Below are 54,399 nucleotides of genomic sequence, written 5' to 3' on the forward strand. Positions count from 1 at the left end.
TTTTAATCTGTCCAACAGAAGCCCGATAACCAATAAATGCCCCGTCATACCGTAGGTCTTCGTCCTCGGTATGTACCTCCCGGACCCGGTCTCCTTCCTGGAAGAACCAAAGATGGTATGAGTTCTGAGTTGGATAGATGGTTAAAGAATCATCGATGGTGATTTCTGTCCAGGTAGACAATTAACAACTCCTTTGTAATACAATTAGAATGCATATGTATTCTAATATTTTTTTATACAATGCCTTTCAGCTTGATTATATAAACTTAAGGCACGCATATTTGATATTCATTTGAGATACAAATGTAATACATTATTCATCCATGTATCGCTTATCACCGTCACAGAAATCGCATCCCCGAATATAGCTAAGCTCCTGAACAGAGTCGATCGCATGGTTGCAACATTCGCATACCATTAACGTCTTAAAGAAGCTAAGACACTCAGTGCACAGGTAGCCATTTCCAAACTTAGCCACCGTTCCAGGTCTCATACACTGAGTACATCCTGCAGGCAAAAACTCGTCATCCCAGTTGGAGTGAAACAGGCTCTCATCAAGAACATCATACCGATTATGGTTAACACCACATTTGTTGCATCTGACGGAAAATTCTCCTTGTAGGCATGCCATTTCATCACCACAAGCCGGGCAATGCATGCGTATGAACCCGGAGAGGCTGGAGCAAACCAGGCAATGTCGCTCGTATAAAACAGGGAGTTCATGATGACCAGTATCGATCGTATCTGTTACTGCAGCATCCTGATTGCATTCATCGCAGCGTTGTACAATTTGTCCCCCGGCAACGCGTTTATCAAGATCAGCCTTAACCTGTTCCAGTCGGATGGCTGAATAGAATTTATTCCCCTGCAGAAGCAGGGTTTCGCTTCTGGCAAGTTTCCAGGAGTGTAAAGGACCAAAAATGGATACCCAGTCTTCGCGCATAAAGCGGTTCAGCGCAAACCAGGCTGCTGCCTGCTCGGAAAGAATGGCTTGCTGGTCCTGGTCAGTGAAGGCCTGCTTATAGAAGTGGACCACCTGATTACGATGCTGTCTGATAGCATTGAAGGCTTTTTTGGTATCGCTATTCAGGGGCATGTTCAGCACATCGTCTAACCGCGTGATGGCATCGTCATATGTGACCGACTGGAAATCCCCCTCAAGGAATTTACTACGAACGAACCGTTTCCCACTACAAACCAGGCTCCAGTGCTCATGGAGCAGCGGCACTTTCAGCATGATTTCGACGGCAGTCCAGAAACTGACTATCGAATATTTGTACTCATTGGCTTCCAGTTCTGAACGAGCCTTATCAAGGAAGTCCATCCCATTCTCGATCAGCGCCAGCACATCATCGCCTGGGGGATTGAATTTTTCCTGAACGATTAACTTTTGCATTTTTGCCTCAGTCAGTTCTGGCGCGCAGCAGCTGCAGCGCGTCCTGCGTATTGAGAGTAAAGCGGATGTCCTGGCTGGCGGCCACATCGAGGGCAAATATCTTGGTATACACCTCGGTGCTCTCAAACTTTTCATGGCCCATCAGTCCCTGGATGATCTTCGGGTGCACGTGGCCATAAAGCAGGTGCATCGCAAAACTGTGGCGGAACGTGTGCGGACTGACGGCGATGCTGAACCGGACACCGTCACGGCCGGCGGAATCGATGGCCCGGACCAGCCAGTTTCTGACCGTTCTGTCGGATACCGACCAGATCGGCCGCGCTCTCCGCTCGCCGGTGATAATGTCATCTTCAAACTGTTCCTTCGTACTGGCGAACAGCCGGCGCATCTCATCCACATAGGCCGGGTCCGATAACGGTACCACGCGGTTAGCGCTTTTGCCTTTCTTCGGACGGCCGCCGCCGGCACGGCGTTGTTTGGCGGTGCGGATCACCACATGCGGGATCTCATCGTTGAGATGAAAATCCCGCCGCCTTAAGGCCAGCGCTTCATTGAGCCTGGGGCCAGCATTCCAGAGCGTATTGATGAACGCGTGCTGATTCCAGTCCGGCAGATAATGGAGCAGGGCGCTGACTTCCGGTGCCAGCAGGTATTTTGGCAGCTCGGTGTAATGGCCAGCCATCTCCCGCAGCGACAGCGCCCGACCGTAATCGAATCCGGCCGGTACCGCGGTCACCGGCAGGGGAGGGGAGCCAGGCATAAAAGAGGGCAGATTCATGATGTCCCCGTTTTCTCGTGCGCTACGTAAAATCTGCTGCAGATGACCCCTGCCTGGCAGAAATTTTTCACGTAGCGCGATCTGGTGAAGTTCAGTGACTATTTTCGTCGCTCGCAGCGGTTGTTGCCACTGGAAAAACCCGCAGAGCACTGCGCCCGGATTTTCCGATTTCTGGAAATATACCATAAAGAGGAAACAGATAAATCAGGGGCCGATCGCCAGAAGGATCGTTTCTGGATCGTTTATGCCTGGATGATGTGTTCTGAGGCTGGCGGTAAGTGTCAAGGTAGTTGGCACCCCCGGTTGATTTAGGCTGCCTGTTTTTCCCGTTCTGGATTCAGCATTACCTTGCCTACCGGATGCCAGTTTCGTGTTCTGCCAGACCAGCGTTCAGGCCGTTCCGCTTTTGCCTTTTTGTACACCTCATCCCGATTTTTCAGCAACACACCGTCTTCTCCACGATGTCGCTGACCCGGCGTCACATACCTGATGCCGCTATGTCTGTGCATTTCGTTATACCACTGAGCAAAAACCTCTATCCATTCACGCGCCTCCTCCAGCTTGCCGAACCCTGATGACGGCCACTGCGGGACATATTTCAGTGTCCGGAACAGCGACTCCACATACGCATTATCGTTACTCACTCCCGGCCGGCTGTGAGAGGGGGTTATCGCCAGCTCGTGTAGCTTCATTTGCAACGTCTGTGACTTCATCGCCGCGCCGTTGTCCGCATGCAGTACCGGCGGGTTTTGCCAGCATCCTTCCCGAAGGACCGTGCGTTGTATCAGGGCTGCCGCCTGCTCACCACTTTCAGTTTCATGCACTTCATATCCCACGATTTTTCGGCTGTAGAGGTCTTCCACCAGATACAGGTAAAACCAGCGCCCCTTTACGGTTGACGGAACCCATGTAATGTCCCATGTCCACACCTCATTCGGCCCGCTGGCCTGCCAACTCGTAGCCGGGGTGACTTTCTGCGCTGCCCGTTGCCGTCCCCGGCGATGCACCTCTCCATGACGACGCAGTACCCGGTAAAAGGTTGACTCGCTTGCCAGATAAATCCCCTTATCCGCCAACGCCGGTACGATTTGTGACGGGGGGAGGCTGGCGTAGTCTGGCTGATGGCACACTGCCAGTATCTGTTGCTCTTCTTGCTCACTTAACTGGTTCACCGGGGAGGGCCTGACCGTGCTGACACGCTTGTCTTCCCACGACGTTTGCCAGCGTCGCCACGTCCGTTCACTTAATCCCGCTTCCGTCAGCGCTATTGACAGCCGAGCTCCTGACGCCATCGCGTCCCGCACGTAACCGATAAGTGCCTGCCGCTCTGTTCCGGGCGTCAGTCGTCCTCGTCGGTTTCCCCGTAAAAATCCCGCAACTGCTTTCGCAGCACCAGTATCGCTGCCGCCTCCGCCAGCGCCTTTTCCTTACGAAGCAGTTCGCGTTTTAGTTGTTTAACTTCTTTCTGGCTTTGTTTGAGCGCCGCTTTGTCAGTGGGCGAAGACACCTGCAAAAAGCCTTGTTTCCACTGACTAATCTGTTCCAGGTAAAGCCCTTTTTTACGGCAGTATTGCGCGAGTTCTGTTTCGCTGAGTGTAGCTGTTTCGATAATCACAGCCAGCCGGGCTTCGGCTGACCATTGGTCTGTAGTTTTGTTTGCACCCGGCACCGGTATTCCCTCTGCTTTCGCCTTGTTACGCCAGTAATAAAGGGTAGCTTCCGATATCCCTTCCATCTGCGCAACTGCGGTGACGGTCATGTTGTAAGGCGGTAGTAATTTAGCCAGTGCAGCCGATTTACGTTCTGGTGAAATTCGTTTCACGATCTGTTCCCATCTTGTCATTAGTATTTTCGATGGGGGTGACAACTATCCTGACAGAGGGGGCTGGCAGGACGCCATATACTGTGGTTTTGGGTGTCCGGCGGTCTTTTCCTGAAATAGCAGAAAACGGAAAGGGTAGAAATTCTGGATGTGAGACAAAAATTTTGCCGACATGTCGGGTACCGTATGCCGAGCCCTTTTCTGAAAATGAATAATGGCTTATGTTGAGGTCAGGCATATCTGAACCTGAATATTCAGTTCAGACCTAATAACAATGACCAATGGAGTTTAAATAAATGCCAGTTCATAAAATATCCGCGACATTTTTTAATAGTCTGAACGTTGACTGGCCATGCCCTGCGTGTAGCCAGAAAACTCTGCGGATTGATAAGCCAAGTTTTAAAACTGAGTCAGTACTGCGTAGCAGGCAAGCTCAGAGTGAGGATTGGTTTGAGCCTGAAATGGATGAAACAGTTTTCACCTGTATGGCACATTGTTCTCGTGAAACCTGTAAGGAAGTCGTTGTTTGCACTGGGGAGGGGGGCTGGGAACAGGATTATGGGGATGAAGGAATCCAGTATTACGCCTGGCATAAACCTCTTCATTTTGTGCCAACATTGCATCCATTTATGCTCCCTAATGACTGCCCGGAAGAGATAACGAAACCCCTTATCGCGTCTTTTTCTGTGTATCTCAGCCAGCCGGGATCTGCGGCCAACTTAATCAGAATATCAGTTGAGAGATTGCTAACGGCAATTGGCGTTCCTGAACTGAATGACAAGAACAAACGTATTGTTCTTCATAACCGTATTGAGTTGCTTGATGGGCAATATACCCCTTACAAAGATATATTGATGGCCATTAAATTCCTGGGCAATGCCGGCAGCCATACCTATGATGAAGTCACCACGAGCGATATCGAAGCGGCATTCGAGATTATGGAGTATGTCGTGAATGACCTCTTCTCTGGCCGTAAGGAGTCGATTGAGGTTCTCACCAAGCGGCTGCATGGTAAGTTTGGCAAGAAGTGACTTGTCTCTTACATTCGTATTCGGGGCTATTTTAAGTACTTTGATATGCGGGATAGTTCAATAGAGGAAGTACTATCCCGGATAAAGTACCGGAAGTAATGTTATTCGAAATGACAACATACTTACTATCAAGATAGTCCAAGAGTCTGCTGCACAGCAAAAGACTTATGTACTTTCATGTTATGTACTATGCACAACAAAATAAATAAATCGAACGAACAACTAAGTACTCTGTATTTATAAAATAACCAATCATTTTTGATGGTACTTTTAATTTGAAAGTCAATGGGTTGTGGAAATATATTTTGACATTCATTCGACTATCCCGTAATATAATAATCAGAACGCATTTGACAATCCATACGCACTGACTCGGTCACTACCAATCCCATTAAAATGGAAAAGGTTGCTGTCGGGTATTTTTTGTGCGCGTCATTATGCGCATTATGGTTATTTGCACTTAAGCTAAATATCTATGGGTATAGAGTCGTTAATCTTCACCGTTATTCCTGCTCCTCAGGGGCTGGCCTCTAACAAGGAGCACCAGTGAGAGAGTGGTGGTAGCCAGACAGTATGATATGCCTAACACTTGATATTGACTGTTGCAATAGGCAAATCGATAAAAGATTGCAAAAATAGACTAAAAAACATGTTGACTATTGACAAACATGCTTATTTCAGGGTAAGATAACCTTATTCTGAACATGACTGATAAACCGTCATGTGGCCAGCAGAGGCCAGGGCAACCACAGAAGATTATTAAGTATAATACCCGGTTCCCCTGTACTGTTGGCCTTGCCAAAACAGCAGGCACCGGTGCGTCCGGGCCTGCTTTTTTTGTGCCCGAAGAAAGAACCAGGAATCATTATCTCCATTACTGGAGGCAGGATTTTTACACCCTAAAAACAGATAATGCCCTTAGAGGATAAGGAACTGAAATGAACTGACAGCTAATGAATATGTATCACGTGGCGATTGTCGCCATATTTTTTCAAAACTCTAAAAGGTTTCTAAATGAAAACTTTGAATGCAGTAAACCGGAGCATTAAATCATTCACTAAAATAGGAGACTATTATGTCTACAGAAATGTCGCAGCAAGTACCAAACAACACTACCTACAATGCACCCGTAACTATCAACAACTACTACTACGGCTGCCCCGTCCCCCCCCCCTGAAGAACCGCCGGTTGTTCCTGCGAAAAAGAAACGCGGCTGGGTTTTCGAAACCGCCAGTATCTTACTTGGAACAGTTATTACCTGGTGGCAGGCAGGGCATAACGGTGTAATGATGTCATTTTTGACAGCATTACTAATCTGGATGGGGGTACCAGTAGGGATGGCACCAGTACTCGCTACCGGCCTCATTACCGTTAGCGTCTGTGCCGCCCCTACCGTATTGCTTAGTGTATTACGCTGGGTAGTGAATCAGAAATAGTTGTTACTCAGAGTGGGGATAGTTCGAGCTATCCCTTACTCAATACTAATGGTTGTTAGCGCAAAAATCAACCATTGAAATTACATTGTGAATACTAGTGTATTACTTTTGTAATTCACTAGATGTTCTCTTTTATTGCTTTAAGCACCTTTTCTGGTCCAGCTGTTTGAGCTAGGTACAGCCCTGCGCGTAACAGCGTCGACACCGTGATGTTCTTGTGTGTCAGCGCCTGGATCTCTTCAACCAGCTGCTGTGCAATCATTTTCTCATTCGGGGTCATACGGATTGTCTTGGGACTTTCACCAGATGTATTTTTCTTTTTGGCTGCGATATTGGTCAGGCTACTTCCAGCTGCAGCACGCTCAGGCTTTTCCATTTTAGGACGAACAAGGTCTTTAGCCATTATGCTGTCTCTCTTCGAATGATTTCATCTAACTCGCGCGCCAGTTTACCGTAGTCAACTAAGGCCATTGCGCTTTTCTGGTAGTAATACAGCGGAACACAAGCTACCTGAGACTGGACTATCGCCTGATCAGTACGTATGCGTGTTTTCATTAACCTTGGTGCAATTCTTTCATGCGAGGTCAATGCTGTTTCAATGTAGGTGTTAATTTTCTTATTCGCACCGTTGTAGTTATTACGGAACACACTAAATCTGGAATAATTCTCTTCAGAGATCTCATCCATATAATCCAGCATGATTTCCAGCCCACTCAGTGAGAAGCTGCCGCCATCGACAGGTACCAGGACGTGGTCGGCAATGTAAATGGCATTGCCAGTTGCTATATTCAGGCCTGGTGCGCAATCGATGATAATGTAATCGTACTCGCTGCGGATCTTTTCGAGATGACGAGCAAGAATTTTTTCCCGATGACTACGTGTCAGAGTCTGCTCGATAATTTTTTCAAACGTAGGGTCTGAAGGTACCAGGTCAAGATTCGGGATTGCCGTTTCACCCGCCATCGCAGGAACAATAACGTCGTGGATATCTAAGCGTGCATTACTATAGAGATCGCAGATTGTCGGACCATACATGGAATAGTATTTCTTACCATTTGCCGTAACTTCTGTCGTGTTAGCCTGCTGGTCGGAATCCATGAGCAGCGTTCGCTTTCCTGACCTCGCATAATGGACAGCCAGGTTGGTCGCGGAACTGGTCTTACCAGGCCCGCCTTTATTGTTCATAATTGCAATTATCTTTGCGGATGATTGTTGTACATTGCTAGTCATGATAGCTCTCGCGTAGGGTTGCTAACCAAACAATCTTGTAATCTATTTTGATTTCAATAGCAATACAAATGTAATACATTGTGGACAAGCATGCAATCAGTGTCTGGCTTTAACCAGAGTGATACTTTTTTAGGAAAATGAATGTGATGGAAAAGCTCAAATACGAATCCCTTATGAGTCCCGGGGCAAAAGAGAAAATCGAGAATGGTTCCTGGCGGGTTCTTGGCCTGACTATTCAGGATGCGAAGAACGGGCGGATTGTCGCTAGTCTTAAAACCGTCCTTAACGATGACGAATCCTGCTATACGCCTGATTTGTTTATAAACATGCATGATGAGATTATGATTTCTCAGCGTTTGCTTTCTGTGCAAATCACAAAGGAATCACGACTAATACATGCAGGGCAGACTCGTATTGAAGAAAAATTGGACCATCTCATTTCACTTCAGTATGGCCAGTTGCATGGTGAAATTTTCGATTTTTTCAGCCAGTTTGAAAATCTGCGCGTTGGGAATGAGGCTGGGGCAGAAAGTTTGCTGAACTCAGGTGGAAATCTTGCGAGTCGTCTGTCTGGCATCATTGATACGATGATTGCTAACTATCTCGGCCAGGTGGAGCTTTCTTTCGACAACACTCAAATAACCTATTCACAATTCAGTAGTCGTAAGGCACAGGACCTACGTTATATCAGAGTTCACGATCTGGCACTGTTGCAAAGTTAGCGATGAGGCAGCCTTTTGTCTTATTCAAAGGCCTTACATTTCAAAAACTCTGCTTACCAGGCGCATTTCGCCCAGGGGATCACCATAATAAAATGCTGAGGCCTGGCCTTTGCGTAGTGCACGCATCACCTCAATACCTTTGATGGTGGCGTAAGCCGTCTTCATGGATTTAAATCCCAGCGTGGCGCCGATTATCCGTTTCAGTTTGCCATGATCGCATTCAATCACGTTGTTCCGGTACTTAATCTGTCGGTGTTCAACGTCAGACGGGCACCGGCCTTCGCGTTTGAGCAGAGCAAGCGCGCGACCATAGGCGGGCGCTTTATCCGTGTTGATGAATCGCGGGATCTGCCACTTCTTCACGTTGTTGAGGATTTTACCCAGAAACCGGTATGCAGCTTTGCTGTTACGACGGGAGGAGAGATAAAAATCGACAGTGCGGCCCCGGCTGTCGACGGCCCGGTACAGATACGCCCAGCGGCCATTGACCTTCACGTAGGTTTCATCCATGTGCCACGGGCAAAGATCGGAAGGGTTACGCCAGTACCAGCGCAGCCGTTTTTCCATTTCAGGCGCATAACGCTGAACCCAGCGGTAAATCGTGGAGTGATCGACATTCACTCCGCGTTCAGCCAGCATCTCCTGCAGCTCACGGTAACTGATGCCGTATTTGCAGTACCAGCGTACGGCCCACAGAATGATGTCACGCTGAAAATGCCGGCCTTTGAATGGGTTCATGTGCAGCTCCATCAGCAAAAGGGGATGATAAGTTTATCACCACCGACTATTTGCAACAGTGCCCTAATTATTTTCAGTTTCCAACTTGTCAACTCTGCGGGAGTGCGATATTATGTTTCCAAGATGGAAACACAAGGAGAGCGAAGGATGCACGTTGTATCGAGAGCACCTTTCGATACAGCCACCAGGCAATTCCCCAATCAGGCAGCGGCACTAGACGACGTATACCGGACTTTGAAGAGAGAGAACTACACTTCACCGGACGAAATGAAAAAACGATTTGCCTCGCTGGACAGAATGAAATATCGGGAGAAGTGGTGGGTGATCGATGTTGGCGGTGGGAATTTAAGGGTGATGTTTTTTGCTGATTTTGAACGTGGGAAAATCTTTATAAAGCACATAACCACACACGCCGAATACGACAAGCTGACAGATTTTTACCGGAGAACTAAAGAATGATGTACACCGATGCTATCCAGGCGGCAAACAGCCTGGTTAGCATTGTCCCCCTCCTGGGGGGCAATGCCTCTCGCAAGGACTATGAAGACGCGCTGACGCTGGTTGAATACCTGGTTGAACACGAGCCAGATCATCCGCTGGTGGACATGCTGGTTGCGAAAATTGCCCAGTATGAAGATGAGGCGGAAGAGTTCGCAGAGTTCAACGACCGTATTGCAGCGTTACCAAGTGGCGTGGCCCTGCTGCGTGTCCTGATGGACCAGCACAAACTGACTCAGAGTGATTTTGAGGAAGAGATTGGTAAGAAATCGCTGGTGAGCCGCATCCTTAACGGGACTCGCTCACTAACACTAGATCACATGAAAGCACTTGCGCGGCGCTTCAACATTCCGCCCAGCTCATTCATGGACGCGTAAAACAGCCCCCTGACCGAAAGGTTGGGGGCTTTTGTATTAACCCCTGCCTTTGTTTTTCACGTAGTCCAGGAAGCGTTTCTCGGCATCCTGACGTGATACACCAGTCATTACCATCGCATCAATAAACGCCTGGCGTTCCACCTTGAAACGGTCGGCGAGCTGCTGCAGCAGCACCTTGTTTTTATCCTGCTCGGCTTTAAGCTTTTGCTGACTTTCTTCTGCCTTTGCCCGTTGTTTTTGCGTCATTTTCCGGGCTTTTAACAGTTTGTCGCTGAGGGTGCGTAGCTTTGTACTGTCTCGCGCAATCTGATTACCCAGCGCTTTCTGGCGGCGCTGGTATTTATCCCACTCCTGACGCATCGCCCCCTGGTTAGTCTGTGAGTTACGGTTCTTGTTGAATCTTTTCCGATCTTCCTCAGTGAAATGCTTAGTAGTACGTCGTTTGTCGTCACCGAACCCTACACGTTTAGCGGCCTGCAGCATGGCCTGACCGATCCGCAATTGCCAGCTTGCCGACTGGAGTCGGGTCATTGCGTGGATCACGTGCTTACAGGCGATCCCTTTGAGATTAGGGTTACGGATTTTGGGGAAGGCATATTCTTTTGGCGGTGCCAGGGCAAAGTTACCGGCGGTCGCGATGTAGCGATACCAGTATTGATGACGACCACAATCACAATCGAAGGATACGCGACCGGCACACAGCTTTTTCGTCACTTTTACCGCGCTAGTCTCATCCCCCAGCTCATCAATCAGTGAATCCCATTCCTCAAAGCGCACTTTTACGCGGTGATGCTGGTCTTCGGAGCGATCTGAAGCCTCCACGCTGACTGTGACGACGTTATGTTTCAATGATGAAGGCACGGCGCGCTTAATGCCGGAACCGTCGTCTACGGCGTTGTTAGCACGTTTAACGTCGATCGCCTCACTTCCGGCTATGAGCTGGGCATAGGTGATCCCGGCTATGCCTGAATTGAACGTCTGTCGAATATCCTTGCGGCGACCTTCAAATGCCTTTAGGGAAGGTGCGAATAAGCAGGTCATTTCTTCCCAAGCTGACTCGCTGATTAAAATTTCGCGGATCTGGGCCGATTTTTTTCCCGCAAATACATCGAATCAGCCTATTTAGGCTATTTTTTCCACCATTTCTGGCGTTATTTCCGGTTTTTACTGAGATCTCTCCCACTGACGTATCATTTGGTCCACCCGAAACAGGTTGGCCAGGGTGAATAACATCGCCAGTTGGTTATCGTTTTTCAGCAGCCCCTTGTATCTGGCTTTCACGAAGCCGAACTGTCGCTTGATGATGCGAAACGGGTGCTCCACCCTGGCCCGGATGCTGGCTTTCATGTATTCGATGTTGATGGCCGTTTTGTTCTTGCGTGGATGCTGTTTCAAGGTTCTTACCTTGCCGGGGCGCTCGGCGATCAGCCAGTCCACATCCACCTCGGCCAGCTCCTCGCGCTGTGGCGCCCCTTGGTAGCCGGCATCGGCTGAGACAAATTGCTCCTCTCCATGAAGCAGATTACCCAGCTGATTGAGGTCATGCTCGTTGGCCGCGGTGGTGACCAGGCTGTGGGTCAGGCCACTCTTGGCATCGACACCAATGTGGGCCTTCATGCCAAAGTGCCACTGATTGCCTTTCTTGGTCTGATGCATCTCCGGATCGCGTTGCTGCTCTTTGTTCTTGGTAGAGCTGGGTGCCTCAATGATGGTGGCATCCACCAAAGTGCCTTGGGTCATCATGACGCCTGCTTCGGCCAGCCAGCGATTGATGGTCTTGAACAATTGACGGGCCAGTTGATGCTGCTCGAGCAGGTGGCGGAAATTCATGATGGTGGTGCGATCCGGCAGGGCGCTATCCAGGGATAATCGGGCAAACAGGCGCATGGAGGCGATTTCGTACAGAGCATCTTCCATCGCGCCATCGCTCAGGTTGTACCAATGCTGCATGCAGTGAATGCGTAGCATGGTTTCCAGCGGATAGGGCCGTCGGCCATTGCCCGCCTTGGGATAAAACGGCTCGATGACAGCGGTCATATTCTGCCATGGCAGAATCTGCTCCATGCGGGAGAGGAAAATCTCTTTTCGGGTCTGACGGCGCTTAGTGCTGAATTCACTATCGGCGAAGGTGAGTTGATGGCTCATGATGTCCCTCTGGGATGCGCTCCGGATGAATATGATGATCTCATATCAGGAACTTGTTCGCACCTTCCCTATTACGTTTCCTTGAGGATCAGGGAAAGAAAAGCGCGCTAACGCCAAATCAGGTTGCCGACTGGCTGCAAGTTTCCAGTTGGGTCGATAACAACGATAAAACCACAATTGAAATCTGGCAGCAGTATCGTGGACAGATGAATGTACCTGCCCGGGGCAAAGTCGCCGCTGCACGAGCATATCGCAACCAGAAGAACTGGAATGATTCTTTAGCCATCTGGGAAAGCGTTTTACAGGAAGAGCCTGATAACGTAGATGTACGTACCGGCTGGATAATGACGTTGGCGGATGCTCGCTACAATCAGCAAGCCCTTACTGAAGCGAATAAATGGGCTCAGGCGCATCCCGGGGCTGATTCTGATGCGCTACTTGCCTATGTCTACCATTCGCAGGGAAAAAACTGGGATGCATTGTTAGTTGCCAGCCTGGCGGATGACGTCGATCCAGGCAAAAAAAATGCAAAATCCACATTGCTGTCTGCGCTGTCAGCAAACCGCGTTTCCGGGCCCGCCTTAAATATGGCAGAGGTGGTACCAACTGCCGATCCGGTGAAGCGTCGCCTTGAGCTTGATGCGGCGGCTGAAATGGTACGTTCCTCTTATACCTCTGCGCGTAATGAAGAAGAGCGTTTTATCGTGGCTGATAAAGCGCTAGCCCGTTATGACCAGTTGCTGACTGCCTGGAAAGATGAGCCTTCTGCGCAGAATGATGTCCGTCGGGCCAGAATTGACCGCATGGGCGCCTTGCTGGTCCGTAAACGCACTTCTGAAGTGATTAGTGAATACGAATCGCTGTCTGCGAGCGGCGAGGTGCCAAACTACGCAAAACGCTGGGTAGCATCGGCATGGTTAAGCGAACGGCAGCCGGAAAAAACCGAAGCGATGCTGATGAGCATCTACTATCCGAACGGACCGATTCCGGTTACGCCGCTCGGTCCTGAGGATCAACAGGATCTGTTCTACGCGCACATCGATAATGAAAACTTTGATGCAGCTAAAAAACAGGTCGATGCGTTAATTAAAGACAGCCCATATCTGCGACGCATCTATGGTTCGCCAACACCGCAGCCAAACGATAACTGGCTGCTGGGACAGTCGTTGCTGACGCAATATCATATCGCTGCCAATGAACTGCCGGAGGCAGAAAAACTCGCAGAGCATCTGGCGCGAACAGGCTCGGGTAACCAAGGGCTGCGCATATCCTATGCTTCTGTTCTTGAAGCCCGTGGACTGCCGCATGCGGCGGAGAAAGAGCTTAAACTGGCGGAAGTGATTGAGCCCAGTAACCTGGAACTGGAGCGTCAGCAGGCCTATGTGGCGCTGGATCTCCAGGAGTGGAAGCAGGCCGATGAACTGACGGATGACGTTATTGCTCGCAGTCCGGATGATGAAGCGACGCTGCGCCTCGCACGCATGCGTGATGTGCATAAAATGTCGGAAGTACGTATTAGCGGCACGCAGGGGATCTCGTCCGATGGCCCGGTCAGCGGTAAGAATGATTTCAACATCAACACGGCCATTTACAGCCCGCCAATTAATGACAACTGGCGACTGTTTACCGGATTCAACTTCGCAACCGGCGAGTTTGAGGAAGGGAAAGGGATTAGCCGCGATCTGGCGGCTGGTGCGGAATGGACTTCCCGTGATTACTGGGCCGAAATGGAAGTGTCTGGCCGAAACTATGGCGATGGGCAGAAAATAGGCGGTCGTCTTTCCGCCTGGCATGATTTCAACGATAACTGGCGCGTGGGCGGTTCGGCCGAGCGTCTTTCGCGCAACACGCCACTGCGCGCGCTGCGTAGCGGCGTATATGCCAACAGCGGCGATTTGTTTGTTCGCTGGTATCAAAACGAACGACGTGAATACCAATTGTCGTTTGCCGCATCACATTTCTCGGATGGTAACGATCGCATCGAATATGGGCTGAGCGGAAAAGAGCGCATGTGGACCACGCCGCGCTTTACGCTGGACTTTACCCCGGGTATCGGTGGGAGCACCAACACTAAAGAGAATGTGCCGTATTACAACCCTAAGAGTGATTTTTCCGTTGTGCCAGGCCTGAGCGCGGAACAGGTTCTTTACCGCCATTATGACACCGTGTGGACCCAGCAAGGCATAGCCGGAGTGGGTGGCTACTGGCAGCAAGGTGAAGACGTTGGCGCTATCGTTCAGGTGGGATATGGACAACGGCTCAAATGGAACAACGTCGTAGATGGCGGGGTGATGCTGGTTTGGGATAAACGCCCCTATGACGGTAAACGTGAGCGGAATATCTCCCTCGCTTTCGATTTAAATGTCAGGTTTTAAGGATTGTTCATGCTGAAAAGATGCCTGTGGCTTAGCGCATTAATCACTGGCTGGTTGATGATTACCGCGTGCAGTAGCGCGCACAATACAACGCCTCGCTATGTTCCTCCCGCAGAGAGAACGCCGTTGACGGCAGATCATCCATGGCCGAAAAACAGCTTCCTGGTGCTCGGCTATCATGATGTTGAGGATGGCGCCGCCGACCAGCGCTACCTCTCCGTGCGCACCAGCGCGTTGAGCGACCAAATGGCCTGGTTGCGTGATAATGGCTATAACCCGATTAGCGTGCAGCAAATTCTGGACGCTCATGACGGTAAAATTGTGTTGCCGGAAAAAGCGGTCTTACTCACCTTTGACGACGGATACAGCAGTTTTTATACCCGCGTCTGGCCGCTGCTGAAAGCCTACAACTGGCCTGCGCTCTGGGCTCCAGTGGGCAGTTGGGTTGATTCTCCAGCCAATAAAAAAGTCGATTTTGGCGGCTTAATGACGGCGCGAGATAAATTTGCCACCTGGAAGATGGTCGAGGAAATGGGCAAATCGCCGTTGGTGGAAGTGGGGGCGCACACCTGGAACTCGCATTTCGGCGCTGAGGCGAACCCGCAAGGAAGCAAAGAACCTGCGGTGGCGAATCGCCTTTTCGATAAGAAAACAGGGACTTACGAAACCGACGAACAGTACAATCGTCGCATTAATACTGATATCTCGCTGATCACCAATAAGATTAAATCGGTAACCGGGAAATCGCCGCGCGCGTGGGTGTGGCCTTATGGTGCGGCTAACGGCACCACCTTAAAGCTGGCCAAAGAACATGGCTATAAGATGGCCTTTACGCTCAATGAAGGGCTGGCGAACGCTGCGTTTCTTGATGATATCCCGCGCGTACTGATCTCTGATAACCCGTCTCTCAAGCGCTTTGCCAGTCAGGTTGCTCAGGTACGTGAACCACAAACGATGCGTGTGATGCACGTCGATCTGGATTACGTGTATGACAAAGATCCTGCCCAGCAGAAGCGAAACATCGACAAGCTGATCCAGCGTGTTTATGACATGCGCATTTCTCATGTCTTCCTGCAGGCGTACGCCGATCCTAAAGGCGACGGGAATATTCGCGAACTCTATTTCCCTAACCGCTGGCTGCCGATGCGTGCCGATCTCTTTAACTATATCTCCTGGCAGTTACAAACGCGGGCCGGGGTGACGGTATATGCCTGGATGCCGGTACTGGCTTTCGACCTCGATGCTTCCATTCCACGCGTGACGGCATGGGATCCGAAAACAGGACGCACTGCGATCAATCACGAGAACTATGTGCGTCTGTCTCCCTGGGACAGCGAAGCGCGTAAACGTATCACTGAAATCTATGAAGACCTGGCGAAGCATGCCAGCTTCAAAGGGATTTTGTTCCACGACGATGCTTTCCTGACGGACTTTGAAGATGCGTCACCGGAGGCGTTAGCCGCCTACCGCGCCGCAGGGCTTCCGGGAAGTATTGAGCAAATCCGTAGCAACCCTCAAACCTTCGAACGCTGGACGCGCCTGAAAAGTAAGATGCTGATCGACTTTACTAAGCAACTGACGCAATCGGTACGCAATATTCGCGGTCCGCAGGTGCAAACTGCCCGCAATATATACGCCATGCCGGTACTGGAGCCTGAAAGCGAAGCCTGGTTTGCGCAAAACCTGAATGATTTCCTCAATACCTATGACTGGACGGCACCCATGGCGATGCCATTCATGGAGCAGATCCCGGCTAATGATGCCAATGCCTGGCTCGACAGATTAGTCAATGCCGTTGCACAAACGCCCGGCGCGCTGGACAAAACCGTGTTTGAACTGCAGGCACGAGACTGGCGTAAATCCGGGGACGAGGCAGAAATCAGTGGAAAACAAATAGCCGAATGGATGCGCCAACTGAAACTAAGTGGTGCAGGTAACTACGGCTATTATCCGGATGATTTCATCAGCGACAAACCTGAGATGTCAGAGATTCGCTCGACGTTCTCCTCATACTGGTACCCGCAAAAATGACCGATCGCATTATTGCTTTCCTGATACTTTGCCTGATGTTCAGCCTGCCGTTTGGCGTGGCTGTCATCTTTACAGGTGAAGTCATGTTGAACTTCGTCTTCTTCTGGCCTTTATTCATGTCTGCATTATGGATAAGCGGCGGGGTCTATTTCTGGTTTTATCGTGAGCGTCACTGGAAATGGGGAGACGATACACCGCCACCGACGCTGGAGGGAAATCCGCTGGTTTCCATTTTGATCCCCTGCTTTAACGAAGGGATCAACGCGCGGGAAACCATCGGCGCTGCGATGGCACAGCGCTACAAGAATATCGAAGTGATTGCCATTAACGACGGTTCAACGGACGATACGCACGATGTTCTGGAACAGTTGGCGATTGAGTACCCCAGCCTGCGCGTCATTCATCTGGCTGAAAACCAGGGCAAAGCGCTGGCGCTCAAAACGGGCGCGGCCGCTGCGCGCAGCGATTACCTGGTGTGTATTGATGGCGATGCGTTACTGGATCGCGATGCCGTGGCGTATCTGGTCGCTCCGCTGATCCAGTTCCCACGCGTTGGGGCGGTAACCGGCAACCCGCGTATTCGCACCCGTTCCACGCTAATCGGTCGTGTGCAGGTCGGTGAGTTCTCTTCCATTATCGGCTTAATTAAGCGTACTCAACGAGTCTATGGTCAGATCTTTAGCGTCTCTGGCGTAGTTGCGGCGTTTCGTCGTCGCGCGCTGGCCGAGGTGGGGTACTGGAGCCCGGACATGATCACCGAAGACATCGATATCAGTTGGAAGCTGCAATTGCGCCATTGGTCGATATTCTTTGAGCCGCGCGCGCTGTGCTGGATCCTGATGCCTGAAACGTTAAGAGGGCTGTGGAAGCAGCGCCTGCGCTGGGCGCAAGGCGGGGCGGAGGTGTTTATTGTTAACATGCGCCGTCTGTGGTCGTGGGAGTTCCGCCGCATGTGGCCGCTATTTTTCGAGTTCTGCTTTTCTACCACGTGGGCATTTGCCTATGCGATCAGTATCGTGCTGTTCCTGCTGGGACTGATGATCCCGATGCCGGACTCGCTGTATGTTCAACATCTGTTCCCGCCAGCCTTTACCGGACTTATTCTCGGCGTGGTCTGCTTAATACAGTTTGCGATAAGCCTGATGATTGAACGACGCTATGAAAAAGGCATTGGCGCCTCATTGTTCTGGATAATCTGGTTCCCGGTGGTGTACTGGCTGTTGAGCCTGTTTACCACGTTGGTGTCATTCCCGAAAGTGATGCTCAAACGCAAACGCGGCAGGGCGCGCTGGGTGAGTCCTGACCGTGGAATAGGGAGGATCGAATCATGAGTCAGCCGCTGATCTTTACGGAGCGGCGTCTGCTGCCGCGCATCATTGACGTTCTGTTAACGATTTTTGCCTGGGTTGGATTTTTATACTTAATCTACAAAGGGCTGATTACGGCCCTGGCGCATTCACCGTATATGGGCGTGCGTCCCTTTTTCACCACGCTGGATACGGTCACGTTTTACATCCTTGTCGCGCTGGTCAACGGACTGGTGCTGATCGGCTGGGCGAAATACAATCAGTTTCGTTTTCGGGTGGAGCGTCGCAGTCGCAGACCAGGACTGGAAGACCATGAGCTGGCGGAAAGTTTACGTATTACCCGTGAACTGGTTACAGAGTTGAACAAAGCGAGGGTGCTGACGGTCCATCACCATGAGAATGGCGAAATCAGTCATATCGATGTGGACAAGCACATCGCCGATAACCGCCTGCCGCCGCCGACGCCTGCAATGCTGGAATATTTGCCGCCGGAGCGGGAGCCATTGTTACAGAAAAGGCCCGAGTGATATTTCTGCTACCCGCCACTTCCCTCAGCCTCGCATCGGTCTATGATTAGACTCAGACAATAAAAATGCGAGGTAATGTCGTGGAAAAGGAACTACTGGAGGCAGGTTACCGGGCCTATACCGGCGAGAAGATTGACGTCTACTTCAACACGGCGATATGTCAGCATTCAGGAAACGGCACTGTTGCAAATAGTCGGTGGTGATAAACTTATCATCCCCTTTTGCTGATGGAGCTGCACATGAACCCATTCAAAGGCCGGCATTTTCAGCGTGACATCATTCTGTGGGCCGTACGCTGGTACTGCAAATACGGCATCAGTTACCGTGAGCTGCAGGAGATGCTGGCTGAACGCGGAGTGAATGTCGATCACTCCACGATTTACCGCTGGGTTCAGCGTTATGCGCCTGAAATGGAAAAACGGCTGCGCTGGTACTGGCGTAACCCTTCCGATCTTTGCCCGTGGCACATGGATGAAACCTACGTGAAGGTCAATGGCCGCTGGGCGTATCTGTACCGGGCCGTCGACAGCCGGGGCCGCACTGTCGATTTTTATCTCTCCTCCCGTCGTAACAGCAAAGCTGCATACCGGTTTCTGGGTAAAATCCTCAACAACGTGAAGAAGTGGCAGATCCCGCGATTCATCAACACGGATAAAGCGCCCGCCTATGGTCGCGCGCTTGCTCTGCTCAAACGCGAAGGCCGGTGCCCGTCTGACGTTGAACACCGACAGATTAAGTACCGGAACAACGTGATTGAATGCGATCATGGCAAACTGAAACGGATAATCGGCGCCACGCTGGGATTTAAATCCATGAAGACGGCTTACGCCACCATCAAAGGTATTGAGGTGATGCGTGCACTACGCAAAGGCCAGGCCTCAGCATTTTATTATGGTGATCCCCTGGGCGAAATGCGCCTGGTAAGCAGAGTTTTTGAAATGTAAGGCCTTTGAATAAGACAAAAGGCTGCCTCATCGCTAACTTTGCAACAGTGCCGTTGTTCTTCCGCTTCTGCTTTCTCAAGCAGATCCTGCGCCAGTAATTCAAATTCAGACATATTGTCTCCATTGGGTCTTATGGGTGAAACTGTATCACTCATTTGACCCAGATTGAATGTTTTTATCTGGATATTTAAACAGGTTTATTGTTAGGTAACGCACGTTGGCCACGCTGGAGCGTCTTCTGGGCCTGCTGTCGGCCTTTGAGGTCGTGGTATGGATGACGGATGGCTGGCCGCTGTATGAATCCCGCCTGAAGGGAAAGCTGCACGTTATCAGCAAGCGTTACACTCAGCGCATTGAGCGACATAACCTGAATCTGAGACAACATCTGGCAAGGCTGGGACGGAAGTCACTGTCGTTCTCAAAATCGGTGGAGCTGCATGACAAGGTCATCGGGCATTATCTGAACATAAAACACTATCAGTAAGTTGGAGTCATTACCGGTTCTCTTTGTCTTTTAGTGATTCTATAAACCTCATTACGTCTGAATATAAAAATCTATTATTTGATTTATGTGGCTCATGAGGTTGTGGGATGGTCTTGTTTTTGAATGTGCCAGTTTTCTTAATGGCAAAGATTAATTCACCTTCTGTTATTCCTAACATTTCAGCAAATGTTTTTGCTTCTATAGTTACTGACTTCATTTAATTAACTCTCATGGTATCGATTTTCTTTACCGGCATCTTTAACAATGGTGCTCGTTTCTAGTGTTGCTGCGGTACGCTTCATCATCGTCTGCGGGGCGGTTGCGATAGTGAAGGAGCTGCCGGGCGTGAGCAAATCTATCAGGCGCTGGCCGCTGATAATCTCCATCCGTTCACTGGCAATACTGACAGATTTTGAACCTGCGCCGGTTTTCCCGGTATGGCAAAACAGACCGCGACAGTTATGACGTTTAAGCAACTTCTCGAACTCCTGTACGTGCTGTAAAGCAATATGGCCGCGATAGCGTTTAGCCTGAATAAGATAGCGATATTTTCCTATTATTACCTGGCCGTCAATGCCTCCATCGCCGGTATAGCGTTTGTTTCTGATGGTTCTGAAGCCATGCGCTTCAAATCCTTCCAGCAACAGTTCTTCAAACACAAAAGGATCAATTTTCCTCAGGTAGTTAATTTTTTGTGGGAAGCCCGGCAACGTCTTTATGCGCTCCAGCACCCGCCGCGCACTTTGCTGCTTCCTTTTGTGTCGTCGGTTGCGTACTGAACGCCGGAAGAATACAACGGCAAACAGTGCGATGGCGCTGCAAGCCCATAGAATAAGGTTTTCTGTAGTGGGGAAGGGGAACATGGTGATAGTGTGCTTTCTGTGGGTAAAGAAAAGGGCGGTTAAACCGCCCTGGTGTTTAGCGACGGCTGTAAACCTGCCACGAAGCGCTGCCTGACTGATTCTGGCAAATCCGCCCGTAAAGTACGGTGCCGGTCGAGTAGCGGGCGCCATTCAGATAGCAATAGCCGCTGGATTGCAGCAGTTCGTTGCGCAGCTTTTCTTCCTGCTTTGATAGCCGGGACTCCGCAGACTGCAAACGAACGGATAATTCGTTAATCTGGCGTTGCTGGTTATTCATCTGGCTCTGCATCGCATTACCTTTATCCTGGCTGACGCAACCAGTTAAGAGAGCTGTACAGGCTAATGCACTTAATATAATTTTTTTCACGTTGGCTCCTTAAATTGAGATTATTCCTAGCCCGCCTATAAGCGAACTTTCCCGTATTTACTTATGATCTGGCTTATCATCGACTGGTTACTTCCACCTTCGCCATTATCCGGGCATTCATTAAGAAAAGCCTTCCTGGCATCCCTCGTGTGGTTGGGTAAAAAGCCGTGCTTGTTCTTTTTAACGATATTGAAGAAAGCAGCTTCAGCACTGTTACACTCGCTTCCGCCGCTATCGCCGGTGAGCTTGCCCGCCATGCACATAATAACTTTGCAGGGATCTTCAGCATGGCTGGCAGGAAGATAAAGCAGACTACCAGCTGCTATCAGAGGGATTAAGAGTTTCTTCATTGTTTTGTCCTTAACAGTTTGTTCAGATATACACCCGCCAGAATGTTGATAACGGTAAGTAATATTAATAATAACGCAGAGTTATAAATAGATTTGTAACCTATATCGCCTGCGATATATTCGACAATAAAAACGAAAATCGTTAACATTGCGAACAACTTGATTAACTTTCCTGTAATTTTCTTAACGATATAAGCAACTGAATAAGAGCCGGATTTGATGATGCTGGCGAGTAACCTGATAGCATGGACACGGAATTTTCTTAAAATGGGCGGAATGGAAAATGCCTTTTTCTTCCTTCTGCCTTTTTGCTTTTCCGCAAAATCAATAACATCGCCCATTTTTATACTCTCCGGTTATATCTTTAGATCATCAAGTGATAAACCACTATCAAGCAGCTCTTTGAGCCATGTTGGTCGGCGGCCAGTCCCGGACCAGGTATTTTCTGCGTTCCTGGGGTCGCGGTATTTTACTTGTCTATGTTCTCTGGGGTTGGCAACGCCCTGCATTTTCATGGCTTCCAGGCTAATGCCAGCGTCCAATTTTGCAGTTAGCCAGGCCGGGCGCTTCCCTATACCAGTCCACGTATTAAAAGGGTTATCCGGGTCACGATACATGGGTTCACCTTTGGGGCGTTTTTCTGATTTCAGGGGAACCAGCATTACCTTCCTTCCTTCAGAGGTTTTCTTTTCGTTTCTTCTTGACACGATCTCATTAGCCCTTATCATAAACATAAGTCGTCGAAATTACAATTACGCGGTGAAACGTAAATGAGTAAACATCCAAAACTTCTGGTTCTCGCTCTGGCCTGCCTTGCTTGTGCTGGCCGTGCCAGTGCTGCGCCTGCCTCAGATGAAGTTGCCAGGCTTGCGCAGAGATGTGCGCCTGATGTTTCACCCTTAACAATGGCGTACATCGTCGGCCATGAGTCCTCAAATGGGCCGTACAGGATCAATATTAACGGTGGTAGTACCCAGTTAAAACAGCAACCACGTACTGAAGCTGAGGCCGTCAGCGTTTCGAAAGTTCTGCTGAAGGATAATAAAAGTTTTGATATGGGCCTTGCACAAATTAACTCAAATAATTTAGTGGGCCTGGGTCTTTCGGTTGACGATATTTTCAAGCCCTGCATCAACCTGCGGGCGAGCCAGACCATCCTTAAAGCCTGTTATGATAGCGCCCTGAAATCCTATCCAGCCGGGCAGGTTGCGCTGAGACACGCGCTTTCCTGCTACAACACCGGCTCACTCATAAACGGGATTTCTAACGGGTATGTCACGAAAGTTATCAACGTGGCGCGTCAATCAACTGATTTGAAAATCCCTACGCTGCTACCTGATGGCCAGACCAGTGAGGACAGCACCGCGACTGAGCCTCAGCAGGCAAAAAGTACGGCCACGCAGTATGACGGTGAACAAGATGTTTTTGGTTCGAGTGATGGCGATGCCTTCAGCCGAAATAATACGGATGCCTTTTTAACCAAACAGGAAACAGCGAAGGGGGAGTGAGGTTATGGATGGAACGTTTGTACCTTGTATTGCAATCACAGATCCTGGAGCTATTTGAAACAGGAAAAGTGAAGGAGGTAACGATAAAACGGGTTTCATTAAAGACGTGGTATCCCGTTTTTCAGATAGACGATGAACAGTTGGGCCAGATCGCATGTTCCATTCGGGTTAACAAAGAGCATGAACTACGAACCTGGGCTGATTTAAGGCTACTGGCAGAGTTTTTGAAAGATAAGTGTGGCGTTGAAGAATGCCGGTTAAATCTGCAATCAACAGAAGATAGTGAGTAAGGAGAAAGTATGACCACGTTGTTTAAGAAGTATGGCCCTGCGGTAGTTATGGGCGTTTTGTCCATTGCCCTGCCGCAAATTGCGCTGGCCGCTGGCACCGATACTGGTGAATCAACCGCTACATCAATCCAGACGTGGTTGAGCACATGGATTCCAATTGGTTGTGCTATTGCGATCATGGTTAGTTGCTTTATGTGGATGCTTCACGTAATCCCAGCCAGCTTTATTCCTCGTATCGTAATCTCGCTGATTGGTATTGGTTCTGCATCATTTCTGGTTTCCCTGACGGGCGTAGGAAGCTGAACAACGCGAAAAGGGGGGACTTTTGTCCCCCAAAGTGAGGACTACAAAGATGTTCGTTGACGGGAAAAGACCGCTTTTCAAAGGTGCGACTCGCTTACCTCGCGCGCTGGGTGTACCACGTAATGTAGCTATGATGATATTCATGATTTCTGCCTCGCTTTTTATGATTATTCATATGTGGGCGATCCTGGTGTTCGTCTTTTTGTGGATTCCTTCAGCTGCATTAACAAAATATGACGACCGCATGTTTCGAATTATGGGCCTGTGGTTGAAAACCAAATTCAGTAATTGGTTTGATTCTCCGTTTAAGCAGTGGGGAGGATCGTCTTATTCCTCTGTTGACTACAAACGTAAGGGTTTAAAATAATGAGAGCTGCCACCGCTACGAAGCCAAAAAAAATTGATGCCTACCGTAAGGAGCCATCAGTAAATAAAAAGTATTTGCCCTATTCTTATCACCTCAATGATTACGTGATTTCGATGGAAAACGGCGATCTGATGGCTTTTTTCAAGCTGGATGGCCGCACACATGACTGCGCATCAGATCGGGAACTGGTCACCTGGCATAAAGACCTTAATACGCTGGTCAAGAGCTTCGGAACAGACCATGTAGAGCTGTGGACGCATGAATATCACCATGAGGCTAAAGAGTACCCGGATGGTGAGTATGACCATTTTTTCCCTGCTTATGTTGATCAATATAACCGTAAGCTGCACGGTGATTCCAAGCAGCTGATTAATGACCTTTATCTGACCGTTATTTACAAACAGGTAGGGGATAAAACACAGAAGTTTCTGGCGAAATTTGAAAAGCCGACTCGTGACGAAATTCAGCGAATGCAGAATGAGGCGCTTGAAGGTCTGGAAGATATTTCTGAACAAATCCTGGAAGCAATGAAGCCGTATGGCATTCAGCAGTTGGGTATCTATTATCGTGACAAACGCGGTGTTGAAATTCCTGCGCCTGATAAAAAAGAACGTGAAGAACTTGCTGAAGTCGATGAATCAGACATTTTTGACGAAGCCATTGTTATCGAACGCAACGAGCCTGAACCTTCGCAGGCTCACGCTTATTCAAAAGCGCTGGAGTTCCTTTATTTCCTCGCAAATATGGAATGGGCCATCGTGCCTGTTTGCCGTGATCGTATCCGTGAGTACATCATGGACAACCGCCCTGTTAGCTCACTGTGGGGGGATGTTGTCCAGATCAGAACGGTAGATCACAACTTCTATACCACCGGCATTGAATTTCGTGAATACGAAGAAGATACAGAGCCAGGCCAGCTTAACATGCTTAAAGAAGCCGATTTTGAATACCTTCTGACGCAGAGTTTTTCTTGCCTCTCTGAATCTTCAGCTAAAACGTTTCTGACGCATCAGGAAAAATCTTTGCAGGAAACGCGCGACCGTGCGCAAAGCCAGCTGGCACAGCTTGGTACCGCGCTCGATATGCTGACGTCCAGAGAGTTCGTGATGGGCTACCATCATGGAACCGTGCATGTCTGGGATAATGACCAAAACGCGGTACAGCGCAAAGCGCGTCGTGTGAAGGTTATGCTAACCGGCTGTGGCGTGGTTGGCGGGACTCTCAGCCTGGCCTCTGAGGCTGCATATTATGCGAGACTGCCTGGCAACCAGAAATGGGCGCCGCGCCCGGTTCCGATAAACTCATGGAACTTCCTGCACTTCAGCCCGTTCCACAATTTTATGCGTGGCAAGCCTGACAATAACCCGTGGGGGCCAGCGCTGACCATGTTCCGCACGATCAGCGGTACGCCACTCTATTTTAATTTCCATGTGACCCCGCTTGAAGAACTTTCCTACGGTAAACGCCCGCTGGGCCATGCGTTAATAACGGGTATGTCGGGGGAAGGTAAAACCACGCTGCTTAACTTCCTGCTGGCGCAGTCAATGAAGTACAACCCGCGGCTTTTTGTTTATGACCGTGACCGCGGTATGGAGCCGTTCATTCGAAGCGTTGGTGGCTACTATAAAGTTCTGCAACAGGGTATGCCGTCCGGGTTTGCCCCGCTTCAGATTGAACCGACCAAACGCAATATTGCCCTCATTAAAAACCTGTTCCGCATTTGTGTGGAAACCACCAATAACGGGCCTATCAGCGCAACGATGGCTACCGAACTGGCTGAAGGCGTTGATGCGGTTATGGGGGAAGGCTCACTTATTCCACGCGAGGCGCGCACCGTTACTATCCTGGACGGGTACGTGAATGAAGTTGTGGAAAATGGCGTATCACTGAAAGGGCTGCTGCGCGAATGGACGCGCGAAGGCCAGTATGGCTGGCTGTTTGACAATGATAAAGACAGCCTGGATCTCAGCGCGAATGATATTTTTGGCTTCGATTTATCCGAGTTTATCGCAGCCAAAGAGGAAGTATCCAGCCCGGCCCGTACTCCGCTCATGATGTACCTTCTGTACCGGGTACGTGACTCCATCGACGGCAAACGCCGCGTCATTCAGTGCTTTGACGAGTTCCACGCCTACCTTGACGATCCGGTTATCGAGCGTGAAGTTAAGCGTGGTATCAAAACTGACCGTAAGAAAGACGCTATCTATGTGTTTGCCACGCAGGAGCCGAACGATGCGCTGTCCAGCCGTATTGGCCGCACGATCATGTCGCAGACCGTCACAAAAATCTGCCTGCGCGATCCGGAAGCTATCCGAGAGGATTATGCCTTCCTTACTGATGCTGAATACGACGCGCTGATGTCGATTACCGAACACTCCAGACAGTTCCTGGTTAAACAAGGGCAACAGTCTGCGATTGCTTCTTTCAATCTCTACCCTCGCAACAGCGACGATATTGATGCAGATATTAAGACAATGGACAACGTTCTTAGCGTGTTGTCCGGTGAACCACAAAATGCCGAAATTGCGCATGAGCTGGTTGAACGGCTCGGTAATGACCCTGAAGTATGGCTCAAAGAATACTGGCGCCTGACGGCTTAACAACGAGGCAAAACACCATGAAAAAAACACTGACGGCAGTATTGCTGACCACCGGCCTGATTCTGGGAGGCGCGCAAAGCGCTTCCGCAGGCATCATCGTGACCAACCCTACTGAACTGGCTAAACAGGTCGAGCAGCTTCAGCAAATGGCGCAGCAGCTGGAGCAGCTTAAAAGCCAGCTGCAAACGCAGAAAAATATGTATGAGTCGATGGCAAAGACAACCAACCTGGGCGATCTGCTGGGGACGTCTACCAGCACGCTGGCAAATAATTTGCCGGACAACTGGAAGGAGATTTACAGCGACGCCATGAACTCCAGTTCTTCCGTCACGCCTTCAGTTAACAGCATGATGGGCCAGTTTAATGCGGAAGTTGACGACATGACGCCCAGCGAAGCAATTACCTACATGAACAAAAAGCTGGCTGAAAAAGGCGCTTATGACCGCGTTATGGCAGAAAAAGCCTACAACAACCAGATGCAGGAACTAACCGATATGCAGGAGCTGACGGAGCAGATTAAAACGACTCCAGACCTGAAATCGATTGCTGACTTACAGGCCCGTATCCAGACGTCACAGGGTGCTATTCAGGGTGAGCAGGCGAAGCTGAATCTGATGAACATGTTGCAGCAGTCACAGGACAAGCTATTACGTGCGCAGAAAGAACGTGCCACCCACAATTTTGTTTTTGGAACCGGCGGGGACGTTACCGCGTCACCTTCAATTAACTGAGGTAATTATGAAAAAACTACTGCTTGTTATCCCTTTCCTCCTGGTGGCCTGCGATGCCTCGCATGACGTGGAGTGGTACAAAAAACATGAGAAAGAGCGCAAGGCAACAATTCAGGAATGCAAGAAAGACGCGGATGAACTTCAGAAACCTGATTGCAAAAACGCGCGCGAAGCCGATCGTCAGCTGTTTGTGTTCGGCAAAAAAGACGGCGAAATCAATTCACCGAAAATTTAGGAGTAAGGAGGCAATATGGCATTCACCCTAGTCGCAGACATTTTCGCAAAAGTAGACGGGGCGATTACGTCAATGGTGAGCGCCAATGTTGCCACCATTATCTCTGATGTAACGCCTCTGATTGCCACCTGTCTGACAATCAAGCTGATGGTTCAGGGGATGTACTCAGCGTTTAATCCGGGGGCGGGCGACAGCCTGAGTTCGCTGATTAAAGAGTATCTTTCCATAGCCCTTATCCTGAGCTTTGCAACGGCGGGCGGCTGGTATCAACAGGAACTGGTCAACGTGGCGCTTCACCTGCCGGATGATTTTGCTGGGATACTGTCTGCCCCTAATAAAGTCGGTGCAAGTGGCGTACCGGCGATTATTGATAGCGGTATTGAAAAAGGTATCAAGATCGTCAACACCGCATGGGAAGCCGCAGACGTGTTTTCATCGAGCGGCCTGGCCGCGTATGCCATTGGCGGCATTATGATGATTGCTACCGTTGTGCTGGGCGGCCTCGGTGCGGGCTTTGTGATCATGGCTAAAATCCTTCTGGCCGTTACGCTTTGTTTTGGCCCGATTGCAATCTTCTGCCTGCTGTGGGGAGCGACAAAAAACATCTTTGCTCGCTGGCTGGCGTCGGTCATTAACTATGGCCTTGTCGTCGTCATTCTTGCGCTCGTGTTTGGTTTCATCATGCAGATGTTCGACAACCTCCTGTCCTCGATGAACTCTGATGCCGCTTACTCATCAATCACTGGTTCTATCTCCGCCTTATTACTGACGGTCATTTCCGTTTTCGTTCTGTTCCAGATTCCGCAAATTGCCGCCAGCTGGGGTAGCGGTATCAGCGCCGGAGTTGCTGACGCCGCACGCTCTACGGGTTCTTCCATGCAGGCGCTTGGCAATATGGGCAGCCACGGCATGTTTGGCGGTAATGCGTTCAGAGGCGGTAACAGTGGCGGCGGCCAGCAATCGGCAGGTGGAGGAAGTGGCAGCAACAGCGGAGGAAGCAGTGGTTCTAATTTAAGTGGTAAGGCAAGGGGCAGTCGAGGGAAGAAGGCTGCATAAAATTAAAACAAAAGTCGTTGAAATTGCAATTTCGACGACTTATTATAATTAGTACGTTCAACAACCGATAATGGATGCCGTAATGCGCAGCTTATTGCTTATGGGAGTTCTTCTGATTAGCGCCTGTTCCAGCGGGCATAAACCGCCACCGGAGCCGGACTGGAGCAACACCGTTCCAGTAAACAAAACAATCCCGGTTGATACGCAAGGTGGTGCAAATGAAAGCTAATAAAAAAACAGGGCTTACACGTGAAGCCATTAAAGAGTTCAACGAAAGCCGTAAAGGGCTTGAAGTTGATCTGATGGATGAAGTGCTGAAGTCCCGGCGTACCGCCTGGATGGTTGCCACCGGTTCAGCGGTGGTAACTGTTTTTGCACTCTCTTTAGTTGGTTACGTGGTGCATAAGTACAGCCAGCCAATCCCCGCACATCTGCTAACGCTCAACGAGGCCACTCACGAAGTACAGCAGGTCAAGCTGACCCGCGACCAGACCTCTTATGGTGACGAAATTGATAAGTTCTGGCTGACACAATATGTCATTCACCGTGAGAGCTATGACTTCTATTCAGTTCAGGTCGACTATACGGCCGTTGGCTTAATGTCCACGCCGAACGTGGCAGAGTCTTACCAGAGCAAGTTCAAGGGCCGCAACGGTCTTGATAAGGTTCTGGGCGACAGTGAAACGACCCGCGTGAAGATTAACTCTGTGATCCTCGATAAACCGCACGGCGTAGCAACGATACGCTTTACTACGGTTCGCCGCGTGCGCAGCAATCCCGTTGATGATCAGCCGCAGCGCTGGATTGCCATTATGGGGTATGAATATAAATCGCTGGCGATGAATGCTGAGCAGCGTTATGTCAACCCGCTGGGTTTCCGCGTGACGAGTTATCGCGTCAACCCGGAAGTTAACTGAGGGCTGCCCCATGAAAAAACTACTTCTTTCAGCAGTCGTTTTGTCAGTCCTGGGAGGCGCGGCCACTAACGTTATGGCGCTTGAGGTTGGCCGCAATTCTCCTTATGACTATCGCATTAAAAGCGTTGTTTATAACCCTGTTAATGTGGTCAAAATTGACGCTATCGCCGGTGTGGCTACCCACATTGTTGTCGCGCCTGACGAAACCTATATCACTCATGCTTTTGGCGATTCTGAAAGCTGGACGTTTGCGCACAAAATGAACCATTTTTTTGTGAAGCCGAAACAGGCCATGAGTGATACCAACCTGGTGATCGTCACCGATAAGCGCACCTATAACATCGTCCTCCATTTCATCGGTGAAGAAACGAAGAAAAATGCAGACGGTACGGTATCAAAATCCTTTATTGAAACGCCGTGGGCTGTGCGCCAGGCCGTTCTTCAGCTGACCTATGAATATCCGTTTGAGCAGCAGGAAAAAGCCAAAAGCGCGGCTGATAAAAAACGCATTACGCAGAAGCTGAAGCAGACGGCTTTTGCGGGGGCGAAGAACTATCAGTACGTAATGAGCGAACAGCCTGAAATGCGCAGCATCCAGCCGGTTCACGTCTGGGATAACTACCGCTTTACCCGGTTTGAGTTTCCGGCCAATGCGGAGTTACCGCAGGTCTACATGATCTCGGCCAGTGGCAAAGAAACGCTGCCTAACTCTCATGTTGTGGGTGAGAACCGCAACATCATCGAGGTGGAAACCGTCGCTAAAGAGTGGCGTATTCGTCTGGGCGATAAAGTCGTTGGCGTTCGTAATAATAATTTCGCGCCGGGCGCCGGTGCGGTAGCAACCGGTACGGCTTCCCCGGATGTGCGCAGGGTTCAAATTGGGGAGGATAACTGATGGCCCGTAAAAGTGTCGATGTAGATCAGGAACTCGATGAAAACACCGGAGACGGTGAATTTGAAAGCGAGCGTGGCGGATTTAATGGCAGTAACCGCCGTTCGGCTCCTGGTATGAAAGCCTTTGTCATACTGATGGCGCTGCTTGCTTTGGTATTCATCGGGATTACGGTCATGGGTAAAATTCGCGCCCCGGCTAAAGCTGAAGCTGATAAAGACGGTGGTAAAGCGCAACAGGCCAATACACTGCCAAACTACAGCTTTAACAGCGATCCTGATGTTAATAAACCTGCAACTGCGCAGAATAGCGCCACTGATGCCCGTGCTGTGCAGGCTGCCGCACAGGCAGATGCAGATGCGGGCAGCAGCAATACCGGCGCGCGTACCTCTAATAAGCGTAAAGAACCTTCGCCTGAAGAACTGGCTATGCAGCGTCGTCTGGGCGGCGAGCTGGCCCAGACTAATCAGGCGGCTACAAGCAATAGTCCCGGAGTGCAGCCCCAGGACAACGAAACAAGCGAAGGTAGTTCAGCACTCGCTAAAAACCTGACTCCTGCAAGGCTGAAGGCTAGCCGCGCTGGAGTCATGGCTAATCCCAGCCTGACTGTTCCGAAAGGCAAAATGATCCCCTGTGGTACCGGCACCGAGCTGGATACCACTGTTCCGGGTCAGGTTTCCTGCCGGGTTTCACAGGACGTTTACTCAGCTGATGGACTCGTTAGGCTGATTGATAAAGGCTCATGGGTTGACGGGCAGATTACCGGTGGTATCAAAGACGGCCAGGCGCGCGTGTTTGTTCTCTGGGAGCGTATCCGCAATGACCAGGACGGAACAATCGTTAATATTGACAGTGCCGGAACGAACTCACTCGGCAGCGCGGGGATTCCGGGCCAGGTGGATACCCATATGTGGGAGCGTCTGCGTGGTGCGATCATGATTTCGTTGTTCTCTGACACCTTAACGGCGCTGGTTAACCAGACGCAGAGTAATAACATTCAGTACAACAGTACAGAAAACAGCGGTGAGCAGCTGGCGTCTGAAGCACTCCGCTCTTACATGTCTATCCCCCCTACCCTCTACGATCAGCAGGGTGATGCGGTGAGCATTTTTGTTGCCCGCGACCTCGATTTCAGCGGCGTTTATACGCTCGCAGACAACTAAAAAAGTGGGCGCTTAGCGCCCGCTTTTCTTCAGGAGTAATCATGACTGATGCAGCTTTCTATCAACTTGGCCCACTGCGCGAGTATTTAGAAGATCCTACTGTTTTTGAAATTCGCATTAACTGCTTTCAGGAAGTTATCTGTGATACGTTCAGCGGCCGCAGGGTTGTGCAGAACGCGGCAATTACGGCAGATTTTATTAGGAACCTTGCTAAATCGTTGGTGAGCAGCAACAAGCTGACCATGCAGGCCATTAATGACGTGATCCTGCCTGGCGGGATCAGGGGCGTTATCTGTCTGCCCCCTGCGGTGATTGACGGTACAACGGCCGTAGCGTTTCGTAAGGATTTGGCGGCCGATAAAAATCTGGAGCAGCTGACCCTCGAGGGGATTTTCAGTGACTGCCGGAAGATTACCGGCAGCAAGCAAAGCCTAACGGATGATGATTTTTTCCTTAAAGAGCTGCACAGCAGCGAAAAATGGCCCGCATTCCTGCAAACCGCCGTTGAGAAGAAACGCACTATCGTGATCTGCGGTGAAACCGGGTCGGGGAAAACGGTACTCACGCGCGCGCTGTTAAAATCGCTACATAAAGACGAGCGTGTAATTATTTTAGAGGACGTTCACGAAGTCACGGTCGATCACGTTGTAGAAGCCGTTTATATGATGTACGGCGATGCAGGAAAGATCGGCCGCGTCAGCGCCACTGATGCCCTGCGAGCCTGTATGCGTCTGACACCGGGCCGTATCATCATGACTGAGCTTAGGGATGATGCTGCGTGGGATTATCTTAAAGCACTTAATACCGGCCATCCAGGCGGTGTTATGTCAACGCACGCTAACTCTGCGCGCGATGCCTTTAACCGTATTGGGCTGCTTATCAAGGCGACCCCTATCGGCCGTATGCTCGATATGAGCGATATTATGCGAATGCTCTACTCCACCATTGACGTTGTGGTGCATATGGAAAAGCGGAAAATCAAAGAAATTTATTTTGACCCTGAATATAAAATGCAGTGTGTGAACGGGAGCCTGTAATGAAAAACTTAGCAACCTGGCTTCTGGCCGCAGCATTTACGACAGCCGCCCTGCCCGCCTTTGCGGTGGAACCATCCGTTCAGGTTGGCTACTCGCCTGAAGGAAGCGCCCGCGTTCTCGTCCTGAGCGCCATTGACTCCGCAAAAACCTCGATACGGATGATGGCTTATTCTTTTACCGCCCCGGATATTATGAAAGCACTGGTAGCAGCCAAAAAACGGGGAGTTGATGTGAAAATCGTAATTGATGAAAGGGGCAATACGGGGCGCGCCAGCATTGCGGCCATGAACTACATAGCGAACAGCGGCATCCCTTTGCGTACTGACAGTGATTTCCCTATCCAGCATGACAAGGTGATCATCGTGGATAATGTGACCGTTGAAACTGGCAGCTTTAATTTCACCAAAGCGGCCGAAACGAAAAACTCGGAGAATGCGGTGGTGATCTGGAACATGCCTAAGCTCGCTGAATCATTCCTCGAACACTGGCAAGACCGCTGGAATCGGGGGAGAGACTACCGTTCCAGCTACTGAATACTGACCGCCAAAAGGCGGTTTTTTTGTTCAAAGAAACTGATCTCAGTATCGCGCCCGGGGCAGCTGGCCAACATCGCCGGCATCGCGCCGGCAAAAATCGAAAAACAGAAATATCAGCAAGATAGCTTAAACAGGTGTCGGGAAATTTCGTTGAGATATTTTGAAGGAATCACAGTGTAAGCAGGCGCTTTTTCAGGGAGGCGCGTTCTTGCGGGTTGCGTCCCTTGTGATTGGCGATGCGATCCGCCGTGGCGGCCTGGCGCTTGACGGGCCAGTAGGAGCGGCCATCCTTGCCCATCGACCAGACGCTGCTGGCCTGGTTTTCCAGCAGGGGCAGATGGGCGCTCAGGGCTTCGGGCGACGCGCTGGTCAGCGCCGTGCGCTCACGGGTGCGCCAGCGCTGATGCCAGAGCTTCTTGTCCTCGCGCTCGCTGCCGCAGGTCGTGTGCCCGACGATGGGTGTTTTGCGGCGGCTGCGGCTCATAACGTAGTGGTCTCCAAGAACATTCAGGACTGATCCCAGGCGTCGATGGTCAAGACCTGATCGGCAGGACAGGCGGCTACGCGGTCGGGAACTGGATGGTGTTCAGTCTCATGCCGACCCCATTGGGGTCCGCTTGGAAAACGGAATCTATGGTCACTCCCGTTTTTGCAACACCGATTTTGACGACAAGTTGGCTTGCTTGAATCTATCCGGCGTCTGAATGGGATTTTATTCCCGCGCCTTGATGAGTTCCGCGCCTGATGAACCTCCAGAAAATATACGGCTTCAATGAGCCTTTCCGTTTTACAGGTTCCTCAACAGGCCGGTGGGCCGTTAGTATCATCAATATCAGTATTCGCAAAACCAGATCAGTAATTCTTTAAACCGGTGTATTTCTGCCGTTATGCTACATAAGTTTGCTGTCGTGCCGTTAGGGCCCAGGCTATTCTGGCCAGCTTGTTTGCCAGAGCACAAGTGACGACAAAGTTGCTTTTCCGGCACAGTAAATCCCTGACCCAGTCGGCCAATTTTCCAGACTGGTGTTCCAGTTTTTGTATGAATACCCTGGCACACTGAACCAACAAAGTTCGGATCTTTTTATTACCTCGCTTACTAATTCCCAGCAATGTCGTCCTACCTCCCGTGCTGTACTGCCGAGGTACAAGCCCTGTTGCCGCCGCAAAGTCACGGCTGCTGGCGTACTGCTTCCCGTCGCCAATCTCAGTTGAAATAGTACTCGCTGTCAGTGTTCCGACGCAGGGAATGCTCAGCAAGCGCTGTCCAACCTCATCTTCGTCCAACTTTCGTTTCAACTGGGATTCCAAATCTTTAATCTGCTCAACAAGATAGTGATAATGCTGTTGTAATTTCAGCAATAACTGGCTGAGGTAAAGAGGCAAACTATTGTCCTCAAGAAGGGTACTCAGTCGGCTAATAACGGCAGCTCCTCGGGGAACGCTAATGCCAAATTCCAGCAGAAAAGCATGCATTTGATTGGTTGTTTTTACCTTATCCTGAACCAGGGATTCACGGACACGATGCAGAGCCCGCATTGCCTGCTGAGATTCCGTTCTGGGCTGCACAAAACGCATAGACGGACGCGATGCAGCTTCACAAATAGCTTCGGCGTCGACAAAGTCGTTTTTATTGCTTTTAACGAACGGGCGGACAAATTGTGGTGATATCAGCTTTGGGGAATGCCCCAACTCTTCCAACTTGCGTGCCATAAAGTGAGAACCGCCACAGGCTTCCATTGCGATGGTTGTAGCGGGGCATGTCGCCAAAAATTCGATCAACTTTGGCCGGGTAAATTTTTTACGGTAAACAGCCTTCCCGCGACGATCCTGGCAATGAATATGGAAAGAGTTTTTACCCAGATCGATACCAATGAGCGCAATGTTTTCCATGATAGTTCTCCGAATGAAAGCCTGTCCTCAGCATAGTACCGGGAAGGAGGGAGTGACCATCTCATTAATTATCCCACGCTAAGACTGTTTTTTGTACAAAGCGGTATCGACTGTACGTAATGAGCGGTATTTTCCGGATCCCAGCTTAAGATTATTACGCCAGACGTAATCTCCACTCAGATTGATATGTTCCCAGCCCAGGGGAGAAAGATGAGAGACCAGTTGCTCATTTATCGGGATACCCTTTCGTTTTAGTGACTCAATAGCTCTTTCTATATATACCGTGTTCCACAACGTGATCGCTGCTGTCAGTAATGTCAGCCCGCTGGCGCGATAACTCTGATTCTCCAGCCCACGATCCCTTATTTCACCCAGACGGTGCAAAAAGACCGCTCGCGCAAGGGCATTACGGGCCTCACCCTTATTCAGCCCCGCCTGCACGCGTCGGCGCAGACCGGGATCACGGAACCAGTCCAGCATAAATAGTGTCCGTTCGATGCGGCCAATCTCTCTCAGCGCTTTGGCAAGTCCATTCTGTTTTGGGTAACTGGCTAACTTTTTCATCATCAGTGATGCGGTGACTGTCCCCTGCTTAATCGAGGTTGCCAGGCGCAATACCTCATCCCAGTGCGACTCAATGTCTTTGATATTTAGGCAGGTTGTTGATATGACAGACTGAAGCCCCGGATAGCGCTCGGCCTTTCCATGAATAAACAGCCGCTTGTCATGAAGATCACGGATCCTTGGCGCAAAAGCGAATCCCAGCAGGTGCATCAGGGCGAAAACATGTTCAGTGAAGCCTGCGGTATCGGTGTAATGCTCGGTAATTTCCAGATCGCTTTCATGGTACAGCAGGCCATCAAGCACGTGGGTTGAGTCGCGCACCCGGCTGATCACTTTGGCGTAGAACGGGCTGTATTGGTCTGAGATATGCGTATAAATCTGCACGCCCGGCTCCTGACCATATTTAAGATTGACCTGACCGGCATAACGTCCGTGACTGCCTACCCGAAAGTTCTGCCCGTCTGACGACGATGTTGTCCCGTCGCCCCAGAATGCGGCCAGAGGCCGCTCTTTCTGTGCGTTGACCAGCTCGGCCAGTGCCGCTGAATAAGTTTCATCCCTGATGTACCATGCCTGAATACCTTCGAGTGACGATCTTGTGGCCCCAGGGCAGGATTCCGCCATTTTTGTCAGCCCAAGGTTGATGCCGTCAGCCAGAATGGTGGTCAGCAACAGTCTTCCGTCTTTTGGTCTGATGTTATTATTTTTGAGGTGCGCGAAGTGACGCGTAAATCCCGTCCAGCTATCAACTTCTTCCAGTATCTCCGTAATTTTCGGATGGGGAAGCATGCCATAGACCAAATCTGCAAAGGGCGAAACACCTGAAGGAACGCTGTTCTCCAGTGGAGTGATTTTTACGCCTTTATCTGAGATATCTACATCGGGCAAATCACCGGCAAGCGCCATCGCGTTAACTTCTTCCAGCCGAGATGCAAGAAGAGTCATACGGGCCTGAAGGTATGCCTGGCTATCGGTCTGAACGGCCAACTGTAACTGGTCATTATGTCGGGATTTCTCAAACTCAGCAGTCGGGATGAGATAATCATCAAAATTTTTGTAGCGGCGCGATCCTTTTACCCAGATATCACCGGAACGTAATGCACCCTTGAGTTCATTCAGTACGCAAAACTCGTAGTACTTGCGGTCGATGCCTGAAGGCGTGAGCACCAGTTTTCGCCAGCTTTCAGGGATAAACCCTGTTGGCGCTGATGGCGGCACTTTACGAAGTTGTTTACGGTACATTTCCGTTATGGTGTCCAGCGCATCGCTGAGCGCCTGCGCCGCAGGTGTCGCCATGAACTGCAATGCTGACAGCATACGCGGGGCATATTTACGCAACGTACTGTATTTTTCGGTGATCAGATGAAGCGCGTCGAAATTGCCCTTACGGGAAAGAAACCGCGTTTCTTCCACGCTGTTGATGAATTCCTGCCAGGGAAGGACATCTTCTATTGCAGTCCAGGGATCTTCCCCGGATTCTCTGGCGTTAAGTAACGCCTGCCCGACGGTAACGTACTGCTTCAGCTTGCTCTGAATAAGCTTTCCCGTTTGCTGGAGCCGTTCGGCCTGCGTGCGTTTTGCCCTGCTGAACAGACTACCCAAGATACGCTCGTGCAGATCAATCACTTCGTCAGTCAGGGTGGCCCTGGCCTCTGTTATTATACAAACCAGCGTAGCGTAACGTCTGACATCGGTGAATTTTGCCAGGTCCCTGCTGCTCATTTTCCGGCCCTCACGCGCCAGTTTAAGCAACCTGTTCTGGTGAACGGAAAGTGCAATACCATCAGGCAACCCCAGCGCAGCGATGGAATTAAGCCGGTCGATATGTTGCAGCACATTTTTACCGTTTATTTTACCCGGAGGCTGTAGCAGCCATGCCAGACGGGAAGGTTGTTCACCCTCTGATATGAGCAGGCTGTCGAGTGCTGATTTATGCTGCTTTTCCAGTTGCGCGGTAAGTGTCGAAAATACCGATCTGTTAGCGAGCGTGACGACTTCGGCAAGCGTCCGTTCGATCACTTCAACAGAAGGGAAAATAACATTATTGTTATGTAGCCAGCTGAGCATTTCTTCCGCCAGCATAAATCCTTTGTCAGTTCGCATGGCATAGGGGTGCAGATGACGGATACAGTCTTTTTGCATTGACCGGCTGAACGGGGATAGTTCCAGGTAGCGATAAAGTTCGGTCAGATGTTCCCAGCGGGTTTGCTCTCTGGATGCATATTCCGGCCATAAATCAGGCTGAAGTTTCAGTCGGGAAGCAACCCTGGATACAACGCCATTGTGAGGAGCACTGCTTTTGTCCGGAATAAATCCAGGTCCACGCAGATAACAGAGTAATACAGCAAAGCCCAGGCGATTCGCTGGCCTTCGGTGCTTATTAATGAGCGCAATATCCGGTTCGTTCAGAAAACACATTCGGGTCAGAATAATTTCATCATCTGGTATAACCAGTAAGCGTTCCTGCTCTTCGCTGCTCAGTATCTGTCGCCGTGGCATAAATGCCTCCCTCGCGTATAGTTTTCATCTGTTATTTGTTCGCTGTGACCGAAACCGGTCGGTTTCGTACACCACTTACAGCACATGTCCGAAACTTAGTGAAATTAATTTCGGACACACGTTATAATTCGGACATCCATTTCGTACGGAAAGTTTCCCATGTCACGTGTTTTTGCCTACTGCAGGGTCTCAACTCTGGAACAGACCACAGAAAACCAGCGTCGTGAAATTGAAGCGGCGGGTTTTGCCATCAGATCCCAACGACTTATTGAGGAGCATATCAGTGGCTCGGTTGCTGCCAGCGAACGCCCCGGATTTATCCGGTTGCTAGATCGCATGGAAAATGGGGATGTACTGATTGTCACCAAACTTGACCGTCTGGGTCGTAATGCGATGGATATCCGAAAAACAGTAGAGCAACTGGCGGCTTTAGATATTCGCGTTCATTGTCTCGCACTCGGAGGCGTTGACTTGACCAGTCCGGCCGGAAAAATGACTATGCAGGTAATTTCTGCTGTAGCGGAGTTTGAGCGGGATTTGCTGCTTGAGCGAACGTATTCAGGTATTGCGAGGGCAAAAGCGGCTGGAAAACGCTTCGGTCGCCCCCCCATCCTGAGCGAGGAACAAAAGCAAACAGTGACAGAGCGCCTAAATGCTGGCATCAGTATCAGTGCTATTGCCCGGGAATTTAATACCACCCGCCAGACTATCCTTCGGGTAAAGGCTGGATTGCTGCAAGAGTGAGCGGCTGGGAAGATTATAAAAAAATCAAATGGTTATTATGAAATAAAACAGCCTGCTGGGTTCTTTTCCCCCTATTTTTTATAAAAGAGTAGACAAAAGAGGTTCGCGACACTAATCTACCAACTAGATGATTGGTGCTGGTTACACCAGCTATACCTTTTATCAAGAAATTACAGGAGCCATTATGTCTACTACCGTTAAACCTTCTGCAGACGCAGCTGCGATCCACAATACCCGTGAAGCAGTTCGCAGCCAGCCTGGTCTGGGTAACCTGACTTTCCAGATGAAAGCCCGTTCCAGCGGCGGATTAACCGTTCGCACAGAGACCGGCGCCACAATCCAGAACGGCGTTATCGATACCAGCCGTGTGGGGAAATTTTCTAATATCGGTGATGAACCCGCAGGTTTACTCGGCACCGATACCGGCATGAGCCCGACTGAATACATCATGCAGGCGCTGGCTGGCTGTTATACCGCCACCCTTACCATGATGGCTGCTGAAAAAGGGATCGACCTGGACGGTATCGAGCTGGATCTTAATTTCGATATCAACCTCAACGGCTTCCTTGGGCTGGACAGCAACGTGCGTAAAGGTGCGAAATCTATTCGCGTCGATGTTCACCTTACGAGCAAGACCGCCAGTCGCGAGGAGTTAGAAGCGCTGGTCAGCGAAATGCAAAAGAATTCGCCAATCCACGATACTCTGGCTAATCCGGTTGAAATGATTACACGCCTGGCGTGATGTCAGAGATGTAATGCTGCCATTCAGAATGCAGGATGGCAGTGACGTTCAGCTCTGCACGATACTGAGTCAGTGATACAACTTGCTACGGAAAAATAGCAACAATATAATCTATCAACTAGTAGATTATATGGAGTAATTATGACAACCATGACACGGGAACGGCTGCTCAGCGAAGCAGAACACCTGATGCGCGAAAAAGGGTATTCAGTATTCAGCTATGCTGATTTATCAAAAATAGTGGGTATCACCAAGGCCAGTATTCATCACCATTTCCCGACCAAAGATATTCTGGGTGAGCAGGTGGTAATACAGGCGTTCTCTGATACACAACGCGTATTTGAGCAGATAGAGGCGACTGAGAAAAGCGCGGAGAGAAGAATTGCGGCTTACATCGATATCTTCGCGCAAAGCCATAAAGCTTCGCTACTGCCACTGTGTTGTGCGTTGTCAGCAGAGACCGCCAATCTGCCTCAGGCAATTACTGTACAGACATCACTTTATTTCGATATGCAAATCGAGTGGCTCACAAAAGTCGTCAGGGCGGGCATGGAGTCAGGTGAGTTTTCATCCCATGCCGAACCATCAGATATTGCTTTGATGATCATTAATGTCTGTGAAGGCTCAAGCGTAGTGGCGCATGCAACGGCCAGACCCGAAGTCTTCGCCAACAGCCTTAAGTATATAAAACTGCTTCTTAATACCCCTCATTCAGGAGAATGACACTATGCTGGACTGGAACAACTATCGCTCAGAGTTAATGCAACGTTTAGGCGAGTTGGGCAAACTGACCCCCGAGACCATGAAAGGCGTGGTTGCCCTGGGCAACGCAGGTAACAAAACTGACCTTTTGGGCGCAAAAGTGCGTGAACTCATTGCCCTGGCGTGCGCAGTCACAACCCACTGCGACGGCTGTATTGCTTTTCACGCCGACGCCGCTGTGAAAGCCGGTGCAACCGACGCTGAAATTGCTGAAGCGCTGGGCGTGGCGATTAACCTCAACGCTGGCGCGGCGGTCATTTATTCAGCCCGCACTCTGGATGCCGTCGGTCAGGCACGCGGTTAAGCATTAATAAATTCCACGTTAAAAGGGCATTACTGCCCTTTTTTTATGTCCGCAATAGCCTGAGCATATACCGATGCAGGTTTCACACCCGGTATGCGTTTAACTAATTGCCCTTCATGAAATATCAGCACAGACGGCAGCCCCCAGATCTCGTATTTGGTTGTCAGCACCGGCGCCTGATCTACATTGACTTTCCCCACCTGAATATCTCTATCGAGCCGGTCTGCAAACTGACTGAACATTTCTTCGCTGGCCTGACAGGGCGGACACCAGGGTGCAGAGAAACGTACCACCGATATTCCGTTGTACTGCTCTATCTGGCGGAAATTATCTTCGTTATAAGCTGTTAATGTACGCATGGTGATGACCTCGCAAAATGAGTGACAATTCAGAAATGGCTGCGTTATGACAAAAAAATACGACACAGCCATTGACCTACCTACTAGATGGTTGGTATATTGCCACCCATCAGATGTTTATGCAACTCCAGTGCGCGACGTCCAGTCGATGATACTGCCGGGCTGTGCAAATCCCTGCCGGGATACTCCTTTTTGTTTTTTGTGAGGTATACGATGAGTAAGCTTTTCACCCCCTACAATCTGTCTGGCCTGGCGTTAAAAAACCGTGTAGTCATGGCACCGATGACCCGCACCCGCACCATGAATGACGTGCCGGATGAGGTCGTGGCTTTGTACTATGCACAGCGTGCTTCTGCTGGCCTGCTCATCACCGAAGGGATGCCGGTTTCAGAAGAAGGCCGGGGTTACCTTTATACCCCTGGTATCTACAACGACGAACACGTCCAGGGCTGGCGTAAGGTGACACAAGCGGTTCACGCCAAAGGTGGCCGTATTTTCGCGCAGCTCTGGCACGTCGGCCGTATGTCTCACGTCTCTCTTCAGCCAGGCCACATAGCGCCGGTTTCAGCGGGCACCGTTCAGGCGGTCAATACCACCGTTTTTGCGCTGACCGAATCCGGAGAACCGGGCCCGGTTGTACCAAGCCAGCCACGCGCGCTGGAAACGCATGAAGTTAAACGCATCACTGCAGACTTCGTGCACTCCGCACGCCTGGCGATGGAAGCCGGCTTTGACGGCGTGGAAATCATGGCGGCAAACGGATTCATCTTTGACCAGTTCCTCAGTAGCGAACTGAACACCCGCACCGACGAATACGGCGGCTCGGTGGAAAATCGTCAGCGTTTCCTGCTGGAGACCATTGACGCCGTGGCGGAAGCCGTGGGTAACAGCCACGTTGCCGTGCGCCTGTCACCGTTCGGCCGCATTTATGACCTCGCGCCGTATGAAGGTGAAGAGCAAACCTGGTCAGCCATCACCGACGCGCTCGGTCAGCGGGAACTGGCCTACGTACACCTTTACTATCAGCCGGTGTACATCAAAGCGCCACTTCCGGAAGGCTTCCGCCGCCGTTTTCGCAACACGTTTAAAGGCACCATCATCGCTGCCGGCGGTTTTACCCGTGATATCGCAGAGCAGGCTCTGGAAGATGATGAGCTGGATCTGGTGGCATTTGGTGTGCCCTACATCGCTAACCCGGATCTGGTTGAAAGAATGCAAAACGGCTGGCCACTGGCAGAAAGTGACCGCGCCACCTACTACGGCGTCAGTGGTTCCCCGGAAAAAGGCTATACCGATTACCCGGTCTGGCAGGCGCAATAAATCCCATACGGTCGCGGTTCTCTGATAAGTGAGATCCGACCGCCCAACGTCTTTGAGGAATCATTATGCAAACGCTGAAACCCACCCTTACCATCGATATCTGGTCAGATTTGGTCTGCCCGTGGTGCTGGATTGCTAAAAAAAGATTTGAACAGGGTCTGAATCGCTTTGAATTTCGCGACCAGGTGGTGATCCGCCATCACAGCTACCGTCTGGCCGGTGGTACTCCCGCGATGCCTTTTAAGGATGCCATCGTTAAAAAGCTGGGCAGTCAGCATTCAGCGGAGCTGATGATGAATCAGGTGGGCACCGCCGGTAAATCTGAAGGTCTGATCTACAACTTCGACGGCATGATGTTTGGTGATACAGAAGATGCACACACCCTGCTGGTTGCCGCGCGTAAGGCCGGAATTGCGGACGCGGTGGAAGAACGTTTTTATCATGGCAGTATCACCGAAGGTCGCTCTCTCTTTGACCGTCAGCAGCTCGTTGCCATGGCCGTAGAAGCCGGTATGCCGAAAGCTGACGCTGAAGCCGCCCTGGAAAATGACGATTTTCGCGCCACCGTTTCCGACGATGAAGCCCACGCACAGTCTATTGGCCTCAGCGGCGTTCCGGTTTTTGTGATGAACGAAAAATATGCCATCAGCGGGGCTCAGGCAGCAGATAACTTTTTGAATGCCCTGCGTCAGGTCTGGGATGAACAGCAAACCGAATTTTCAGCCACTGCGGGTCAGACCTGCGGAACGGATGGCTGCAGTATTTAATCCGTCAACCGCCGGCAGTTTCACGCTGCCGGCAACGTCTTACCCACCAGTAATGGAGTCAGAAAATGAACACTTTTTTCAAAGGTAAAAAACTGCTCGTCGTCGGCGGTACCAGCGGCATGGGCCTGGCCGTGGCACGCATGGTACTGGAAGGGGTCAGTTTGGAGATCGTAAATTTTTGGGCACTGTTGCAAAGTTAGCGATGAGGCAGCCTTTTGTCTTATTCAAAGGCCTTACATTTCAAAAACTCTGCTTACCAGGCGCATTTCGCCCAGGGGATCACCATAATAAAATGCTGAGGCCTGGCCTTTGCGTAGTGCACGCATCACCTCAATACCTTTGATGGTGGCGTAAGCCGTCTTCATGGATTTAAATCCCAGCGTGGCGCCGATTATCCGTTTCAGTTTGCCATGATCGCATTCAATCACGTTGTTCCGGTACTTAATCTGTCGGTGTTCAACGTCAGACGGGCACCGGCCTTCGCGTTTGAGCAGAGCAAGCGCGCGACCATAGGCGGGCGCTTTATCCGTGTTGATGAATCGCGGGATCTGCCACTTCTTCACGTTGTTGAGGATTTTACCCAGAAACCGGTATGCAGCTTTGCTGTTACGACGGGAGGAGAGATAAAAATCGACAGTGCGGCCCCGGCTGTCGACGGCCCGGTACAGATACGCCCAGCGGCCATTGACCTTCACGTAGGTTTCATCCATGTGCCACGGGCAAAGATCGGAAGGGTTACGCCAGTACCAGCGCAGCCGTTTTTCCATTTCAGGCGCATAACGCTGAACCCAGCGGTAAATCGTGGAGTGATCGACATTCACTCCGCGTTCAGCCAGCATCTCCTGCAGCTCACGGTAACTGATGCCGTATTTGCAGTACCAGCGTACGGCCCACAGAATGATGTCACGCTGAAAATGCCGGCCTTTGAATGGGTTCATGTGCAGCTCCATCAGCAAAAGGGGATGATAAGTTTATCACCACCGACTATTTGCAACAGTGCCGTTGATACTACCCTCCCTAAAGGTAGCCTGGAGTTGAAAGCCGCATTACGTGGTTCTATGGGGATTTCGGATAAAGGCACCACTTTGCCATCTTGTTATCTTGTTATCTTGCTATCTTGTTATATTGTTATCCTAACATCTTACTAATTTGTTAAGATACAAAAACAATTCAGTTATAAATCACACAGTTAACAACTTAACAAGATATTAACTTAATAAAGAAATTGCAATATTGTCGCCTGTTTGGCAATATTAAGTTGTTAACTTAACAATTTAATATGAGGCTATGATGATAATAGTATTGGGTAGTCAAAAGGGTGGGGTTGGTAAAAGTACACTGGCGGTATCTATAGCTGCGTATCTGATGTCACTGGGCAATAGAGTGATCATTGTCGACGCAGATGACCAGAAATCTGTATTGACCTGGTACAACAATCGTCCTGAAGATCTTCCCCATATTCCGGTTACTGGCGCAACAGGCAACATCAAAGCCATGCTAAAGGAACACGAGAAATCTTATGACTTTGTCATCGCAGACTGTGCTGGCCGCGACAGTGCAGAAATGCGTAGTGGGTTGATGGCCGCTGACGTATTCATTTCTCCGTTGCGGCCTTCTCAGATGGACCTGGATGTAGTGCCTCATACATGCTCTGTTTTTACAGCAGCAAAAGATTTTAATGAGGACGTCCGGGGATATCTCGTTTTAAACATGACGCCCACGAACATGTTTGTCAATGAAGCAAATCAGGCAGCTGACGTACTCAAGGATTATCCTGAAATGCGTCTGGCTAGTTCCCGAGTTTGTGATCGAAAAGCGCATCGAGATGCCTGGGCAGAATCAATGACAATTTTTGAAACGCAAAATGACAAAGCACAACAAGAAATCGAATCGTTAGTTAAAGAGGTTATTCTGTGAGAAATAGAGCAAATACTCCATCTCGTGATGAGGCAGCGTTTATTAACGGTGGTACTGCTGGTATTGATAATACCAAAGTGACTTCAGAGAGACCATTGGCTGTAAGTAAAGCAAAACCAGTGAGCATTTCCTTTTTTGAAGAAAACTTAAAAGACATTGATGATCTTATAGCGGGTGAAATGATTTCAGGTAAAAGCAGAGTGAATCGTTCTGACGTAGTCAGGGCAGCGGTAGAGGCACTAAAAAGTTTATCAAAAACAGAGATATCCAGATTAATCGCAGAAGCGAAACAACGATAATATCTTGTTATCTTGTTATCTTGTTATCTTGTTATCTTGTTATCTTGTTATCTTGTTATCTTGTTCAGGGTGGTAACACCTTTTATATCGAGGCAACAACTTCGCGATAGTGAAAATTTGCGGATGGCCTCAGTCCTATACATAAGGGGATATACATGAATTCAAATACTACAATCGCCTTACATTTTTCGCTTGCATTACTATTTACGTTGCTATCAGTGGCTGGTAGCAACCATGATTTAGCAGGAGTTGTATCTCAATTATTCCTTATTTTCATGGCTGCATTTTTTTTCTTTAGGGCAATGAGGGCCTTTCTGAACATAATTAATGTGATTGAAAGCTGTAAAAAGTGAGGCTGGATAAGCCCCCATTAAGCTTGGACTGTTTCCCACACAAGAACTACTTTAGGTCGAAACCTGGGGTATTACCCATAGTTGACCTATGTAGATTGGTTTGGGGTTAACTTTTTTATCAACGCAACAGCTTCAGCTTCCGGCATAGCAAACTGCACCCGGTGCCGTGCCGCGACATCGAGCGCAAACACCTTCGTATAGACCTCCGTGGAACTGATCGATTTGTGGCCCATCAGGCTCTGCAAAACCTTCAGAGGTATGCCGGCGTACAGCATATGCATCGCGTAGGAGTGACGGAACGTATGGGGGGTAACCGGTACTGAGAACGTCACCCCGTCGGCCGCTGCGGCCTCCACCGCTTCGCTAAGCCAGGTGCGCACGGTACGGTCTGTGATCTCCCAGATACGTGCCTTCTCCATTCTGCCGGTGCGCTTGTTTCGTCTTTCCAGCGGAATTTTCAGGGTGGCCACCATCATCTGCAGCTGGCTGACATAGTGGTGATCGGAAAGGGGAACCAGACGATGGACCTGACTGCCTGCGGGGGCACGACCTGCCGTCCTGGCCGCTTTCTCGGTGCGCTGCTTGAGCGTGGCCAGCTGCACGAACGGATACGGCGGCACCAGCGAAAAATCCCCCCGGGTCAGCGCGAGCGCTTCATTAATGCGCGCGCCGGTGTTCCACAGCGTCGCCAGCAGCATCTTGCGGTGAAGATCCGGCACGTAATGGAGCAGGGCGCTGACTTCCGGCGCCAGCAGGTATTTCGGCAGTTCATCCTGCACGAGCGCCATCTGGCGCAGGGCGAGGGCGGCAGGGTAATCGATGGCCACCGGGAGCAATGTTCCGGGAGATGCCGGAGATCCAACTGGAACCAGGTTATTCATAATTTCTGTTAATTTTTTTCTTTGCCGAGAATTTTCTTCGTAATATTACCGGAGTCAGGATGACTAACCAGCCAGCGACGGCCAGCCAGAAAACAGACGAAGTCACAAACAAAACTACCCCGTCAATGACGGTAGACACGATATTTTCGGGCACAGGTTTCACTCCTCTTCAGTGGGTGGCTATGGAACGGGAACATTCATGACACCAACATCCAGTAGATAAAGCACAGAAAACCCATCCCCCATCCCCAGAACAGGATCTGGCCGCGGTATTTATCCCGCAGGTTAAAAAAGGGATGTGCCTGCAGGTCAACGAGCTCCTCACTTTGCGAGGCAAGCTCCCTTTCCAGCTCCAGGATTCTTTTCTGCGACTGAGCACACAGGGTAGCCAGCCGGATGACCCCGGTTGCCCGTTGCGCCACCTCCAGGTCTGAATCCCCGCTCTGCGGCAGAGACAGTTTTTCTGCCCGCAGCGGCAGGGCGTCACATTTCTCGTCCGGGAGCTGGCCCTCTTTCCTGTGCAACAGATGATAAAATGGACGATTCTTAAGTGAAGTAATTAACTGTTTTTGCGACCGTTTTTTGCCTTCGAGCTGCACGATTTTTTCCTGCAGCCCGCGATAACAGTCTTCCAGCCGGCGTACCGCGGATACCAGGGGCTCCACCCGGAGCGTTGAGCACCTGCCCCGTGGCAACTGCAGTTCGTCTGCCCGCAGCGGCATTGAGCTGGTTTCCCCCGCCGGGAACCGGAAACCCATTGCGTGCCACAGCCTGTCCCTCCGGATCTTGTTTTCTTCGTTTTCTTCATCAACCCGGGAAATTTCAATCGGCAAAACCAGGGTTGCTGGCGGAAGGCCTCTGGCCCAGAGAACAAACTGCTGCGTGATCCAGCTACCCAGGCCGAGTCCCTGCAGGCGGCGTTCCAGTCTGAACTCATCTGTAAACAGATGCAGGGCCTTCTGTTGAGGCCAGTAGATTGCAGTGAAAGTCTGAGTCTTCGTCAGTTCGGTATCGGCAAGGTACAGTGTCATTATGCAGGAGACCCGGTACAATCCGTCGGGAAAATGGTCAGAAGTTGGCCCCCACGATTCCTCCCTGCTCAGAATAACGACCAGATTTTCCTCCTGGCGGGTACTGTTATTTGTAATGATCTCCGGCAATGTCACGAGCCACATTGTTTTGTCGTCACCAGTCCGGGTAACACAGTCGGTCATGTTTTTTTCCCTAACAGTGAAGTGAACAATACACTTTAAAGACCTTATTGATGAGGCAGGCTTTCCACGGCGGAGCGCTGTGTTCAGACTGCGGCAGATGGTAGTCACCCGTGAGCACCCAGAAATCAGGCTGGCCTGATTGTTCTGCCACCATTCTGCCGTTTCGTTTGAGAATTTTTGGAGATCGCCATTTCTGACGCCTGCGGGCTGTCTCGATGGGGCTGTCCTCATTAAGGCCAGAATAAAGCCACAGCTCCTGGTGGCCATATACATCCTCAAGCTCCCGGACCACATCGTTAAATGAGCTAAATGTTGGTGTACCCATACCTCGCCTCAAAAATAGTATCCGGTTCAATAGTCATTCTTGCCAAACAGCTGAGGCAGTTCATCAAACAACATCACATGGCGGGTGCGCTTTCCCTTGAAAATGCGCCTCATCACTGGCGTGAAATCCGCAGGCTCCCAGCCATAGGGCCACGTATAGAAGATTCCGGCTTTCAGCGTGTTATCTGGTCGTTCAGGGCCAGCGACGATACGTCTTACCTCCGCGCTCAGGGCCTCACCGCGCAGGCCGTACTGTCCCAGGTAACGACGCAGCCGCGTTCTCGGCATCCGCGGATCGGATTTCACGTAAGCATTAATATCCATATGCTGCGTGGCGGTGATGATATTCATGCCGTACTTGCGCATGGTGCTGAAAGCGGTGGCCATCACGTCTGTCTCTGGTTCGCCATCAGTTCTGTTCATCTGGTTTCCTTTTACTGACTTAAGGGTGTTTGTGTGAACCGTTCGTTTAAGCTGACCCCGCGAAAGCCTGCAGGGCATCCGCTCCGGAGGGCAGTTCATGCTGAGGGTTAAGCTCTGCGGCAATGCTTCGTTTTGACATCCTCGATGTCTTTCAGGGCGGGGAGGCTGTCAAATTCCCCAGAACATCAGGTTTATCGCATTTTTGATGTCATTTTCCCGGTGGCTGAGATCGGCCACTTCCTCCCCGGTGACGGAGGACGTGACGCTGGCCATGTCCGTGGTCATCAGGCGGTAGCTTTCATCCCCGATGTGCACCACCGGATAGAGTTCACGGGAAACCTTATCCGACAGCAGCCGGGCGCTGGCCAGCGGGATCACCATCCGTCGCCCGGGGGTATCGATGATGTCACTCTGCACATCCACGAACAGACGATAGCGGCTCTCTCTTTTATAGGCATAAACCTTAAACTGCATCTCACCAGTCCCTGTTTTCGTCGGCGAATGAACCGTTCATCTCAATAAAGCGGGCAACCTCGGCCATCCCTTCCTGATTTTCAGCCTGCCAGCGTTCGGAACGCAGACGACGGGCCTCATTCTGCATGGCCCTGTTCACCAGGGCGGAGATATTGACGTCTGCGGATTTCAGTAACTGATAACTGTCGCTGTCTATGGTGACAGTGATGCGCTGCTTCATAATGCACTCCGGAATACATACTGATGATATGCATATCAGTATAGCGTAAGGATGCAGCTGACTCACGCCCGCCTGAAACATACTGTTATGTCGCCATTAATTTCACTTCGTGAAATTCACATACAAAATAATCACCTTAGAGATAACAAGCAGCCATACAGCCACGCCGTTAAATTACAGGACGGCCGTTCCGTCCGGATCCGACTTTTCGCGCTTTACGAAGTTTCCGGAAGTGTGCCACGGTGAGAGAATAAGCAAAGCGGCGTTTTCCGGTGGTGAGCGGCCGGTCGCGGGGCAGGGGAGGGACACAACATATAGCGTCATCCTCAGCTGGTAACACCGCTACATCTTGTGTTTCCGGGCCGCTGCGCACCGGAGGCCGGAAAGCAGATCCGGAACTAGCTTTTTTCGGATCTCAGCAGAAAAAGAGAGAACTATGTATAGGTTTAACATATCCATATGCCCCACATCTGCATAGGCCTGACATACGCATATACTTACCATCTGCATATGCTATGACTATACATATGCTTTGCATCTGCATATACTGAACATAGTCATACAGGCCGGTCGGCCAGGAGGAAATGATGAGAACTGTATCCATTTTTAAAAACGGCAATAACCGCGCCATTCGTCTGCCCCGCGATCTGGATTTTGAGGGAGTGAGCGAGCTGGAGATCGTCCGGGAAGGGGACAGCATTATTTTGCGTCCCGTCCGGCCGACCTGGGGCTCGTTCGCGCAGTTCGAGAAGGCAGACCCGGACTTTATGGCGGAGCGCGAGGACGTTGTCAGCGACGAAGGAAGATTTAACCTGTGAACAAGATCTATATGCTCGACACCTGTATCTGCTCGTTCATCATGCGCGAGCAGCCTGAAGCGGTGCTGAAGCGCCTGGAGCAGGCGGTGCTGCGCGGCCAGCGCATCGTTGTCTCGGCCATCACTTATTCTGAAATGCGCTTCGGGGCCACCGGCCCGAAGGCCTCCCCGCGCCACGTCGAGCTGGTCGACGCGTTCTGCGCCCGCCTCGATGCCATCCTGCCCTGGGATCGCGCTGCGGTGGACGCCACCACGGAGATTAAGGTGGCGCTGCGAATGGCCGGGACGCCGATCGGCCCGAACGACACGGCCATTGCCGGGCACGCCATCGCCGCCGGTGCCGTGCTGGTGACGAATAATACGCGGGAATTTGAGCGGGTACCGGGTCTTGTGCTGGAAGACTGGGTAAGATAACGCTGTAAAACAAAACAGGCGGTCTGGCGCAGCCGGACACTCTTTCAGTCAGCGGTATATAAAGGAATAAAAGATGCCTCTGATCACGCGGCTTATGCTGCAAAACTTTAAAAAGTTTCCGGAACTGGACCTGCGCTTCACTCATGACCGTAACATTCTGGTCGGGGACAATGAGTCCGGGAAAAGCACGATTCTGCTGGCCCTTGACCTTGTGCTGAGTGACAGCCGGCACCGGGTCGAGGCATTGGGTGTGGAATCGCTCCTGTCCCAGTCAGCAGTAAGGCAGTTTCAGGGGCACTGTTGCAAATAGTCGGTGGTGATAAACTTATCATCCCCTTTTGCTGATGGAGCTGCACATGAACCCATTCAAAGGCCGGCATTTTCAGCGTGACATCATTCTGTGGGCCGTACGCTGGTACTGCAAATACGGCATCAGTTACCGTGAGCTGCAGGAGATGCTGGCTGAACGCGGAGTGAATGTCGATCACTCCACGATTTACCGCTGGGTTCAGCGTTATGCGCCTGAAATGGAAAAACGGCTGCGCTGGTACTGGCGTAACCCTTCCGATCTTTGCCCGTGGCACATGGATGAAACCTACGTGAAGGTCAATGGCCGCTGGGCGTATCTGTACCGGGCCGTCGACAGCCGGGGCCGCACTGTCGATTTTTATCTCTCCTCCCGTCGTAACAGCAAAGCTGCATACCGGTTTCTGGGTAAAATCCTCAACAACGTGAAGAAGTGGCAGATCCCGCGATTCATCAACACGGATAAAGCGCCCGCCTATGGTCGCGCGCTTGCTCTGCTCAAACGCGAAGGCCGGTGCCCGTCTGACGTTGAACACCGACAGATTAAGTACCGGAACAACGTGATTGAATGCGATCATGGCAAACTGAAACGGATAATCGGCGCCACGCTGGGATTTAAATCCATGAAGACGGCTTACGCCACCATCAAAGGTATTGAGGTGATGCGTGCACTACGCAAAGGCCAGGCCTCAGCATTTTATTATGGTGATCCCCTGGGCGAAATGCGCCTGGTAAGCAGAGTTTTTGAAATGTAAGGCCTTTGAATAAGACAAAAGGCTGCCTCATCGCTAACTTTGCAACAGTGCCCATTACGTTCCGGTGATATCTGGGTAAAAGGATCGCGCCGCTACAAAAATTTTGATGATTATCTCATCCCGACTGCTGAGTTTGAGAAATCCCGACATAATGACCAGTTACAGTTGGCCGTTCAGACCGATAGCCAGGCATACCTTCAGGCCCGTATGACTCTTCTTGCATCTCGGCTGGAAGAAGTTAACGCGATGGCGCTTGCCGGTGATTTGCCCGATGTAGATATCTCAGATAAAGGCGTAAAAATCACTCCACTGGAGAACAGCGTTCCTTCAGGTGTTTCGCCCTTTGCAGATTTGGTCTATGGCATGCTTCCCCATCCGAAAATTACGGAGATACTGGAAGAAGTTGATAGCTGGACGGGATTTACGCGTCACTTCGCGCACCTCAAAAATAATAACGTCAGACCAAAAGACGGAAGACTGTTGCTGACCACCATTCTGGCTGACGGCATCAACCTTGGGCTGACAAAAATGGCGGAATCCTGCCCTGGGGCCACAAGATCGTCACTCGAAGGTATTCAGGCATGGTACATCAGGGATGAAACTTATTCAGCGGCACTGGCCGAGCTGGTCAACGCACAGAAAGAGCGGCCTCTGGCCGCATTCTGGGGCGACGGGACAACATCGTCGTCAGACGGGCAGAACTTTCGGGTAGGCAGTCACGGACGTTATGCCGGTCAGGTCAATCTTAAATATGGTCAGGAGCCGGGCGTGCAGATTTATACGCATATCTCAGACCAATACAGCCCGTTCTACGCCAAAGTGATCAGCCGGGTGCGCGACTCAACCCACGTGCTTGATGGCCTGCTGTACCATGAAAGCGATCTGGAAATTACCGAGCATTACACCGATACCGCAGGCTTCACTGAACATGTTTTCGCCCTGATGCACCTGCTGGGATTCGCTTTTGCGCCAAGGATCCGTGATCTTCATGACAAGCGGCTGTTTATTCATGGAAAGGCCGAGCGCTATCCGGGGCTTCAGTCTGTCATATCAACAACCTGCCTAAATATCAAAGACATTGAGTCGCACTGGGATGAGGTATTGCGCCTGGCAACCTCGATTAAGCAGGGGACAGTCACCGCATCACTGATGATGAAAAAGTTAGCCAGTTACCCAAAACAGAATGGACTTGCCAAAGCGCTGAGAGAGATTGGCCGCATCGAACGGACACTATTTATGCTGGACTGGTTCCGTGATCCCGGTCTGCGCCGACGCGTGCAGGCGGGGCTGAATAAGGGTGAGGCCCGTAATGCCCTTGCGCGAGCGGTCTTTTTGCACCGTCTGGGTGAAATAAGGGATCGTGGGCTGGAGAATCAGAGTTATCGCGCCAGCGGGCTGACATTACTGACAGCAGCGATCACGTTGTGGAACACGGTATATATAGAAAGAGCTATTGAGTCACTAAAACGAAAGGGTATCCCGATAAATGAGCAACTGGTCTCTCATCTTTCTCCCCTGGGCTGGGAACATATCAATCTGAGTGGAGATTACGTCTGGCGTAATAATCTTAAGCTGGGATCCGGAAAATACCGCTCATTACGTACAGTCGATACCGCTTTGTACAAAAAACAGTCTTAGCGTGGGATAATTAATGAGATGGTCACTCCCTCCTTCCCGGTACTATGCTGAGGACAGGCTTTCATTCGGAGAACTATCATGGAAAACATTGCGCTCATTGGTATCGATCTGGGTAAAAACTCTTTCCATATTCATTGCCAGGATCGTCGCGGGAAGGCTGTTTACCGTAAAAAATTTACCCGGCCAAAGTTGATCGAATTTTTGGCGACATGCCCCGCTACAACCATCGCAATGGAAGCCTGTGGCGGTTCTCACTTTATGGCACGCAAGTTGGAAGAGTTGGGGCATTCCCCAAAGCTGATATCACCACAATTTGTCCGCCCGTTCGTTAAAAGCAATAAAAACGACTTTGTCGACGCCGAAGCTATTTGTGAAGCTGCATCGCGTCCGTCTATGCGTTTTGTGCAACCCAGAACGGAATCTCAGCAGGCAATGCGGGCTCTGCATCGTGTCCGTGAATCCCTGGTTCAGGATAAGGTAAAAACAACCAATCAAATGCATGCTTTTCTGCTGGAATTTGGCATTAGCGTTCCCCGAGGAGCTGCCGTTATTAGCCGACTGAGTACCCTTCTTGAGGACAATAGTTTGCCTCTTTACCTCAGCCAGTTATTGCTGAAATTACAACAGCATTATCACTATCTTGTTGAGCAGATTAAAGATTTGGAATCCCAGTTGAAACGAAAGTTGGACGAAGATGAGGTTGGACAGCGCTTGCTGAGCATTCCCTGCGTCGGAACACTGACAGCGAGTACTATTTCAACTGAGATTGGCGACGGGAAGCAGTACGCCAGCAGCCGTGACTTTGCGGCGGCAACAGGGCTTGTACCTCGGCAGTACAGCACGGGAGGTAGGACGACATTGCTGGGAATTAGTAAGCGAGGTAATAAAAAGATCCGAACTTTGTTGGTTCAGTGTGCCAGGGTATTCATACAAAAACTGGAACACCAGTCTGGAAAATTGGCCGACTGGGTCAGGGATTTACTGTGCCGGAAAAGCAACTTTGTCGTCACTTGTGCTCTGGCAAACAAGCTGGCCAGAATAGCCTGGGCCCTAACGGCACGACAGCAAACTTATGTAGCATAACGGCAGAAATACACCGGTTTAAAGAATTACTGATCTGGTTTTGCGAATACTGATATTGATGATACTAACGGCCCACCGGCCTGTTGAGGAACCTGTAAAACGGAAAGGCTCATTGAAGCCGTATATTTTCTGGAGGTTCATCAGGCGCGGAACTCATCAAGGCGCGGGAATAAAATCCCATTCAGACGCCGGATAGATTCAAGCAAGCCAACTTGTCGTCAAAATCGGTGTTGCAAAAACGGGAGTGACCATAGATTCCGTTTTCCAAGCGGAC

At 50.5% G+C, this 54,399-nt stretch carries 61 protein-coding genes and 7 pseudogenes (1 of these 68 cut by a window edge); 40 read left to right on the forward strand and 28 right to left on the reverse strand.

Annotated features, from left to right (window positions below):
- From H7R56_RS26495 to H7R56_RS26510, 4 genes are all read right to left on the reverse strand, one after another.
- On the reverse strand, nucleotides 1-181 hold the beginning of the coding sequence (locus tag H7R56_RS26495) for a HEPN/Toprim-associated domain-containing protein (protein WP_106931025.1). Its footprint begins 848 nt before the window's first position; the window shows 181 of its 1,029 coding nt (coding positions 1-181); its start codon is at nucleotides 179-181; the stop codon falls past the left edge of the window.
- A 132-nt stretch (nucleotides 182-313) separates the two neighbouring features.
- Complete coding sequence (locus tag H7R56_RS26500) at nucleotides 314-1,396, reverse strand: hsdR (protein ID WP_106931023.1); 1,083 nt, start codon at nucleotides 1,394-1,396, stop codon at nucleotides 314-316.
- A gap of 7 nt (nucleotides 1,397-1,403) precedes the next feature.
- Entirely contained in the window at nucleotides 1,404-2,174 is a 771-nt protein-coding gene (locus H7R56_RS26505; RefSeq protein ID WP_106931028.1) for a tyrosine-type recombinase/integrase, read from the reverse strand.
- Nucleotides 2,175-2,482: 308 nt separating this feature from the next.
- A protein-coding gene (locus H7R56_RS26510) for an IS3 family transposase (RefSeq protein WP_370673415.1) occupies nucleotides 2,483-3,996 on the reverse strand; the annotation gives its coding sequence in 2 pieces (ribosomal slippage) (nucleotides 2,483-3,546 and nucleotides 3,546-3,996; 1,515 coding nt in all).
- 296 nt (nucleotides 3,997-4,292) lie between these two features.
- On the opposite strand from H7R56_RS26510, the gene H7R56_RS26515 reads away from it, so the two are divergent.
- Nucleotides 4,293-5,027, forward strand: a complete 735-nt coding sequence (locus tag H7R56_RS26515; protein ID WP_106931021.1) for a DUF4145 domain-containing protein — start codon at nucleotides 4,293-4,295, stop codon at nucleotides 5,025-5,027.
- Nucleotides 5,028-6,581: 1,554 nt separating this feature from the next.
- Here H7R56_RS26515 and H7R56_RS26520 read toward each other — a convergent pair.
- Together H7R56_RS26520 and H7R56_RS26525 are read right to left on the reverse strand one after the other, a co-directional pair.
- Nucleotides 6,582-6,866: a hypothetical protein gene (locus tag H7R56_RS26520; RefSeq protein ID WP_223870259.1), complete on the reverse strand. Its 285-nt coding sequence runs from the start codon at nucleotides 6,864-6,866 to the stop codon at nucleotides 6,582-6,584.
- The gene (locus tag H7R56_RS26525) at nucleotides 6,866-7,693 is read right to left on the reverse strand and encodes a ParA family protein (protein WP_106931019.1); all 828 of its coding nucleotides are present in this window, start codon (nucleotides 7,691-7,693) and stop codon (nucleotides 6,866-6,868) included. Before H7R56_RS26525 ends, H7R56_RS26520 begins: the two co-directional genes overlap by 1 nt.
- Nucleotides 7,694-7,839: 146 nt before the next feature.
- Here H7R56_RS26525 and H7R56_RS26530 point away from each other — a divergent pair, with 146 nt between their 5' ends.
- The gene (locus H7R56_RS26530; RefSeq protein ID WP_106931017.1) at nucleotides 7,840-8,415 is read left to right on the forward strand and encodes a hypothetical protein; all 576 of its coding nucleotides are present in this window, start codon (nucleotides 7,840-7,842) and stop codon (nucleotides 8,413-8,415) included.
- Nucleotides 8,416-8,448: 33 nt separating this feature from the next.
- On the opposite strand, the gene H7R56_RS26535 is transcribed toward H7R56_RS26530, so the two are convergent.
- Nucleotides 8,449-9,153, reverse strand: coding sequence for an IS6-like element IS26 family transposase (locus H7R56_RS26535; protein WP_001067855.1), 705 nt, complete (start codon nucleotides 9,151-9,153; stop codon nucleotides 8,449-8,451).
- A gap of 147 nt (nucleotides 9,154-9,300) precedes the next feature.
- Between H7R56_RS26535 and H7R56_RS26540 the strand changes: the two genes are divergently transcribed.
- Both H7R56_RS26540 and H7R56_RS26545 read left to right on the forward strand, forming a co-directional pair.
- Nucleotides 9,301-9,612 carry a type II toxin-antitoxin system HigB family toxin gene (locus H7R56_RS26540; RefSeq protein WP_000558568.1) on the forward strand — a complete coding sequence of 104 codons (312 nt, stop codon included), beginning with the start codon at nucleotides 9,301-9,303 and terminating at the stop codon, nucleotides 9,610-9,612.
- Complete coding sequence (locus H7R56_RS26545; protein ID WP_000990392.1) at nucleotides 9,609-10,028, forward strand: helix-turn-helix domain-containing protein; 420 nt, start codon at nucleotides 9,609-9,611, stop codon at nucleotides 10,026-10,028. Before H7R56_RS26540 ends, H7R56_RS26545 begins: the two co-directional genes overlap by 4 nt.
- Before the next feature lie 36 nt (nucleotides 10,029-10,064).
- On the opposite strand, the gene H7R56_RS27825 is transcribed toward H7R56_RS26545, so the two are convergent.
- The 3 genes from H7R56_RS27825 to H7R56_RS26555 are packed head-to-tail and all read right to left on the reverse strand — an operon-like array spanning nucleotide 10,065 to nucleotide 12,173.
- The gene (locus tag H7R56_RS27825) at nucleotides 10,065-11,069 is read right to left on the reverse strand and encodes a phage tail protein (protein ID WP_223878993.1); all 1,005 of its coding nucleotides are present in this window, start codon (nucleotides 11,067-11,069) and stop codon (nucleotides 10,065-10,067) included.
- Entirely contained in the window at nucleotides 11,032-11,211 is a 180-nt protein-coding gene (locus tag H7R56_RS27955; RefSeq protein ID WP_146145759.1) for a hypothetical protein, read from the reverse strand. Before H7R56_RS27955 ends, H7R56_RS27825 begins: the two co-directional genes overlap by 38 nt.
- Nucleotides 11,193-12,173, reverse strand: coding sequence for an IS5-like element ISKpn26 family transposase (locus H7R56_RS26555; RefSeq protein ID WP_033544729.1), 981 nt, complete (start codon nucleotides 12,171-12,173; stop codon nucleotides 11,193-11,195). The genes H7R56_RS27955 and H7R56_RS26555 overlap by 19 nt, the downstream gene beginning before the upstream one ends.
- Nucleotides 12,174-12,241: 68 nt before the next feature.
- Here H7R56_RS26555 and pgaA point away from each other — a divergent pair.
- The 7 genes and pseudogenes from pgaA to H7R56_RS26590 all read left to right on the forward strand — a co-directional run.
- Nucleotides 12,242-14,548: pseudogene (gene pgaA, locus H7R56_RS26560) on the forward strand (poly-beta-1,6 N-acetyl-D-glucosamine export porin PgaA); the annotation flags it as partial.
- A 9-nt stretch (nucleotides 14,549-14,557) separates the two neighbouring features.
- On the forward strand, nucleotides 14,558-16,579 hold the full coding sequence (gene pgaB / locus H7R56_RS26565) for a poly-beta-1,6-N-acetyl-D-glucosamine N-deacetylase PgaB (protein WP_039025565.1): 2,022 nt from the start codon (nucleotides 14,558-14,560) through the stop codon (nucleotides 16,577-16,579).
- Nucleotides 16,576-17,910, forward strand: a complete 1,335-nt coding sequence (pgaC, locus tag H7R56_RS26570) for a poly-beta-1,6-N-acetyl-D-glucosamine synthase (protein WP_034167705.1) — start codon at nucleotides 16,576-16,578, stop codon at nucleotides 17,908-17,910. Before pgaB ends, pgaC begins: the two co-directional genes overlap by 4 nt.
- Complete coding sequence (gene pgaD / locus H7R56_RS26575; protein ID WP_034167704.1) at nucleotides 17,907-18,413, forward strand: poly-beta-1,6-N-acetyl-D-glucosamine biosynthesis protein PgaD; 507 nt, start codon at nucleotides 17,907-17,909, stop codon at nucleotides 18,411-18,413. The genes pgaC and pgaD overlap by 4 nt, the downstream gene beginning before the upstream one ends.
- Before the next feature lie 80 nt (nucleotides 18,414-18,493).
- A pseudogene (locus tag H7R56_RS26580) lies at nucleotides 18,494-18,589 on the forward strand ((4Fe-4S)-binding protein); the annotation flags it as partial.
- A gap of 63 nt (nucleotides 18,590-18,652) precedes the next feature.
- A complete protein-coding gene (locus H7R56_RS26585) occupies nucleotides 18,653-19,357 on the forward strand; it encodes an IS6-like element IS26 family transposase (RefSeq protein ID WP_001067855.1) in 705 nt (234 codons plus the stop codon).
- Between the two features lie 211 nt (nucleotides 19,358-19,568).
- A pseudogene (locus H7R56_RS26590) lies at nucleotides 19,569-19,841 on the forward strand (IS1 family transposase); the annotation flags it as partial.
- A 10-nt stretch (nucleotides 19,842-19,851) separates the two neighbouring features.
- Here the strand turns inward: H7R56_RS26590 and H7R56_RS26595 are convergent.
- The 6 genes from H7R56_RS26595 to H7R56_RS26620 are packed head-to-tail and all read right to left on the reverse strand — an operon-like array spanning nucleotide 19,852 to nucleotide 22,083.
- A complete protein-coding gene (locus H7R56_RS26595) occupies nucleotides 19,852-20,058 on the reverse strand; it encodes a hypothetical protein (protein WP_001749967.1) in 207 nt (68 codons plus the stop codon).
- Between the two features lie 4 nt (nucleotides 20,059-20,062).
- Nucleotides 20,063-20,704 (reverse strand): restriction endonuclease, encoded by a 642-nt coding sequence (locus H7R56_RS26600; protein ID WP_012561158.1) that lies wholly within the window; start codon nucleotides 20,702-20,704, stop codon nucleotides 20,063-20,065.
- 55 nt (nucleotides 20,705-20,759) lie between these two features.
- Nucleotides 20,760-21,071: a hypothetical protein gene (locus H7R56_RS26605; RefSeq protein WP_013279382.1), complete on the reverse strand. Its 312-nt coding sequence runs from the start codon at nucleotides 21,069-21,071 to the stop codon at nucleotides 20,760-20,762.
- Nucleotides 21,072-21,106: 35 nt separating this feature from the next.
- Nucleotides 21,107-21,421, reverse strand: a complete 315-nt coding sequence (locus H7R56_RS26610) for a TrbM/KikA/MpfK family conjugal transfer protein (protein WP_016338363.1) — start codon at nucleotides 21,419-21,421, stop codon at nucleotides 21,107-21,109.
- A complete protein-coding gene (locus H7R56_RS26615) occupies nucleotides 21,418-21,762 on the reverse strand; it encodes a hypothetical protein (RefSeq protein ID WP_012561155.1) in 345 nt (114 codons plus the stop codon). Before H7R56_RS26615 ends, H7R56_RS26610 begins: the two co-directional genes overlap by 4 nt.
- A 15-nt stretch (nucleotides 21,763-21,777) precedes the next feature.
- Nucleotides 21,778-22,083, reverse strand: a complete 306-nt coding sequence (locus H7R56_RS26620) for an H-NS family nucleoid-associated regulatory protein (protein WP_012561154.1) — start codon at nucleotides 22,081-22,083, stop codon at nucleotides 21,778-21,780.
- A gap of 108 nt (nucleotides 22,084-22,191) precedes the next feature.
- On the opposite strand from H7R56_RS26620, the gene H7R56_RS26625 reads away from it, so the two are divergent.
- From H7R56_RS26625 to H7R56_RS26685, 14 genes are all read left to right on the forward strand, one after another.
- Nucleotides 22,192-22,929 (forward strand): lytic transglycosylase domain-containing protein, encoded by a 738-nt coding sequence (locus H7R56_RS26625; protein ID WP_109547639.1) that lies wholly within the window; start codon nucleotides 22,192-22,194, stop codon nucleotides 22,927-22,929.
- Between the two features lie 8 nt (nucleotides 22,930-22,937).
- Entirely contained in the window at nucleotides 22,938-23,219 is a 282-nt protein-coding gene (gene korA / locus H7R56_RS26630) for a transcriptional repressor KorA (RefSeq protein WP_016338364.1), read from the forward strand.
- A 9-nt stretch (nucleotides 23,220-23,228) separates the two neighbouring features.
- Nucleotides 23,229-23,522 carry a hypothetical protein gene (locus tag H7R56_RS26635; RefSeq protein ID WP_001749962.1) on the forward strand — a complete coding sequence of 98 codons (294 nt, stop codon included), beginning with the start codon at nucleotides 23,229-23,231 and terminating at the stop codon, nucleotides 23,520-23,522.
- A 49-nt stretch (nucleotides 23,523-23,571) separates the two neighbouring features.
- Nucleotides 23,572-23,889: a VirB3 family type IV secretion system protein gene (locus H7R56_RS26640; protein WP_000496058.1), complete on the forward strand. Its 318-nt coding sequence runs from the start codon at nucleotides 23,572-23,574 to the stop codon at nucleotides 23,887-23,889.
- Nucleotides 23,889-26,489 (forward strand): VirB4 family type IV secretion/conjugal transfer ATPase, encoded by a 2,601-nt coding sequence (locus H7R56_RS26645; protein ID WP_012561149.1) that lies wholly within the window; start codon nucleotides 23,889-23,891, stop codon nucleotides 26,487-26,489. The genes H7R56_RS26640 and H7R56_RS26645 overlap by 1 nt, the downstream gene beginning before the upstream one ends.
- A gap of 17 nt (nucleotides 26,490-26,506) precedes the next feature.
- Entirely contained in the window at nucleotides 26,507-27,220 is a 714-nt protein-coding gene (locus H7R56_RS26650) for a TrbJ/VirB5 family protein (RefSeq protein WP_001749960.1), read from the forward strand.
- Nucleotides 27,221-27,227: 7 nt separating this feature from the next.
- Complete coding sequence (eexN, locus tag H7R56_RS26655) at nucleotides 27,228-27,455, forward strand: IncN-type entry exclusion lipoprotein EexN (RefSeq protein WP_001749959.1); 228 nt, start codon at nucleotides 27,228-27,230, stop codon at nucleotides 27,453-27,455.
- Nucleotides 27,456-27,470: 15 nt separating this feature from the next.
- A complete protein-coding gene (locus tag H7R56_RS26660; protein WP_001749958.1) occupies nucleotides 27,471-28,511 on the forward strand; it encodes a TrbL/VirB6 family protein in 1,041 nt (346 codons plus the stop codon).
- A gap of 100 nt (nucleotides 28,512-28,611) precedes the next feature.
- Nucleotides 28,612-28,740, forward strand: coding sequence for a conjugal transfer protein TraN (locus H7R56_RS28105; RefSeq protein ID WP_071882546.1), 129 nt, complete (start codon nucleotides 28,612-28,614; stop codon nucleotides 28,738-28,740).
- Nucleotides 28,730-29,428, forward strand: a complete 699-nt coding sequence (locus tag H7R56_RS26665; RefSeq protein ID WP_000646594.1) for a VirB8 family type IV secretion system protein — start codon at nucleotides 28,730-28,732, stop codon at nucleotides 29,426-29,428. The genes H7R56_RS28105 and H7R56_RS26665 overlap by 11 nt, the downstream gene beginning before the upstream one ends.
- A 10-nt stretch (nucleotides 29,429-29,438) precedes the next feature.
- The gene (locus H7R56_RS26670) at nucleotides 29,439-30,323 is read left to right on the forward strand and encodes a TrbG/VirB9 family P-type conjugative transfer protein (RefSeq protein WP_000735066.1); all 885 of its coding nucleotides are present in this window, start codon (nucleotides 29,439-29,441) and stop codon (nucleotides 30,321-30,323) included.
- Nucleotides 30,323-31,483, forward strand: a complete 1,161-nt coding sequence (gene virB10 / locus H7R56_RS26675) for a type IV secretion system protein VirB10 (protein ID WP_012561145.1) — start codon at nucleotides 30,323-30,325, stop codon at nucleotides 31,481-31,483. The genes H7R56_RS26670 and virB10 overlap by 1 nt, the downstream gene beginning before the upstream one ends.
- Before the next feature lie 41 nt (nucleotides 31,484-31,524).
- Nucleotides 31,525-32,520, forward strand: coding sequence for an ATPase, T2SS/T4P/T4SS family (locus tag H7R56_RS26680; protein WP_182928840.1), 996 nt, complete (start codon nucleotides 31,525-31,527; stop codon nucleotides 32,518-32,520).
- Nucleotides 32,520-33,053 (forward strand): phospholipase D family nuclease, encoded by a 534-nt coding sequence (locus H7R56_RS26685; protein ID WP_000792636.1) that lies wholly within the window; start codon nucleotides 32,520-32,522, stop codon nucleotides 33,051-33,053. Before H7R56_RS26680 ends, H7R56_RS26685 begins: the two co-directional genes overlap by 1 nt.
- A 172-nt stretch (nucleotides 33,054-33,225) precedes the next feature.
- Here the strand turns inward: H7R56_RS26685 and H7R56_RS26690 are convergent, their stop codons facing one another.
- From H7R56_RS26690 to H7R56_RS26700, 3 genes are all read right to left on the reverse strand, one after another.
- Nucleotides 33,226-33,540: a hypothetical protein gene (locus H7R56_RS26690; RefSeq protein ID WP_000091613.1), complete on the reverse strand. Its 315-nt coding sequence runs from the start codon at nucleotides 33,538-33,540 to the stop codon at nucleotides 33,226-33,228.
- 401 nt (nucleotides 33,541-33,941) lie between these two features.
- The gene (locus H7R56_RS26695) at nucleotides 33,942-34,946 is read right to left on the reverse strand and encodes an IS110-like element IS4321 family transposase (RefSeq protein WP_022542389.1); all 1,005 of its coding nucleotides are present in this window, start codon (nucleotides 34,944-34,946) and stop codon (nucleotides 33,942-33,944) included.
- A 78-nt stretch (nucleotides 34,947-35,024) separates the two neighbouring features.
- On the reverse strand, nucleotides 35,025-38,009 hold the full coding sequence (locus H7R56_RS26700; RefSeq protein WP_182928841.1) for a Tn3 family transposase: 2,985 nt from the start codon (nucleotides 38,007-38,009) through the stop codon (nucleotides 35,025-35,027).
- Nucleotides 38,010-38,168: 159 nt separating this feature from the next.
- Here H7R56_RS26700 and H7R56_RS26705 point away from each other — a divergent pair, with 159 nt between their 5' ends.
- The 4 genes from H7R56_RS26705 to H7R56_RS26720 all read left to right on the forward strand — a co-directional run bounded on the left by H7R56_RS26705 (nucleotide 38,169) and on the right by H7R56_RS26720 (nucleotide 40,561).
- Nucleotides 38,169-38,753 (forward strand): recombinase family protein, encoded by a 585-nt coding sequence (locus tag H7R56_RS26705; protein ID WP_012695450.1) that lies wholly within the window; start codon nucleotides 38,169-38,171, stop codon nucleotides 38,751-38,753.
- Nucleotides 38,754-38,937: 184 nt separating this feature from the next.
- Nucleotides 38,938-39,495 (forward strand): OsmC family protein, encoded by a 558-nt coding sequence (locus H7R56_RS26710; protein WP_000108589.1) that lies wholly within the window; start codon nucleotides 38,938-38,940, stop codon nucleotides 39,493-39,495.
- Between the two features lie 141 nt (nucleotides 39,496-39,636).
- The gene (locus tag H7R56_RS26715; protein WP_020277920.1) at nucleotides 39,637-40,218 is read left to right on the forward strand and encodes a TetR/AcrR family transcriptional regulator; all 582 of its coding nucleotides are present in this window, start codon (nucleotides 39,637-39,639) and stop codon (nucleotides 40,216-40,218) included.
- 4 nt (nucleotides 40,219-40,222) lie between these two features.
- The gene (locus H7R56_RS26720) at nucleotides 40,223-40,561 is read left to right on the forward strand and encodes a carboxymuconolactone decarboxylase family protein (protein ID WP_021242988.1); all 339 of its coding nucleotides are present in this window, start codon (nucleotides 40,223-40,225) and stop codon (nucleotides 40,559-40,561) included.
- Between the two features lie 29 nt (nucleotides 40,562-40,590).
- Here H7R56_RS26720 and H7R56_RS26725 read toward each other — a convergent pair whose 3' ends face one another.
- The gene (locus tag H7R56_RS26725; protein ID WP_021242987.1) at nucleotides 40,591-40,920 is read right to left on the reverse strand and encodes a thioredoxin family protein; all 330 of its coding nucleotides are present in this window, start codon (nucleotides 40,918-40,920) and stop codon (nucleotides 40,591-40,593) included.
- Between the two features lie 213 nt (nucleotides 40,921-41,133).
- Between H7R56_RS26725 and H7R56_RS26730 the strand changes: the two genes are divergently transcribed.
- The 3 genes and pseudogenes from H7R56_RS26730 to H7R56_RS26740 form a co-directional block, all read left to right on the forward strand.
- A complete protein-coding gene (locus tag H7R56_RS26730; protein ID WP_021242986.1) occupies nucleotides 41,134-42,240 on the forward strand; it encodes an alkene reductase in 1,107 nt (368 codons plus the stop codon).
- Between the two features lie 65 nt (nucleotides 42,241-42,305).
- A complete protein-coding gene (locus H7R56_RS26735; protein ID WP_001194072.1) occupies nucleotides 42,306-43,007 on the forward strand; it encodes a DsbA family oxidoreductase in 702 nt (233 codons plus the stop codon).
- Nucleotides 43,008-43,072: 65 nt separating this feature from the next.
- Nucleotides 43,073-43,159 (forward strand): annotated as a pseudogene (locus tag H7R56_RS26740) (sugar dehydrogenase); the annotation flags it as partial.
- 81 nt (nucleotides 43,160-43,240) lie between these two features.
- Here H7R56_RS26740 and H7R56_RS26745 read toward each other — a convergent pair.
- Nucleotides 43,241-43,945, reverse strand: a complete 705-nt coding sequence (locus tag H7R56_RS26745) for an IS6-like element IS26 family transposase (protein ID WP_001067855.1) — start codon at nucleotides 43,943-43,945, stop codon at nucleotides 43,241-43,243.
- Nucleotides 43,946-44,297: 352 nt separating this feature from the next.
- Between H7R56_RS26745 and H7R56_RS26750 the strand changes: the two genes are divergently transcribed.
- A complete protein-coding gene (locus H7R56_RS26750; protein WP_004197649.1) occupies nucleotides 44,298-44,924 on the forward strand; it encodes a ParA family plasmid-partitioning AAA ATPase in 627 nt (208 codons plus the stop codon).
- Nucleotides 44,921-45,223 (forward strand): hypothetical protein, encoded by a 303-nt coding sequence (locus H7R56_RS26755; protein ID WP_071571079.1) that lies wholly within the window; start codon nucleotides 44,921-44,923, stop codon nucleotides 45,221-45,223. Before H7R56_RS26750 ends, H7R56_RS26755 begins: the two co-directional genes overlap by 4 nt.
- Nucleotides 45,224-45,662: 439 nt before the next feature.
- Here the strand turns inward: H7R56_RS26755 and H7R56_RS26760 are convergent, their stop codons facing one another.
- The 7 genes and pseudogenes from H7R56_RS26760 to H7R56_RS26790 form a co-directional block, all read right to left on the reverse strand.
- On the reverse strand, nucleotides 45,663-46,457 hold the full coding sequence (locus H7R56_RS26760) for a site-specific integrase (RefSeq protein ID WP_004197635.1): 795 nt from the start codon (nucleotides 46,455-46,457) through the stop codon (nucleotides 45,663-45,665).
- A gap of 197 nt (nucleotides 46,458-46,654) precedes the next feature.
- Complete coding sequence (locus tag H7R56_RS26765) at nucleotides 46,655-47,671, reverse strand: hypothetical protein (RefSeq protein WP_017899884.1); 1,017 nt, start codon at nucleotides 47,669-47,671, stop codon at nucleotides 46,655-46,657.
- Between the two features lie 10 nt (nucleotides 47,672-47,681).
- Nucleotides 47,682-47,996 carry a hypothetical protein gene (locus H7R56_RS26770; RefSeq protein WP_053389906.1) on the reverse strand — a complete coding sequence of 105 codons (315 nt, stop codon included), beginning with the start codon at nucleotides 47,994-47,996 and terminating at the stop codon, nucleotides 47,682-47,684.
- Nucleotides 47,997-48,022: 26 nt separating this feature from the next.
- On the reverse strand, nucleotides 48,023-48,418 hold the full coding sequence (locus H7R56_RS26775) for a hypothetical protein (RefSeq protein ID WP_017899885.1): 396 nt from the start codon (nucleotides 48,416-48,418) through the stop codon (nucleotides 48,023-48,025).
- Nucleotides 48,419-48,586: 168 nt separating this feature from the next.
- A complete protein-coding gene (ccdB, locus tag H7R56_RS26780; protein ID WP_013023785.1) occupies nucleotides 48,587-48,892 on the reverse strand; it encodes a type II toxin-antitoxin system toxin CcdB in 306 nt (101 codons plus the stop codon).
- A 1-nt stretch (nucleotide 48,893) separates the two neighbouring features.
- Nucleotides 48,894-49,112, reverse strand: a complete 219-nt coding sequence (gene ccdA / locus H7R56_RS26785) for a type II toxin-antitoxin system antitoxin CcdA (protein WP_001568025.1) — start codon at nucleotides 49,110-49,112, stop codon at nucleotides 48,894-48,896.
- 169 nt (nucleotides 49,113-49,281) lie between these two features.
- Nucleotides 49,282-49,743 (reverse strand): annotated as a pseudogene (locus tag H7R56_RS26790) (hypothetical protein).
- Here H7R56_RS26790 and vapB point away from each other — a divergent pair.
- The 6 genes and pseudogenes from vapB to H7R56_RS26820 all read left to right on the forward strand — a co-directional run bounded on the left by vapB (nucleotide 49,700) and on the right by H7R56_RS26820 (nucleotide 54,125).
- Nucleotides 49,700-49,930, forward strand: a complete 231-nt coding sequence (gene vapB / locus H7R56_RS26795; protein WP_001261282.1) for a type II toxin-antitoxin system VapB family antitoxin — start codon at nucleotides 49,700-49,702, stop codon at nucleotides 49,928-49,930. The pseudogene H7R56_RS26790 and the gene vapB sit on opposite strands and share 44 nt — an antisense overlap.
- A complete protein-coding gene (locus H7R56_RS26800; RefSeq protein WP_182928842.1) occupies nucleotides 49,927-50,343 on the forward strand; it encodes a type II toxin-antitoxin system VapC family toxin in 417 nt (138 codons plus the stop codon). Before vapB ends, H7R56_RS26800 begins: the two co-directional genes overlap by 4 nt.
- 73 nt (nucleotides 50,344-50,416) lie before the next feature.
- Nucleotides 50,417-50,635: pseudogene (locus H7R56_RS26805) on the forward strand (AAA family ATPase); the annotation flags it as partial.
- 64 nt (nucleotides 50,636-50,699) lie between these two features.
- On the forward strand, nucleotides 50,700-51,404 hold the full coding sequence (locus H7R56_RS26810; RefSeq protein WP_001067855.1) for an IS6-like element IS26 family transposase: 705 nt from the start codon (nucleotides 50,700-50,702) through the stop codon (nucleotides 51,402-51,404).
- A 54-nt stretch (nucleotides 51,405-51,458) separates the two neighbouring features.
- A pseudogene (locus tag H7R56_RS26815) lies at nucleotides 51,459-53,042 on the forward strand (Tn3 family transposase); the annotation flags it as partial.
- Between the two features lie 78 nt (nucleotides 53,043-53,120).
- Nucleotides 53,121-54,125, forward strand: coding sequence for an IS110-like element IS4321 family transposase (locus H7R56_RS26820; protein WP_022542389.1), 1,005 nt, complete (start codon nucleotides 53,121-53,123; stop codon nucleotides 54,123-54,125).
- Nucleotides 54,126-54,399: the final 274 nt, after the last annotated feature.

The organism is Klebsiella sp. WP3-W18-ESBL-02, from assembly GCF_014168815.1.
GTDB lineage: Bacteria > Pseudomonadota > Gammaproteobacteria > Enterobacterales > Enterobacteriaceae > Kluyvera > Kluyvera ascorbata_B.

Excerpts from the sequence above, each read along its gene's own strand:
- H7R56_RS26625 (WP_109547639.1), top strand. The coding sequence starts at position 22,192 with ATGAGTAAACATCCAAAACTTCTGGTTCTCGCTCTGGCCTGCCTTGCT.
- H7R56_RS26680 (WP_182928840.1), top strand. The coding sequence starts at position 31,525 with ATGACTGATGCAGCTTTCTATCAACTTGGCCCACTGCGCGAGTATTTA.
- H7R56_RS27825 (WP_223878993.1), bottom strand. The coding sequence starts at position 11,069 with ATGACCTGCTTATTCGCACCTTCCCTAAAGGCATTTGAAGGTCGCCGC.
- H7R56_RS26660 (WP_001749958.1), top strand. The coding sequence starts at position 27,471 with ATGGCATTCACCCTAGTCGCAGACATTTTCGCAAAAGTAGACGGGGCG.
- H7R56_RS26720 (WP_021242988.1), top strand. The coding sequence starts at position 40,223 with ATGCTGGACTGGAACAACTATCGCTCAGAGTTAATGCAACGTTTAGGC.
- ccdA (WP_001568025.1), bottom strand. The coding sequence starts at position 49,112 with ATGAAGCAGCGCATCACTGTCACCATAGACAGCGACAGTTATCAGTTA.
- H7R56_RS26515 (WP_106931021.1), top strand. The coding sequence starts at position 4,293 with ATGCCAGTTCATAAAATATCCGCGACATTTTTTAATAGTCTGAACGTT.
- H7R56_RS26820 (WP_022542389.1), top strand. The coding sequence starts at position 53,121 with ATGGAAAACATTGCGCTCATTGGTATCGATCTGGGTAAAAACTCTTTC.
- H7R56_RS26730 (WP_021242986.1), top strand. The coding sequence starts at position 41,134 with ATGAGTAAGCTTTTCACCCCCTACAATCTGTCTGGCCTGGCGTTAAAA.
- eexN (WP_001749959.1), top strand. The coding sequence starts at position 27,228 with ATGAAAAAACTACTGCTTGTTATCCCTTTCCTCCTGGTGGCCTGCGAT.
- H7R56_RS26710 (WP_000108589.1), top strand. The coding sequence starts at position 38,938 with ATGTCTACTACCGTTAAACCTTCTGCAGACGCAGCTGCGATCCACAAT.
- H7R56_RS26535 (WP_001067855.1), bottom strand. The coding sequence starts at position 9,153 with ATGAACCCATTCAAAGGCCGGCATTTTCAGCGTGACATCATTCTGTGG.
- H7R56_RS26810 (WP_001067855.1), top strand. The coding sequence starts at position 50,700 with ATGAACCCATTCAAAGGCCGGCATTTTCAGCGTGACATCATTCTGTGG.
- H7R56_RS26595 (WP_001749967.1), bottom strand. The coding sequence starts at position 20,058 with ATGAAGTCAGTAACTATAGAAGCAAAAACATTTGCTGAAATGTTAGGA.
- H7R56_RS26745 (WP_001067855.1), bottom strand. The coding sequence starts at position 43,945 with ATGAACCCATTCAAAGGCCGGCATTTTCAGCGTGACATCATTCTGTGG.
- H7R56_RS26775 (WP_017899885.1), bottom strand. The coding sequence starts at position 48,418 with ATGAACAGAACTGATGGCGAACCAGAGACAGACGTGATGGCCACCGCT.
- H7R56_RS26650 (WP_001749960.1), top strand. The coding sequence starts at position 26,507 with ATGAAAAAAACACTGACGGCAGTATTGCTGACCACCGGCCTGATTCTG.
- H7R56_RS26700 (WP_182928841.1), bottom strand. The coding sequence starts at position 38,009 with ATGCCACGGCGACAGATACTGAGCAGCGAAGAGCAGGAACGCTTACTG.
- H7R56_RS26620 (WP_012561154.1), bottom strand. The coding sequence starts at position 22,083 with ATGCTGGTTCCCCTGAAATCAGAAAAACGCCCCAAAGGTGAACCCATG.
- H7R56_RS26530 (WP_106931017.1), top strand. The coding sequence starts at position 7,840 with ATGGAAAAGCTCAAATACGAATCCCTTATGAGTCCCGGGGCAAAAGAG.
- H7R56_RS26695 (WP_022542389.1), bottom strand. The coding sequence starts at position 34,946 with ATGGAAAACATTGCGCTCATTGGTATCGATCTGGGTAAAAACTCTTTC.
- pgaD (WP_034167704.1), top strand. The coding sequence starts at position 17,907 with ATGAGTCAGCCGCTGATCTTTACGGAGCGGCGTCTGCTGCCGCGCATC.
- H7R56_RS26585 (WP_001067855.1), top strand. The coding sequence starts at position 18,653 with ATGAACCCATTCAAAGGCCGGCATTTTCAGCGTGACATCATTCTGTGG.
- H7R56_RS26545 (WP_000990392.1), top strand. The coding sequence starts at position 9,609 with ATGATGTACACCGATGCTATCCAGGCGGCAAACAGCCTGGTTAGCATT.
- H7R56_RS26735 (WP_001194072.1), top strand. The coding sequence starts at position 42,306 with ATGCAAACGCTGAAACCCACCCTTACCATCGATATCTGGTCAGATTTG.
- H7R56_RS28105 (WP_071882546.1), top strand. The coding sequence starts at position 28,612 with ATGGGAGTTCTTCTGATTAGCGCCTGTTCCAGCGGGCATAAACCGCCA.
- vapB (WP_001261282.1), top strand. The coding sequence starts at position 49,700 with ATGAGAACTGTATCCATTTTTAAAAACGGCAATAACCGCGCCATTCGT.
- H7R56_RS26690 (WP_000091613.1), bottom strand. The coding sequence starts at position 33,540 with ATGAGCCGCAGCCGCCGCAAAACACCCATCGTCGGGCACACGACCTGC.
- H7R56_RS26765 (WP_017899884.1), bottom strand. The coding sequence starts at position 47,671 with ATGACCGACTGTGTTACCCGGACTGGTGACGACAAAACAATGTGGCTC.
- virB10 (WP_012561145.1), top strand. The coding sequence starts at position 30,323 with ATGGCCCGTAAAAGTGTCGATGTAGATCAGGAACTCGATGAAAACACC.
- korA (WP_016338364.1), top strand. The coding sequence starts at position 22,938 with ATGGAACGTTTGTACCTTGTATTGCAATCACAGATCCTGGAGCTATTT.
- H7R56_RS26770 (WP_053389906.1), bottom strand. The coding sequence starts at position 47,996 with ATGGGTACACCAACATTTAGCTCATTTAACGATGTGGTCCGGGAGCTT.
- ccdB (WP_013023785.1), bottom strand. The coding sequence starts at position 48,892 with ATGCAGTTTAAGGTTTATGCCTATAAAAGAGAGAGCCGCTATCGTCTG.
- pgaB (WP_039025565.1), top strand. The coding sequence starts at position 14,558 with ATGCTGAAAAGATGCCTGTGGCTTAGCGCATTAATCACTGGCTGGTTG.
- H7R56_RS26540 (WP_000558568.1), top strand. The coding sequence starts at position 9,301 with ATGCACGTTGTATCGAGAGCACCTTTCGATACAGCCACCAGGCAATTC.
- H7R56_RS26750 (WP_004197649.1), top strand. The coding sequence starts at position 44,298 with ATGATAATAGTATTGGGTAGTCAAAAGGGTGGGGTTGGTAAAAGTACA.
- H7R56_RS26715 (WP_020277920.1), top strand. The coding sequence starts at position 39,637 with ATGACAACCATGACACGGGAACGGCTGCTCAGCGAAGCAGAACACCTG.
- H7R56_RS26760 (WP_004197635.1), bottom strand. The coding sequence starts at position 46,457 with ATGAATAACCTGGTTCCAGTTGGATCTCCGGCATCTCCCGGAACATTG.
- H7R56_RS26670 (WP_000735066.1), top strand. The coding sequence starts at position 29,439 with ATGAAAAAACTACTTCTTTCAGCAGTCGTTTTGTCAGTCCTGGGAGGC.
- H7R56_RS26645 (WP_012561149.1), top strand. The coding sequence starts at position 23,889 with ATGAGAGCTGCCACCGCTACGAAGCCAAAAAAAATTGATGCCTACCGT.
- H7R56_RS26615 (WP_012561155.1), bottom strand. The coding sequence starts at position 21,762 with ATGGGCGATGTTATTGATTTTGCGGAAAAGCAAAAAGGCAGAAGGAAG.
- H7R56_RS26520 (WP_223870259.1), bottom strand. The coding sequence starts at position 6,866 with ATGGCTAAAGACCTTGTTCGTCCTAAAATGGAAAAGCCTGAGCGTGCT.
- H7R56_RS26505 (WP_106931028.1), bottom strand. The coding sequence starts at position 2,174 with ATGAATCTGCCCTCTTTTATGCCTGGCTCCCCTCCCCTGCCGGTGACC.
- H7R56_RS26685 (WP_000792636.1), top strand. The coding sequence starts at position 32,520 with ATGAAAAACTTAGCAACCTGGCTTCTGGCCGCAGCATTTACGACAGCC.
- H7R56_RS26640 (WP_000496058.1), top strand. The coding sequence starts at position 23,572 with ATGTTCGTTGACGGGAAAAGACCGCTTTTCAAAGGTGCGACTCGCTTA.
- H7R56_RS26525 (WP_106931019.1), bottom strand. The coding sequence starts at position 7,693 with ATGACTAGCAATGTACAACAATCATCCGCAAAGATAATTGCAATTATG.
- H7R56_RS26555 (WP_033544729.1), bottom strand. The coding sequence starts at position 12,173 with ATGAGCCATCAACTCACCTTCGCCGATAGTGAATTCAGCACTAAGCGC.
- H7R56_RS26600 (WP_012561158.1), bottom strand. The coding sequence starts at position 20,704 with ATGTTCCCCTTCCCCACTACAGAAAACCTTATTCTATGGGCTTGCAGC.
- H7R56_RS26705 (WP_012695450.1), top strand. The coding sequence starts at position 38,169 with ATGTCACGTGTTTTTGCCTACTGCAGGGTCTCAACTCTGGAACAGACC.
- H7R56_RS26665 (WP_000646594.1), top strand. The coding sequence starts at position 28,730 with ATGAAAGCTAATAAAAAAACAGGGCTTACACGTGAAGCCATTAAAGAG.
- H7R56_RS26610 (WP_016338363.1), bottom strand. The coding sequence starts at position 21,421 with ATGAAGAAACTCTTAATCCCTCTGATAGCAGCTGGTAGTCTGCTTTAT.
- H7R56_RS26500 (WP_106931023.1), bottom strand. The coding sequence starts at position 1,396 with ATGCAAAAGTTAATCGTTCAGGAAAAATTCAATCCCCCAGGCGATGAT.
- H7R56_RS26635 (WP_001749962.1), top strand. The coding sequence starts at position 23,229 with ATGACCACGTTGTTTAAGAAGTATGGCCCTGCGGTAGTTATGGGCGTT.
- H7R56_RS26725 (WP_021242987.1), bottom strand. The coding sequence starts at position 40,920 with ATGCGTACATTAACAGCTTATAACGAAGATAATTTCCGCCAGATAGAG.
- pgaC (WP_034167705.1), top strand. The coding sequence starts at position 16,576 with ATGACCGATCGCATTATTGCTTTCCTGATACTTTGCCTGATGTTCAGC.